At 46.5% G+C, this 57,671-nt stretch carries 52 protein-coding genes and 1 pseudogene (2 of these 53 cut by a window edge); 37 read left to right on the forward strand and 16 right to left on the reverse strand.

Features of this window, described 5'->3' with window-relative positions; genetic code table 11:
* From LFX17_RS05170 to LFX17_RS05210, 9 genes are all read left to right on the forward strand, one after another.
* Positions 1-502, forward strand: the 3' portion of a protein-coding gene (locus tag LFX17_RS05170; protein WP_238745454.1) for a DUF3341 domain-containing protein. 50 nt of this gene lie to the left of the window's left edge; 502 of the gene's 552 nt are visible here — the last part of the coding sequence; the start codon falls outside the window, past its left edge; its stop codon occupies positions 500-502.
* A 14-nt stretch (positions 503-516) separates the two neighbouring features.
* Positions 517-1,098, forward strand: a complete 582-nt coding sequence (locus LFX17_RS05175; RefSeq protein WP_238729308.1) for a c-type cytochrome — start codon at positions 517-519, stop codon at positions 1,096-1,098.
* 5 nt (positions 1,099-1,103) lie between these two features.
* Positions 1,104-2,327 (forward strand): hypothetical protein, encoded by a 1,224-nt coding sequence (locus LFX17_RS05180; protein WP_238729309.1) that lies wholly within the window; start codon positions 1,104-1,106, stop codon positions 2,325-2,327.
* A gap of 13 nt (positions 2,328-2,340) precedes the next feature.
* A complete protein-coding gene (gene lsa16 / locus LFX17_RS05185) occupies positions 2,341-2,820 on the forward strand; it encodes an E-cadherin-binding lipoprotein adhesin Lsa16 (RefSeq protein ID WP_238729310.1) in 480 nt (159 codons plus the stop codon).
* A 191-nt stretch (positions 2,821-3,011) separates the two neighbouring features.
* A complete protein-coding gene (locus LFX17_RS05190) occupies positions 3,012-3,803 on the forward strand; it encodes an Lp29 family lipoprotein (protein WP_238729311.1) in 792 nt (263 codons plus the stop codon).
* 313 nt (positions 3,804-4,116) lie between these two features.
* Positions 4,117-6,021, forward strand: coding sequence for a putative Ig domain-containing protein (locus tag LFX17_RS05195; protein WP_238745456.1), 1,905 nt, complete (start codon positions 4,117-4,119; stop codon positions 6,019-6,021).
* A 228-nt stretch (positions 6,022-6,249) separates the two neighbouring features.
* Positions 6,250-7,062: an Lp29 family lipoprotein gene (locus tag LFX17_RS05200; protein ID WP_238745465.1), complete on the forward strand. Its 813-nt coding sequence runs from the start codon at positions 6,250-6,252 to the stop codon at positions 7,060-7,062.
* The gene (locus LFX17_RS05205) at positions 7,059-8,132 is read left to right on the forward strand and encodes a helix-turn-helix domain-containing protein (RefSeq protein ID WP_238729314.1); all 1,074 of its coding nucleotides are present in this window, start codon (positions 7,059-7,061) and stop codon (positions 8,130-8,132) included. The genes LFX17_RS05200 and LFX17_RS05205 overlap by 4 nt, the downstream gene beginning before the upstream one ends.
* A gap of 90 nt (positions 8,133-8,222) precedes the next feature.
* On the forward strand, positions 8,223-8,657 hold the full coding sequence (locus tag LFX17_RS05210) for a DUF4345 domain-containing protein (RefSeq protein ID WP_238729315.1): 435 nt from the start codon (positions 8,223-8,225) through the stop codon (positions 8,655-8,657).
* A 168-nt stretch (positions 8,658-8,825) separates the two neighbouring features.
* On the opposite strand, the gene LFX17_RS05215 is transcribed toward LFX17_RS05210, so the two are convergent.
* Entirely contained in the window at positions 8,826-9,374 is a 549-nt protein-coding gene (locus LFX17_RS05215) for a hypothetical protein (protein ID WP_238745468.1), read from the reverse strand.
* Positions 9,375-9,985: 611 nt separating this feature from the next.
* On the opposite strand from LFX17_RS05215, the gene LFX17_RS05220 reads away from it, so the two are divergent.
* The 3 genes from LFX17_RS05220 to LFX17_RS05230 all read left to right on the forward strand — a co-directional run bounded on the left by LFX17_RS05220 (position 9,986) and on the right by LFX17_RS05230 (position 14,404).
* Complete coding sequence (locus LFX17_RS05220) at positions 9,986-11,365, forward strand: phospholipase C/P1 nuclease family protein (protein ID WP_406600480.1); 1,380 nt, start codon at positions 9,986-9,988, stop codon at positions 11,363-11,365.
* A 354-nt stretch (positions 11,366-11,719) separates the two neighbouring features.
* Complete coding sequence (locus tag LFX17_RS05225; protein ID WP_238729317.1) at positions 11,720-13,294, forward strand: flavin-containing monooxygenase; 1,575 nt, start codon at positions 11,720-11,722, stop codon at positions 13,292-13,294.
* A gap of 747 nt (positions 13,295-14,041) precedes the next feature.
* Positions 14,042-14,404 (forward strand): LytTR family DNA-binding domain-containing protein, encoded by a 363-nt coding sequence (locus tag LFX17_RS05230; RefSeq protein WP_238745471.1) that lies wholly within the window; start codon positions 14,042-14,044, stop codon positions 14,402-14,404.
* Positions 14,405-14,406: 2 nt separating this feature from the next.
* Here LFX17_RS05230 and LFX17_RS05235 read toward each other — a convergent pair whose 3' ends face one another.
* Positions 14,407-15,450: a hypothetical protein gene (locus LFX17_RS05235; RefSeq protein ID WP_238745473.1), complete on the reverse strand. Its 1,044-nt coding sequence runs from the start codon at positions 15,448-15,450 to the stop codon at positions 14,407-14,409.
* 397 nt (positions 15,451-15,847) lie between these two features.
* On the opposite strand from LFX17_RS05235, the gene LFX17_RS05240 reads away from it, so the two are divergent.
* Positions 15,848-16,585, forward strand: coding sequence for a sensor histidine kinase (locus tag LFX17_RS05240; protein ID WP_238745476.1), 738 nt, complete (start codon positions 15,848-15,850; stop codon positions 16,583-16,585).
* Between the two features lie 37 nt (positions 16,586-16,622).
* On the opposite strand, the gene LFX17_RS05245 is transcribed toward LFX17_RS05240, so the two are convergent.
* From LFX17_RS05245 to LFX17_RS05255, 3 genes are all read right to left on the reverse strand, one after another.
* Positions 16,623-17,660, reverse strand: a complete 1,038-nt coding sequence (locus LFX17_RS05245) for an LB_137 family protein (RefSeq protein WP_238745478.1) — start codon at positions 17,658-17,660, stop codon at positions 16,623-16,625.
* A 95-nt stretch (positions 17,661-17,755) separates the two neighbouring features.
* Positions 17,756-18,256, reverse strand: a complete 501-nt coding sequence (locus LFX17_RS05250; RefSeq protein ID WP_238745481.1) for an Lcl C-terminal domain-containing protein — start codon at positions 18,254-18,256, stop codon at positions 17,756-17,758.
* Between the two features lie 14 nt (positions 18,257-18,270).
* Entirely contained in the window at positions 18,271-19,629 is a 1,359-nt protein-coding gene (locus LFX17_RS05255) for an Lcl domain-containing protein (protein WP_238729323.1), read from the reverse strand.
* 539 nt (positions 19,630-20,168) lie between these two features.
* Between LFX17_RS05255 and LFX17_RS05260 the strand changes: the two genes are divergently transcribed.
* Complete coding sequence (locus tag LFX17_RS05260) at positions 20,169-20,879, forward strand: LytR/AlgR family response regulator transcription factor (RefSeq protein ID WP_238745483.1); 711 nt, start codon at positions 20,169-20,171, stop codon at positions 20,877-20,879.
* Positions 20,880-20,956: 77 nt separating this feature from the next.
* Entirely contained in the window at positions 20,957-21,496 is a 540-nt protein-coding gene (locus tag LFX17_RS05265) for a Pycsar system effector family protein (RefSeq protein ID WP_238729325.1), read from the forward strand.
* Positions 21,497-21,504: 8 nt separating this feature from the next.
* Here the strand turns inward: LFX17_RS05265 and LFX17_RS05270 are convergent, their stop codons facing one another.
* From LFX17_RS05270 to LFX17_RS05290, 5 genes are all read right to left on the reverse strand, one after another.
* On the reverse strand, positions 21,505-23,889 hold the full coding sequence (locus tag LFX17_RS05270) for a DNA polymerase domain-containing protein (protein WP_238745485.1): 2,385 nt from the start codon (positions 23,887-23,889) through the stop codon (positions 21,505-21,507).
* 177 nt (positions 23,890-24,066) lie between these two features.
* Entirely contained in the window at positions 24,067-24,333 is a 267-nt protein-coding gene (locus tag LFX17_RS05275; RefSeq protein ID WP_238745488.1) for a hypothetical protein, read from the reverse strand.
* Positions 24,334-24,337: 4 nt separating this feature from the next.
* The gene (locus LFX17_RS05280) at positions 24,338-24,994 is read right to left on the reverse strand and encodes a hypothetical protein (protein ID WP_238729328.1); all 657 of its coding nucleotides are present in this window, start codon (positions 24,992-24,994) and stop codon (positions 24,338-24,340) included.
* A gap of 526 nt (positions 24,995-25,520) precedes the next feature.
* Positions 25,521-26,768 (reverse strand): serine hydroxymethyltransferase, encoded by a 1,248-nt coding sequence (glyA, locus tag LFX17_RS05285; protein ID WP_238729329.1) that lies wholly within the window; start codon positions 26,766-26,768, stop codon positions 25,521-25,523.
* Between the two features lie 38 nt (positions 26,769-26,806).
* Positions 26,807-27,751, reverse strand: coding sequence for a lipoate--protein ligase family protein (locus LFX17_RS05290; RefSeq protein WP_238729330.1), 945 nt, complete (start codon positions 27,749-27,751; stop codon positions 26,807-26,809).
* Between the two features lie 440 nt (positions 27,752-28,191).
* On the opposite strand from LFX17_RS05290, the gene LFX17_RS05295 reads away from it, so the two are divergent.
* Positions 28,192-28,461 (forward strand): hypothetical protein, encoded by a 270-nt coding sequence (locus LFX17_RS05295; RefSeq protein WP_238745490.1) that lies wholly within the window; start codon positions 28,192-28,194, stop codon positions 28,459-28,461.
* Positions 28,462-28,486: 25 nt separating this feature from the next.
* Here LFX17_RS05295 and LFX17_RS05300 read toward each other — a convergent pair whose 3' ends face one another.
* Both LFX17_RS05300 and LFX17_RS05305 read right to left on the reverse strand, forming a co-directional pair.
* Entirely contained in the window at positions 28,487-29,089 is a 603-nt protein-coding gene (locus LFX17_RS05300) for a GNAT family N-acetyltransferase (RefSeq protein ID WP_238745493.1), read from the reverse strand.
* A gap of 352 nt (positions 29,090-29,441) precedes the next feature.
* A complete protein-coding gene (locus LFX17_RS05305; protein WP_118955448.1) occupies positions 29,442-30,260 on the reverse strand; it encodes a rhomboid family intramembrane serine protease in 819 nt (272 codons plus the stop codon).
* A 104-nt stretch (positions 30,261-30,364) separates the two neighbouring features.
* On the opposite strand from LFX17_RS05305, the gene LFX17_RS05310 reads away from it, so the two are divergent.
* From LFX17_RS05310 to LFX17_RS05330, 5 genes are all read left to right on the forward strand, one after another.
* Positions 30,365-31,321 (forward strand): MBL fold metallo-hydrolase, encoded by a 957-nt coding sequence (locus tag LFX17_RS05310; protein WP_238729333.1) that lies wholly within the window; start codon positions 30,365-30,367, stop codon positions 31,319-31,321.
* On the forward strand, positions 31,318-33,756 hold the full coding sequence (locus LFX17_RS05315) for a penicillin-binding protein 1A (protein ID WP_238729334.1): 2,439 nt from the start codon (positions 31,318-31,320) through the stop codon (positions 33,754-33,756). Before LFX17_RS05310 ends, LFX17_RS05315 begins: the two co-directional genes overlap by 4 nt.
* 102 nt (positions 33,757-33,858) lie before the next feature.
* On the forward strand, positions 33,859-35,112 hold the full coding sequence (odhB, locus tag LFX17_RS05320) for a 2-oxoglutarate dehydrogenase complex dihydrolipoyllysine-residue succinyltransferase (RefSeq protein ID WP_238745495.1): 1,254 nt from the start codon (positions 33,859-33,861) through the stop codon (positions 35,110-35,112).
* A 13-nt stretch (positions 35,113-35,125) separates the two neighbouring features.
* Positions 35,126-36,529 (forward strand): dihydrolipoyl dehydrogenase, encoded by a 1,404-nt coding sequence (gene lpdA, locus LFX17_RS05325; protein ID WP_238729336.1) that lies wholly within the window; start codon positions 35,126-35,128, stop codon positions 36,527-36,529.
* A gap of 30 nt (positions 36,530-36,559) precedes the next feature.
* Positions 36,560-39,328: a 2-oxoglutarate dehydrogenase E1 component gene (locus LFX17_RS05330; RefSeq protein WP_238729337.1), complete on the forward strand. Its 2,769-nt coding sequence runs from the start codon at positions 36,560-36,562 to the stop codon at positions 39,326-39,328.
* Positions 39,329-39,656: 328 nt separating this feature from the next.
* Here LFX17_RS05330 and LFX17_RS05335 read toward each other — a convergent pair whose 3' ends face one another.
* The 4 genes and pseudogenes from LFX17_RS05335 to carA all read right to left on the reverse strand — a co-directional run bounded on the left by LFX17_RS05335 (position 39,657) and on the right by carA (position 43,042).
* Positions 39,657-40,514, reverse strand: a complete 858-nt coding sequence (locus LFX17_RS05335; protein ID WP_238745497.1) for a hypothetical protein — start codon at positions 40,512-40,514, stop codon at positions 39,657-39,659.
* A gap of 426 nt (positions 40,515-40,940) precedes the next feature.
* Positions 40,941-41,507, reverse strand: a pseudogene (locus LFX17_RS05340) (hypothetical protein); the annotation flags it as partial.
* Between the two features lie 252 nt (positions 41,508-41,759).
* Positions 41,760-41,948: a hypothetical protein gene (locus tag LFX17_RS05345; protein ID WP_135569182.1), complete on the reverse strand. Its 189-nt coding sequence runs from the start codon at positions 41,946-41,948 to the stop codon at positions 41,760-41,762.
* A 2-nt stretch (positions 41,949-41,950) separates the two neighbouring features.
* A complete protein-coding gene (gene carA / locus LFX17_RS05350) occupies positions 41,951-43,042 on the reverse strand; it encodes a glutamine-hydrolyzing carbamoyl-phosphate synthase small subunit (RefSeq protein WP_238745502.1) in 1,092 nt (363 codons plus the stop codon).
* 134 nt (positions 43,043-43,176) lie between these two features.
* On the opposite strand from carA, the gene thrS reads away from it, so the two are divergent.
* The 16 genes from thrS to aroA form a co-directional block, all read left to right on the forward strand.
* Positions 43,177-45,093 (forward strand): threonine--tRNA ligase, encoded by a 1,917-nt coding sequence (gene thrS / locus LFX17_RS05355; protein ID WP_238745505.1) that lies wholly within the window; start codon positions 43,177-43,179, stop codon positions 45,091-45,093.
* Positions 45,094-45,554: 461 nt separating this feature from the next.
* On the forward strand, positions 45,555-46,094 hold the full coding sequence (gene infC / locus LFX17_RS05360) for a translation initiation factor IF-3 (protein WP_118955437.1): 540 nt from the start codon (positions 45,555-45,557) through the stop codon (positions 46,092-46,094).
* Positions 46,095-46,125: 31 nt separating this feature from the next.
* On the forward strand, positions 46,126-46,329 hold the full coding sequence (gene rpmI, locus LFX17_RS05365) for a 50S ribosomal protein L35 (RefSeq protein ID WP_002765180.1): 204 nt from the start codon (positions 46,126-46,128) through the stop codon (positions 46,327-46,329).
* Entirely contained in the window at positions 46,329-46,682 is a 354-nt protein-coding gene (rplT, locus tag LFX17_RS05370) for a 50S ribosomal protein L20 (RefSeq protein WP_002726297.1), read from the forward strand. Before rpmI ends, rplT begins: the two co-directional genes overlap by 1 nt.
* A gap of 89 nt (positions 46,683-46,771) precedes the next feature.
* Entirely contained in the window at positions 46,772-47,434 is a 663-nt protein-coding gene (locus LFX17_RS05375; RefSeq protein WP_238745508.1) for a coiled-coil domain-containing protein, read from the forward strand.
* A 10-nt stretch (positions 47,435-47,444) separates the two neighbouring features.
* Entirely contained in the window at positions 47,445-47,759 is a 315-nt protein-coding gene (locus LFX17_RS05380) for a cell division protein ZapA (RefSeq protein ID WP_135571714.1), read from the forward strand.
* A 75-nt stretch (positions 47,760-47,834) separates the two neighbouring features.
* Entirely contained in the window at positions 47,835-48,365 is a 531-nt protein-coding gene (locus LFX17_RS05385; RefSeq protein ID WP_238729343.1) for a 5-formyltetrahydrofolate cyclo-ligase, read from the forward strand.
* Between the two features lie 149 nt (positions 48,366-48,514).
* Positions 48,515-49,009: a chemotaxis protein CheW gene (locus LFX17_RS05390; RefSeq protein ID WP_118955433.1), complete on the forward strand. Its 495-nt coding sequence runs from the start codon at positions 48,515-48,517 to the stop codon at positions 49,007-49,009.
* The gene (locus LFX17_RS05395) at positions 49,009-52,254 is read left to right on the forward strand and encodes a chemotaxis protein CheW (protein WP_238729344.1); all 3,246 of its coding nucleotides are present in this window, start codon (positions 49,009-49,011) and stop codon (positions 52,252-52,254) included. The genes LFX17_RS05390 and LFX17_RS05395 overlap by 1 nt, the downstream gene beginning before the upstream one ends.
* A 5-nt stretch (positions 52,255-52,259) precedes the next feature.
* Positions 52,260-53,333: a protein-glutamate methylesterase/protein-glutamine glutaminase gene (locus tag LFX17_RS05400; protein ID WP_238729345.1), complete on the forward strand. Its 1,074-nt coding sequence runs from the start codon at positions 52,260-52,262 to the stop codon at positions 53,331-53,333.
* A gap of 2 nt (positions 53,334-53,335) precedes the next feature.
* Positions 53,336-53,698 carry a response regulator gene (locus LFX17_RS05405; RefSeq protein ID WP_004458304.1) on the forward strand — a complete coding sequence of 121 codons (363 nt, stop codon included), beginning with the start codon at positions 53,336-53,338 and terminating at the stop codon, positions 53,696-53,698.
* Between the two features lie 17 nt (positions 53,699-53,715).
* A complete protein-coding gene (locus LFX17_RS05410; RefSeq protein ID WP_238729346.1) occupies positions 53,716-54,501 on the forward strand; it encodes a segregation and condensation protein A in 786 nt (261 codons plus the stop codon).
* Entirely contained in the window at positions 54,468-55,031 is a 564-nt protein-coding gene (gene scpB / locus LFX17_RS05415) for an SMC-Scp complex subunit ScpB (RefSeq protein WP_238729347.1), read from the forward strand. The genes LFX17_RS05410 and scpB overlap by 34 nt, the downstream gene beginning before the upstream one ends.
* Positions 55,024-56,115, forward strand: a complete 1,092-nt coding sequence (gene pheA, locus LFX17_RS05420) for a prephenate dehydratase (protein WP_118955428.1) — start codon at positions 55,024-55,026, stop codon at positions 56,113-56,115. Before scpB ends, pheA begins: the two co-directional genes overlap by 8 nt.
* Positions 56,112-57,029, forward strand: a complete 918-nt coding sequence (locus LFX17_RS05425; RefSeq protein ID WP_238729348.1) for a prephenate dehydrogenase — start codon at positions 56,112-56,114, stop codon at positions 57,027-57,029. Before pheA ends, LFX17_RS05425 begins: the two co-directional genes overlap by 4 nt.
* A protein-coding gene (gene aroA, locus LFX17_RS05430) for a 3-phosphoshikimate 1-carboxyvinyltransferase (RefSeq protein ID WP_238745511.1) crosses the window boundary here: on the forward strand, positions 57,010-57,671 show its 5' portion. It continues 661 nt past the right edge of the window; the window shows 662 of its 1,323 coding nt (coding positions 1-662); the start codon lies at positions 57,010-57,012; the stop codon falls past the right edge of the window. The genes LFX17_RS05425 and aroA overlap by 20 nt, the downstream gene beginning before the upstream one ends.

Consider the following 57,671-nt stretch of genomic DNA (forward strand, 5'->3'; position numbering starts at 1 on the left):
GGGAGTATTCGGGCTTTTCGACAGCCCCGCGGAGATCATCTCTGCGGCGCAAAAAACCAAAGAGAAGAATTATACGGACTTCGATTGTTTCACTCCGTATCCGGTTCACGGTTTGGACGACGCGATGGGAGTTCCCCGTTCCGGTCTTCCTTGGGTGACGTTCTTCATGGGTCTTTTCGGATGCACCGTAGGTTTCGGAATGCAGTATCTGACCCACAAGTTCGATTGGCCCATCAACATCTCCGGTAAAAACCTGAACGCATGGTTCGCGTATATTCCGATTACGTTCGAATTCACCGTGTTTATGGCCGGTGTGGGAACCGCTGCGGCGATGTTCTTTTTAACCAGACTTCCGAAAATCAATCGGAGAGTTTTGCATCCGGACATCACTACGGACAAGTTCGCACTCTGGATTCCATCCTCTTCCAAAGGTTATAAGGAAGACGAGGTCGTGAACTTCATCAAGGGTCTCGGCGGAAAGAACGTCGAGGTTGTGAAATAGGAGCAGGGACAAGAATGAAATATTACAAATCTCTAATTTTCCTTTTGGCCGCTGTTCTATTCTGGAACTGCGAGTCCAAAACGCCTCCTCTGGAATACTTTCCGGATATGGCGGATTCTCCGGCGAGAGAAGCACAGGAAGAGGACCCGATCGCACACGACGGAGCGGCTTCCAGAATTCCTCCGAAAGGAGCGGTTCCGGTGAATTATTATCCATACGAGTATCTCGGATTGGATGTAACACAATTACCGAATAAAGGACTTTCTAATCCTTTTAAAAACGATTTGGCCAATCTCCAAAAGGGAGAGGCTAAATATCAAACGTATTGTTCCCCTTGCCACGGCGTAAGAGGGGCGGGGAATGGAACCATCGTTGGTCCGGCTCCAAGAATCGGTTTTCCGGTTCCTGCCGTGATTTCTCCTAAGATCCAAGGATATTCCGACGGACAGATCTATCACGTGATGACCGCGGGTTGGGGAAGAATGAAGAGCTACGCTGCTCAAGTTTCTCCCGAAGACCGCTGGAAGATCGTTCTCTACGTGAGAAAACTCCAGGAATACGAGAACAGAACAAAAAAAGACGTGGCTAGGAATTAAGAATCATGGAAGTCAAAGTCGAACAAAATCTGATTAACTTCAAACTCGACTCCAAGACCCGCAGCGCCCTTTTCGGGATGATCGGGATCGGAGTCTTAAGTTTACTCATTGGGTATTTCACCCTTTCTCATACCCCTCCCAGACACGAGGGAGGACATTCCAATCCGGCTTGGTCCGCGTTTTTGATCGGAACCTTTTTTATCACCGGGATTTCGCTCGCGGGAGTTTTCTTCACTGCGATCAGCAATATCACCGGTGCTCATTGGTCCATTACGGTAAGAAGACTCGCCGAAGGTTACGGATTGTTTCTTCCCGTAGTCGCGGTTCTTTTACTGATTACAACGGTGGGAATCCACGATCTTTACGAGTGGAGTCACGAAGAAGTCGTAGCTCACGATCATCTTCTTCAGCACAAGAAGCCGTTGTTGAACACTCCTTTCTTCGTGATCCGAATGATTCTTTTCGGAGCGGCTTGGTCCGTTTTCGGATGGTTATTCCACAAACGTTCCACCAAACAAGACGGGGATAAGGACGTTGCACACACTCAGTTCAACGCGAGATTGGCCGGAGGATTTATCGTATTCTTCGCTCTTTCTTTCTCTCTTGCTTCTTTCGATTTGATCATGTCTTTGACCCCGCACTGGTTTTCCACCATGTTCGGAGTGTATTGTTTCGCGGGAGCGTATCAAACCGGACTTTCCACTCTCGTAATCATGATCTACTTTCTGAAAAAGAAAGGTTATCTCGGAAACTTAGTGAACGAAAACCATATCCACGATATCGGTAAGTTCATGCTCGGTTTCTGCGTGTTCTGGGCTTACGTGGGATTTTCACAGTTCATGTTGATCTGGTATGCGAGCATTCCGGAAGAAACTTTCTTTTACGAGCAGAGATTGACCGGCGGTTGGGAAGTGTTCACTTACGCTCTTCCGTTTATCAAGTTCATCCTTCCGTTTTTGTTGCTCTTGAACAGACCGAACAAAAGAGACATCAACTTTCTCGTGAAAGTTGCGATCTGGATCGTGTTTACGCAAGTGATCGAAATTTATTGGCTGGTGTTTCCGGCTAACTTCGAAAACTTCCAGCTTTCCGGACTTGTAGTAACTCTCGGAGCGGTGATCGGTTTTATCGGTCTTTTCGGTTTCGTAGTGTTGAAACGTTACGAGTCCGCGGCTCTGATTCCGGTGGGAGATCCAAGATTGGATCAATCCTTACATCATCATCAATAAGAGAGGAAGAACGATGAAAAAGAATTTAAAACTGACCGTTCTTTTAACAAGTATGGCTCTTCTTTTGGGAGCCTGTTCGAAACTCGCGCAGGTTACCAATCATAAGAATTGCGATCCTTCCTTAGTGAACGCTTCTCTGGAACCTACGGTTCCTATTTTTGCGGAAGCGGATGCGACTTCCGCAGTTAAGGAAAGAATCGCTCCCGGTTCCGTGGTTCGAGTGTATGACTACAGAAACCACGAAGCGAATCCTAAACTTTTCGTTCGTGTTAAGACCGAAAAAACCGAAGGCTGGATCAATCCTCGTTGTTTAGTGGTGGGACAGGATCCTGAAAAATCCGTTTTCACTTGGGGATACCGGAAAGACTACGTTCACTTTTACAATCCTGAAGACCACGAGCATTATCCGAACGGATACGAATTCCCGGAATACGCTTCTCTTCCTAAGGATAAGGTTCCTTTGGCAGAACTTGCTCCGGAACTGAAAAAGTAAAACAGCAACCGTTACTTAAAACATTGGAAAGCTCCATGCCGCTTCGAAAGAAGGGCATGGATTTTTTTTTGCCGTGATATTGTTTGAACTAAAAGTCTTCGGTATTCGAAAATATTATCAATTCTTAAAATACATTCGTTTTTTGTCCGAGCTCGAGCAAAGGACGAATATATTAAAAAAGGGGTTTTGACGTGAGAAATTTAAGTTTCATTTTGATTGTTGTTGTAGGTTTCGTTTTCAATTGTAATCGACATTTTTTTCTTAAGGAGTTCCCGGTCTCGGGTGATGTTAAGATTGAGAAAAGACCGAAAATCGCATATATCGGTTTTAGAACTTTCGACGCTCGGATGACCGGATCCAGCGGTAGACGCACAACGTATACCGCCGAATTGACGTACGCCGAGCGTACGATCCCAAAATTAGAAAAGGGCGTTTTTATCGATGAACTGAAAAGTAACGGGACGAGAAAAGATTTATCTTCGGATCTTGTAAAAGCTTTTACACTATCTTATCTTCAAGAAGTAAAGATAAGCGGTTTAAAGGAAATTTCTTACCTTGTGGAAACGGAAAAACAAGGTGAAACCCTGATTTATAAACTCAAAGATTATCCGGTTGACTATTACGTAATTGGAATACATGGACCGGCCTTTACCGAAGTCTCGAATATCGGAGTCGGAATTCTACATTTATTTAGCACACTTTTTTCGATGGTCACTCTCGGATTGATACCCAGCTATAGTGCGGAAGAAGCAAATACGGAAGTGAGAGTGTACGACAGGAATTTGCAACTTCTCAATAATCTGAAATATGATAATTCTTATTCCTCGATTTCTTCAATTTGGATTTCAGCGAATCCACCTAAGTGCGGCAGGTTGGAGTGTATCGTGAAAAAAGTCGAATCTCCTCAAAGTTTTGTCTATCAAGGAATGGGTCCTAAAGTAGAAGAGGATGTTCTACGGTTGATAGAGCAGGTGAAAAAATAAGATCTATTCTGAAACGAAGTTTTTTCAAACTTCGTTTCCCTCCTGCTCTGCAAATAGAACATGTTTTTTTTGCCCTCTGCTTCGGATCGGTTGCTTATAATCGAAGATTTCCTCATTTATAATCGGGGTTGTTGAGCGACCGGATTTCATCTACCATTCTCCCTAGAAAAACAGACTCTGAAGAAGTCTGGAAAAGAAGGGAGGAAAATCTTTGGAAAAAAATGTTCATTTTCGAGTTCGAATCCTTCGGTTTTCCGTTCTTTGTCAGTGCTTTTTTTTCGGTTGTCTGCAGAGTCACGATCCGAGTCATTTCATGGTGTTGCTGGGCAATCCTACTTCGGCGACGATCGAAGATCTTTCGAAAACTGCGGGAACTCCTCCCACTTTGACTTACGCGACGAGTTCGTTTCAATTTATTAAGAACATCTCCATTTCTACGATTCAACCCACGATCACCGGTTCTGTAACTTCGCTTTCCGTTTCACCCGCGTTGCCGTCCGGTCTTTCCTTTGATTCCGCCACAGGTGAAATAACGGGTATACCTACTTCTAAGCTTGCCACTTCTTCTTATACGATTACCGCTTCGAATTCCTCCGGCTCTTCTTCCGTTTCAATTCAGATTTCTGTCGATGCTCTCAATGCGGAATGGGAGAGTTTTTTAAAAGCCCCCAATCCGGATAGCAGCGATACGAGCGGAGGATTCGATCTCGATCTTTCGGGAGACACTTTGGTGCTGGGTATCTGCGGCGAGGACAGCGCTCAAACCGGAATTATCCAAAGTCCGTTTGTAGGTTTGACTTCTGCCGGGGACGACGATTCTGCAGCCGGCGCGGGAGCCGCGTACGTGTTTCGTCGCACTGGAACCGCTTGGGCTTTGGAAGCGTATCTCAAAGCTCCGAACGCGGAAGCGAACGATCAATTCGGTTGCAGCGTAGCTATCTCGGGAGATACGATCGTCGTCGGTGCTCGCGCCGAGGATGGCGGGAATTCCGCCATTCTTCATTCTCCTTTTGCCGGTTTGACACCCGCGGGAGATGACGACACTCTGTCGAGCTCAGGGGCTGCGTATGTATACCGTCGAACCGGAACGGTCTGGGGCTTAGAGGCGTATTTAAAGGCGCCTAACGCAGATCTTGGAGATCAATTCGGAACCAGTGTTTCGATTTCCGGCGATCGGATTGGTGTAGGCGCCGGTCAGGAGCGAGGAGGTCTTGGAACGATCATCCAAGCTCCGGCACCGGGTTTTACGGGCGCGACCGACAACGATTCCACTCCGACTTCGGGCGCGATTTATATCTTTGAAAGAACCGGGACGACTTGGACTTGGGACGCCTATATCAAAGCTCCCAACGTGGAAACCGGGGACTTGTTCGGACTCAAGTTTAAAATCAGAGGAGACACTTTGATTGCCGGTGCGATCAGCGAAGACAGCGGAAATACGACGATTCAAAATTCCTTAGGGCCGTCGCTTACGACCGTAGGAGACGATGATTCCCTTTCCAACTCCGGTGCGGTTTATGTATTCCGGAAGACCGGCGCGAATTGGGCGTTCGAATCGTATCTCAAAGCTCCGAACGCGGATAACAGCGATCAGTTCGGAGCCAGTTTGGATCTTTCGGAAGACGGAAATGTCGCCGTAGTCGGAGCCTACAACGAAGACAGCGCTCAAACTACGATTTCAAATTCTCTAGGCGCGAATCTTACAACTGCGGGCGACGACGATTCCGCCTCTGCTGCCGGTGCCGTGTACGTATTTCGTAGAACCGGAACCGTTTGGGCGTTTGAAGTCTACTTGAAGTCCCCGAATATCGAAGCGAACGATAACTTCGGAAGAAGCGTTTCCATTTCGGGCGATATGATTGTCGCTGGAGCAGCCGGAGAGGACAGCGCTCAAACCGGAGTTTTACACTCGCCTGCGACACTTGCCGGTCCGGGAGCCGACGACGATTCCGTAAGTAATTCCGGCGCAGCTTATGTATTTCGAAAACTATCTTCCGGTTGGGCCTTTCAATCCTATTTAAAAGCGACTAACGCGGAAGCTTCGGATGCGTTTGGAATTGCGGTTTGTATCGACGGAGACTTGATGGCGGTCGCGGCGCAGAACGACGACGACGGTCTCGGAATGATTTTGAACAAGTCCGTAAATTCTCCCCCAACGCCTGCGACCGACGACGATAGCGTTTCGAATTCCGGGGCTGTACATATTTTTTATAAGTGATTTGAGACGATCCTAAGGTCGGAGGCGAATAAGAATAAGATTCCGTACGTGAATTTCGGAATCGAACTTCGATTTTAAAAAGAATCGGAACCGCGCGGATCTTTCCGATTTTTTTACGGACCCCCGCGCTTCGATTCTTCTTTTTGATTGCAAAGAGCCGTGCTTTAGGAGAATCTAATACGGAAACGGACGAGAGGACATTCGAGTCCGCAATTTTCCGGTAACACTATGAAACAATCTCGATTCTTCGTATTTTACATTCTGTTTCTTTCCTTTCTTCTCGACTGTAATTATCATTACTATGTGCAAAAATACGGCGCTGACAGCGCCCCGATTCCGAACTTATCCAAGGTAAGAATCGCGTACATCGGTTTTCGGCCTTATGCGACGGAAATGACAACTTCTTCCGCGGAAACGAGGGTTTATACTGCCAATCTCGCATATCCCGATCGAACCATATTAAAATTTCAGAATGGAGTTTACGCATCCGATCTCAAGTCGGCGGGTTTTAGAAAGGACGTTCCCTCGGATAAGGTTAAGAAGTTCGTTCAGGATTATCTCAACGAAGTTAAGGAAAGCGGGGTTCTGGAATTGACATACGTTACGAGCGTGGAAAAAAAAGGGGAGGACAGGATTTTTAAACTCAAGGACATCGGGGTCGATTATTACGTTCTCGGAATCCATACTCCCGCGTTTCAGACTCCGAAACATTTCGGGAGCAGCGTCGTACAATTGTTTTCCTCCATCTTTTCCGTCATCAGCTTCGGACTGATTCCGAGTTATGCGTCCTTGCAAGCCGGGACCGAAATCAGGATTTATGATAGAAATCTAAATCAGCTCACTTCGATCAAATACGACAACGGATATTCCGTGATGGGTGCCGTTTGGGCTTCTTCCGTACCGGAAGAATGTCGTAGAATGGGATGCGACGCTCTCAAACAGGTGACTTCTCCGCCTAAGTTCGTATATCAAGAATTGGGATCAAAGTTCGAGATGGACGTTGCGAGTTTTATCCAAGCGCAGGCCGCATTTCGAAAATGAACGATTCCTGGGAATGGTTCGGAAATGCCTTTTCCGTCTTCGGGGGATTTCTGGCTTTTTTGCTCGCGTTTCCGGAACTGATTCCATTCAAAAAAACTAAATTTCAAATCTCTTTCGCGATCACTCTGCTTTGTATCGGAGTTTTGCAGCTTTTGAACTCCGCCGTTTGTCAGGGAGTTTTCTCGGATTCCGCTTTCTATGTTCGCTTAACAATTCCGCTCTTGTTTGCCTCGGGGCCGCTCGCATATACGGCGTTAGCCGCAATGGTCGAGGAGGACTTTCGATTTGATCGAAAGCGAATTCTTTTTTGGATTCCGACGATCGTCTGCGGAATTGCGGTTTTTTTAATTCCTCGGGAAGAATCGGTTTTTCCCTGGAAAGTCGTGAGTCTTTCGAACGCTTCCGGCGCAAAAAGCCTCGTCTTATTTTTGTTTCTTGCTTCGACCGTATTTTCTTTCGTTTTCGGAATTTCGATTTTTCGAATTTTAATTTCGGTCAAAGAAGCTTCGCTTCGACTTTTGATCCGGATCTGCGCTTTGGACTTTGCGGGCGTTTCCGTATTCGGGGCTCTCGGATTTTTATACGGCGTTTTCTTTTTAAAAATTTCCTCCGTCTTTGTTTCTTTGGCTTTGTGCGGAATCTATTACGTACGAAAGCGCTATTCCAATTTGGAAGAAACGATCCACGTAGAATTGGTGAAGGCGAAGTATTCCCGATCGCGTCTCGGCGGATTGGAAATCGAAGGGATTCTTGCGCGTTTGGAAACGATGATGCGAACCGAAAAATTCTATCAGGATGAGGAAGTATCTCTTGCCGCCGTCGCGGAACGCGTTTCGTTGACGACTCATCAACTTTCGGAACTCATCAATAGCAAACTGAATAAGAGTTTTTTCGTATGGCTCAATCAATACAGAGTGGAAGAAGCGAAAAAACTTCTCGCGGAAACGAATAAGACCGTTTTAGAAATCGCGATGGAAGTCGGATTCAACAATCGATCCTCTTTCAACGAAGCCTTTTTAAAGCTCGCCGAAAAAACTCCCGTCGAATATCGAAAAACCGCAAAGGTCTGAAAAAAATTGTAAGCCTTTATAACACCGGTCGATTTCCAAATCGAAGCGGTGCATACTGGGTCTTGTTGCAAGCCAACAAGGAAGGTATGAATGCAAACCAACAGCCTATCGATGCAGCGATCCGCGGAAGGAAATCGTCTACTCGAGTTTTTTTCGAAAATTTATATCGCTTTAAACGTCTTGGTTTACGCGGGCTTTACGATCGGTTTTTTTCTCGTTCCGATTCGACTCGCTTCGATGATCGGAATCGAAATCAAAAGTTCCGCAGCGCTCGCGGATTTCAGAGCAATGTACGGCGGACTTTGTTTGGGAGTAGGCGTCGTCCTATTATTCGGATTATTCAAAGAAGAATGGCGTAGGGCCTCGATTCTGCTCGCCATCACAACCGCATCCGGTTTGTTCTTAGGAAGAATTTACACTTTGTTCTTGGACGGTCCGGGAAACGAATACATCTATTTGAGCATGGCTACCGAAGTAGGAGCGGTTGCCATCGGAACCTGGATATTACAAAGAACATCGAAGTAACGAGTTTTTCGTTACAACGATACGAAAGTTTTTAAAAACGTTTCTACATCGAGAATCGGAAAAAACCTTCCTTCGAATGAGTTTCGAAGGAAGGTTTAATGCGGTCGGATCGAACGATATTTTAGAATTCGATTCCGAATCTATTTCTTACGGATCTTCAAATCTTTTTTATCTTGTACAACGAACCCGAAACGAGAGTTTCACATCGGGAATATTGCTTGCGGCAAACTGCTTCGTGATCGGGCAGTTCAACGCTTGAAGATCGAAGATCGTAGCCGAAGTTTCCTTAACCGTTGCGGTACAGGTTCCTCGGACGTTATTGGTTCCCGCTCCGTAAACTCCTCCAGCGGTGTCGATGTCCAAAGCGGAACCGCCTTCACCCAGAGTGTGCGTCGTAGTCTGCGAGAAATTGATGTTGTGGATGTTCAAAATCGGAAGGTTGTCCGCGTCGACCATCTGAACGATAATTCCTCCGACTCCCGAAACGCACAATTGCTGGTTGGTCAGAACGAAACTTTCATCGCCTAACTTCATAATGGCGGTGCCGTCCGTAGGTTGCGGCAGGTCCGCCGGACCCGAATTTCCGGCTAACGCCAGTATGGCGAGAATCGGAGTCAGATCCGTTTTGTTGTCCTCGGCGCAATTCGAAAAATTGATCGCCAATCCTACGAGAGTGAGCGCTAGAATGTATCTAACGTTCTTTGTTTTTGTTTGCATTGGGGTCTCCTCTATTTAGAACGGAACGCGAAAATTAAATCTTACGATCGTTAGTCGCGTTGTCGTTCGAATGAGTAAACCTTTGCTAAAACCGGGATTTTCATTTCTGGAAATAAATTTATTCCTTTTTTTCGGGAGTTCGTTCCGCGTTAACGATACGCTTCTAAGCTTTAAATATTTGGTTTCAAACTTTTTGGAATTTTTTCTTAAAAACCTGAACGTTATTCGCCTTTCATTTGTTAAATGAAAATTTTTAAGATGTTTTTTATTCGATTTTTTTACTCCGAAGTCGATGCTGCTTACGCGTGTTTCGAAACCGGATCTGCTTTATCGAAAAAAATAAGCTGTAGGTTATCGCTCCTGGCGCTGCGATGTGGGGCGGTGTTATGAAGTTTCTTTGGAGGAGCATCTTATAAGTTATCAAAAAATTATTTTTTGATTTTGAAATCACCGTTATGAATAACTCCGTTTCCGAACGATTGAGTTTTTTCTTCCGGGAAATCGGGAATTCTATTTTTACGGGATCGAAAGAGGTTTGGGAATCTTTGATTGCGTTAGTTTACTTTGGAGATATTCTTGGACCTTCCATATCCTGAACGAAGAGAATTATCATGATAAAAAAGAAAAAAATTGCAACCTCCCACGCGTCTTTCGCATCCAATGTTTCCTCTTTCTCGATTTTATTTCGTAAAAAAATTTTCGAATTCGGCCGGAAAATCTGGATTTTTCCCCTTCTTTTTCTACTCCCGCAGGGCGTATTTTCCTGGGGCACTCACTATCTCGTGATGGATCGCGCATTGGAACATCCTTCGATGCAATTCATTTCTCAAGAGGTTTCCTCGGAGTCCCTTGATTCTTTCGTAAAAAAGGAAAAGGATTCCTTAAAGGTTCTATTCGACGAGTTTGCGGATTGGGAAACCGAACGCGGCTCAAAGCGGTTTAAAAAGGTTGAATTTAATGCGAAATCGCCTACCGTTCTCGATTTTTTAAAGGCCGCGAGACTCAATCCCGCGACCAAATTTATGGAAGTGGAGCGTATTCTTCCCGGTTCTAAAAATATGAACGGCGATGTTCCGGTTTCGGCGATCACTCCGTATTTACCCGATTTGGCGGAACTTCCTGCGAGATTTCGATCCACCGCGGGTAAAAAAATCAAGATTAGAAACGTATTATATACCTTTATCGACGAACCCGATTGGGGAATGGACCACAGTCTTTGGGGTTTCGAGGAATACGGATACGGAAAGCAGCCGTACGGTAAACCGCAAGGTGAAAGTAGCAAGGCTCCGTTTCATATGCAGTTTCAGAACGAAAACTGGATTCTTTCCTTATTCGCGCCGGAAATCGTGGAAGGAGGAATGATCTTGGATCGAATCGAGTTGTTTTCCAGACTTTCCAAATTGGCCGGAAAAACGGGACACGATTATTGGAAATATCGATTCGCCGCTTGGGCCTGTCATTACATTCAGGATATCGGGCAACCGTATCATTCCAAAGCGGTTCCTGACGCCGGTTTTTTCTATTACTTGAAATTTGCTTTTTCTTCTAAGGAATCCAAAAAGGAAACGAAGGCGAAAACCACACAGCTTGTTTCCAATCGTCACTTCCTATACGAAGACTTCGTTTCCTACGGATTGATTCAGTTTTATAAGAGCCCGACTCCGGTGACTTCCACTTTGGCCGGATTTTTAACGAAAGATTTCGACGGCTTCCCGGATGAATCGTCTAACGCTGATTTGATGAAATTCGTGGGTAAGCGGGCGGCTTTCCATGCGGTCGACATCAACGAATCCATCATCGATACGTTCGGTTACGAATATACAATGAAACCTGAATATGATCTGGAAAAGGAACTCGGAACCAAGATGAAGGAAATCTTCCCGACCTTGGATCGCGAAAAAGCCGATCATCTTTTGGAAGAAACGGGCCGGGACTTTTCTCTAACCGGTTCGGCTACGCGGGAAATTCTCCGTTCTCTCTTAAAGGATTAGAACGTTTTCCGATTTTCGAAAAAGAAACGCCGCATACGATTCCTGCGGTTATGCGGCGCGATTTTACCTTTCATAAAAATGCCCCGGTTCTTTTAGGGGCATTCTTTCGATTTACTCCGCCCGCTCTTTACGGGGCCGACTTTCGTCTCCGGTATGGATTCGGATCTTGCTCGAACGACTCTTGAATTGCGGAAAAAAATCCTCTCTGATTTCGGAATCGATCAGCCGATCTCGGTCAAAAATCATAAGTCTGGTCGAAGAAGACGGCGTTTGATGTTAGGATCATTCCCGAAAAGCGAAAGGTTTATCCTTAAGGTTTTTCTATGATTTCGATTGAATTTGGAGAATAGGGAAATGGCTCAGAAATTGAAAGAAGCGGCGGATAAATTGAAAACTTCCGATCATCCGGTCTTGGACGCGATTATCATCGGAACGGGGTTTGCGGGACTTGGAATGGGAATCCGTTTAAAACAAGCGGGAATTCATTCTTTTGTCATCTTGGAACAAGCGGATGGGGTGGGAGGTACTTGGAGAGACAATCATTATCCGGGCGCGGCCTGCGACGTACAATCTCATCTGTATTCTTTTTCGTTCGAACAAAATCCGAACTGGTCTAGAATGTACGGTCTTCAATCCGAGATCCTGGGTTATCTGAATCATTGCACGGATAAATACGATCTCAGGTCTCATATTCGTTTTAACAATTCCGTGAACTCGGCGATCTTCGACGAACGATCCGGGTTGTGGCACGTAACGTCTACGAACGGAAATTCGTTTAAGTGTAAAAGTCTGATTAACGGTTCCGGCGGTTTGAGCCGTCCCGTTCTTCCGGATATTCCCGGTTTGAAAAAATTCAAAGGGAAGATGTTTCACTCGGCGCGCTGGGACCACTCCTACGATCTCAACAATAAAACCGTGGGCGTCATCGGAACCGGAGCGAGTGCGATCCAGATCGTTCCCGCGATTCAACCGAGCGTCAAAAAACTGCATCTCTTTCAAAGAACCGCGCCTTGGGTGATCGCGAAACCGGACCGCGCGATTTCCGGAACGGAACGTTGGTTGTTCCGTTTTTTTCCTCCGGCTCAACGGTTGTTCCGTCTTGCGATCTATTGGATGCTCGAATTCAGGGTGATCGCTTTTACGATTCATCCGGGTTTGATGAGGATACTGGAGGCATTTGCGAAAAGTTATCTCAAAAAACAGATCAAAAACCCGGAACTCAGACGAAAAGTGACTCCGAATTTTACGATCGGATGTAAGCGTGTTTTGATTTCCAACGAATACTACGGTGCATTACAAAAACCGAATGTGATCGTGAATACTACTGCGATCCAAGAGATCCGCGAGAACGGAATCGTTACGAAGGACGGTACGGAACATCCGATCGACGCGCTCATCCTCGCGACGGGTTTTCAGGCCGCGGAGGCAATGTCTCCTTTTGAAGTGAAGGGTTTAAACGGAAACGATCTGAACGACGCTTGGAAGAACGGAGCTGAAGCGTATTTGGGGACCACCGTTTCAGGCTTTCCGAATTTCTTTTTAATCGTAGGTCCGAACACTGGTCTCGGTCATAGTTCCATGGTTTTGATGATCGAATCGCAGATCCATTACGTGCTTCAGTGTATTCTTTCCATGCGTAAGAAAAAACTGAAATTTATCAACGTGTTGAAACAAGCTCAGGATAAATACAATCAGGCGATTCAGTCAAGATTGGAAAAATCCATCTGGAATACGGGAGGTTGCGTCAGTTGGTATCGCACGAGTTCGGGTAAGAATACTACGTTGTGGCCCGGATTCACGTTCGAGTTTCGTTTAAAAACCAAGTTCGTGAATCTTTCACATTACGAAGCGGTAAAGGCGGACGATCGACTGGAAAGCATCGGTTTGGTTTCTCGTATCGCGATGTTGTTTTCGGGAGTTTTCCGCTAAAAAGGATTCTCAAGACTCAATCGGAACCGCGATCTCATCGAATGAGACGGGGTTCTATTGGAAACCGTAGAACGTTTCCGTTTGTATGGCCGGGTTTTGCCCGGCTTTTTTTATTTTCGCAACCTACGATCATCGGACTCGGCAGTAAAGTGATGATCCATTTTTTATCGAATGGTTCGATTTTCATCCATACTCTTTGTGCTTTTAAACGGCTTATCAAGGGAAACAAACGAAGAAAAATTTTTTTTATTCGCGGTGTTTCTTTCACACAACGTCATGAGCCTTTGATTACATTAGAAAGGTGTTTTATTTGTGCGTATTTATTTGAAGTGGAAACAATTGTATAGAAAGAGTTGATTTCAACACGATATGTCTTTATGTTCATCACTCAGTGAAGCAGTTTTTCAATTTATTATTTCAAATTTTAAAAATGAAAAGCCGTCTTTGTTATCGCTTTCGCTTTTTTGCGCAAGTCGGATCAGAATTTGAAATTTAAGAAGTATAAAACCGTTCTCTTGCGTCGAACCTAAGTTCCCGTGCGTTGATCGGTAAGAAAATTATTTCCGAAACGAACCTCGCGAGAGGTTCGGTAAATAAAATGAGAATTTTTAAGGACAATTGAAAGAGAGGAGCGGTTCGTTTGTTCTTGCTGTCGAAAGAGAAAGAAACTCAAAGAGGTGTTGTCTATTTTATGAAATCTCTTTTATGTCGGTTTAATTTGAAATATTATGCGAAAGGATCGATCGGATGAAGTTCAATGAAGTCAAAATCATAGGAGCCATGTTTAGGGGCGCCGATCGGAATTACTTCGTGACGTTTTCGAATATCGTTTATATTTCCTCGAACGGAAGATATTCCGTTCTTCATACGCCGGATCAGAATTTGGAAGTAGTCGGAACGTTGAAGCAGACCTTACAGAGATTACAATCCGAAAAGTTCGTAAGAGTTCACAAACAGTATATTATCAATATGGAATTTTTAGGACATGTGGAATACTTTACGGACGGTGTGCACTACGCGTATATGACCGACGATGAAAAAAGTCAGGTTCCCGTGAGCAGGGTTTATCTTCCGTATACTTGGCCGGATCAAAACAAAGCGGAGGCGTGATTCTATTTCGATATGGAGTGAACTTCTTTCTCTTCCAGAATTTCTTCTCCTTTTCCGGTAAAGATGTGGATTCCGTCGTTTTGGGTTTTGATTCTTCCTTTTAAAATTCTTCCGTTCTTGAGACGTATGATCCAAGGATTTTCCGGTAAAGACGGATTTGCGGACGGCTTGAAATAGGAAGCTTGAGTGGAATCTCTGAGCGAGAAAGTCGTATCCTTCCGCAGAGTTTCATTCAACGTTTCGAATTGAGTTCGGTTTAATATTACCTTCCGAAGATTCGGTTTTTCGGTTTCGATCTCCATCGATTCGCCGGGTACGGACAAATGTTCGTGAACCGACGTATCTCGATCCTCATAGTCGGAGTCGAGAGATCCTTCCAATAAAGTGAAATATGCCTTCGTGTTGGCGATCTCCGCCAAAATTTTTGTTCCCGTAAGTTGAATCTTCCAGCCTCCGATAAAAAATTTAGTTCCGCTTCCGGGACGCAGATCTTCCCACAGATAGATTCTTCCCGTTTTGAGTTCAAGATGGAGTCGCGTAGTTTGCGAACGCACGGCTTGAATCGTAGCCGCGGTGTTCGGAAAAAGAAGGAGTCGAGTCGTTCCAAAAAGAGAAGTATTCGAAATTTTACATTCTCTTGGAGAAGGATCGATTTTCCAAAGATCCGGATCCGTTTGCAGAACCTTACATCCTTCTCCGTTCCAACTTAATTCGAAGTTCGCATTTCGATCCGATTGAAGCCGCCATTGTACCCAAACGACCGCGGAATACGCGATCAAAAACAAACAAGCGAGCGAGATCAACTCGAAACGCCAAACGGCCGGGAAAACGAATCTTTTGGTTTCTTTTTTGGAATTGCGCGCGTTAGGCAAAACGTCGATCGGGTGCAAAGACAGATTCGGAGTTTCCTCGCTTCCTTCTTTTTGAAAGGAAGAATACTCCGTATACGGAGCGTACCGGACCAGCTCCTTTTTTTGTTCTTCACTCAAAGCCGGTTTAGAACTTCTTCGGAAGATTCGCAGCGGATAGAAGGATTCGAGAAACATTCTCTTCTCCAAATATTTCTTAAAATCTTCCCGTTTCATGCGAATGTGAATATAAACTTTCACCCGTACAAGCCAAGTATTAAAAAATTCCCGAACGTTTAAGATTTCTTGTCCCGTTTGAATGCGCTTGGAAAGGGAATGAACGATACAAAAATGGGAATGTAAAACGGCCTCTTTGGAAATGTTTGCGGTTTTTTTCGATGCTCGGAAGTTGCCTTCTTTAAAGATGGTATCGATGGAAAAAAGAGGGGCGTTATTTTTCCTGTTCTTTGATCGTAAAGGAATCTTTTTTTCAAATCTCCTCCTGTTTTCTCTGGCGGGATCCGGAATTTATTTTTCGTCTCTCCAGAATCCAAGAACCTCCGCGCATTTATACGTAACTTTGATTCTTCTTTTTATGCCCTTGCATTTCGTTTTTGTTTGTTTTTTGATACGCAATGCGTTTCAAGGCGAATTTAAAAATTCGAATGCGAATCCGAAAGGTTTGGAGCCGAGCAACGTTTCTCCCGATCGGGAATTTTTAGGTTCACGAATTTATAATCTAAGAATGACCCCGCATTTTCTATTCAACTCGTTGATGACGCTTCGTATCTACATGGAAAGCGAACGAGAAGATGCCGTCGAATATTTGGATAGTCTTTCGAATATGCTTCGGTACTCGTTCCGTTTCGTAAATCGGGATCGCGTTTCTCTAAGGGAGGAATTGGATTTTACTCTCTCCTATTTCGATCTTGTTAAAAACAAGGCGAAACATCCGTTTCGAATTCTCATCAAAAAAGAAGTGGGAATGGAAATCGGTAAAGTTTTCGTTCCTCCGTTCCTGATTCAGACTTTAGTGGAAAATTCGGTAAAGCACGCGGTGATGAAATCGAAACATTCGATCGTGATCGAAGTGGAAATCGGTTGGGAGTTCGAGGATCGGATTCGAATTACGGTACAAGACAACGGTCCGGGCGCACGGATCGCAGGCGACGATTTGGAAGAAGGGACATTCTTTTATTTGAGAAGAAGACTGAAGGAGATCTGCACCGAAGCGGAATTGAAGATTCAAAGCGAGATCGGAAGCGGGTTTAAAACGGAAATTTCCCTATACGACGCCTCTTTGCTCGAGGCCAGAAGTAAAATTTATTCCTGATTCAACGATATATTCTTAATTTTGAATATACTGAATTTTAGAAGCAGAACTCCAGACGAATCTGTGCTTCCGTTTCCGATCGGGAGCGTTCATTCCAGGGAAAACGAAAGGACGGAAGGATTCTAAAGGAGGATTTCTCCCCCGTTTCCGAATTCGGCTTCCAAGTCCAGATATCCAATAGATTCAAAACGTAGAATAGGGAAGTAAGAATCAGAAATGAGCGGTTTTTACTTTTGTGTTCGTAATAGGCTTCGTATTCGAAATCCACAAACAACAGCGCGTATTCCTTCCCCAAAAGAATCGCTTGTTCGTTGATTTCTTTTTGTCTTCTGAGTTCGCTTTTTCCCCTCAGATATTCGTATTCCGCCGCCGCCGCCGATAGGAGCGTTCCGATGAACAGGGTAGTCCCCGAAGTTTTTCTTCCGGTTCGAATTTGATGACTGCCCGGTATTAGAATTTCATACAGTCGAACGGAACGGTCGATCTCCTCGGAACTCGGGTTTGTTCGCGCCGGTGGACCGGAAGTATATGCGATTTTTTGAATGGATGAGTTCGGAATCCGATTTTTTTGGGAATCGATCGAAAGTGTCGTCGTATCGAAACCGATTTTAAATAAAATTCCTCTGCTCCTTTCTCCCGATTGAAGAGTTACTTCCACTTCGTATCCGGAGAGCATGCTTTGAAATTTTTTCGGATCGAACGGAAATTGAAATTCGGCGGAACGAATCTCGGAGAGCAATACGACTTTAAGTTCGGATTTTTCCGCGTCGTAAAAAACGAATTTTTCACGATCGACGACTTCGAGTAGGATAAGTTCCGAAGTTTGGGAATCGGTCTTGAGCGTCGTTCGAATTCCGCTGAATCCGAGTTCTATCTTTTCGATTTCTTTCGAAGGGATTTCTTTTTTTCCCTCCGCAGTCGAAAGTTCCACTCCGTTTTCTTTATACTGAATGATCTTGCCGATCAAAGGAGTTTTATTTTTTCTAAGCCGTATCGTGTCCGAAAAGAGATTTTGCGAAAAGAATAGGACGATCAGAAATACGAACTTGGCGCCGATTCTAAACTTTGGGAACATGAAACGAAACGAAATTTCCGCGCGAATCGTAGATTCACGCGATCAATAGACTCTATTAGGAAACGTTTCGTTCTAATATACCGGATTCAAGTCTTTTACGGTCCCGTAACACACCGCACGTAATGTTGTCCCGATTTTAGATCGTCGTCGCTTCCTCCCAGATCAAAGTCGACGAGCATCGCTCTATCTCTTCCTCCCGGAGCGAATATCGATGGATGCGTGGTCGAGGTCCAATAATATGCAAAGTCGTGTCCGGGAGTATGCGGGAACGCGCTGCCTGCGACTGCCGGAGCCTCATAGTAGTAATTGATTATGGTAAAAAGCTCCTTGATATTCGGGAGTCTCCAAACTACGCCCCCTAAAGTCAATCCGCTGCAATAAGCCAACGCATTTCTCCACGTATCGGTGGTCGCGTTTTCGGGACAAGTCGGAGGCGTTTGGCCCATACTACAGACAGTCCAAATCAGTCCGGTATCCGAGTCGATTACGGTACCGGGAATCGGTCCGGTACTATATGAACCGATCGAAAATTTTTCGGAGGAAACAACTAAAAGTAGAATCGCCAACGCAAAATATATGGATCTAATGTTTTTCATTTTTATCATCCTGTTCATTCGTTTGTAACGCAATAGTGGTAGAACTGGTATGTTTTTTCCAAATTCTGGGTCTTGCCTGCGAACGTATTGATTTTAAAAGCTCTGTCTTTGTTGTTTGTCGCCACCCTTGCGGTGGAGGACCAATAGTTTTCGCTCTTGAGCATATTCGGAAAATAGATAGGATGGACGATGGAATTCGATGTATAAGAATAATCTAAAATAGATTGAAGTTCTCTGATCGTAGGAAGCCTCCATCCTCCTTTGCCGGCATAACCAGCTCCCGAATTTCGAGTATCATAACTTCCGCAAATTTGGATCGCCTGACTCCAAGTCGATGCGATCGCTCCATATGCCGGACTTGTTCCGGTTCCGGTGCAAGCGCTTCCGGTCCAAACTTGTCCGTGAGTACATGTTGTCCAAGTGAGATCGGTTAAACCGTGATAGGTTATCGGGTCGTTCGGATAACTTGCGTTCACGCTCGGTCCCGCGAGAGTTGCGGAAGGGGACGGATCCGTAATTTCCCCGTCCATTCCCGGCTCGCAAGAAACCGAGGTTCCTATTTGGTTCCAGCAACCTATTTGTCCTGTGTCCACTAAAGGAACGTAAGTGGATTCCGCTCCGGTGGCGCTGGTTCCGGAATAGTTCGCCGAAAGGGAGTTTCCGGCCGCGTCTTTCATTCCTGAACCGGCAAGGGTCCAACGAAATGAAAAACTTTCGGGAAGAGCGTCTAACCTGATCGTTAAGTTCGTGTTCGAGGTCCACGTATGAGAATATCCTAAAGTGGAGAACGCCGTATAGGTTCCGGTTGCGATTCTGTCCTCGAAACTGATGGCCGGAACCGAAGCCATATCCATGGGTTCGTTAAACGTAAGTCTCAATTCAAAGGAAAGAGGGCTGAATCCGGTATGGCTGTTCGGCGGAGAATGCGAACTTACGAGAGGCGAAGTCGTATCCGGAACCGCGGCCAAAGTCGCGGTCGCCTTTCTGTTCGTATAAGTCGGCAAAAGTAAGGCGGCCAATGCGCTCATCGGGACAATTTCAACGTCGCTTGATCCGATCGCTATTTTTGTTGCAAGACCTTTGGATCCGGCCGTGTTCGATATCGTTAGCACTCCCGTATTTGTAGAGGTCCAGTCGACGTCATCGGTGATTTCAGCGTTTAAAATTCCGTTTATATAATGATACGCACGAAACTGAGTCGTTCCGCCCACGTATTCGCTCAAAGTTCTAGGTTCGATTAAAATGCTGTGCGAAGTGACGACTACCGCAGGCCCCCCCTCGGGCGCCGAAGGGGAAGAGGAATTCGTTGCGTTCGGAACATCTTTGTCGCCAAGGAGGGAGAATAATAACGCCCTTCCTTTGGGATCATCCATTAAGCAGAATTGAAACGCGAACGAGATGCAAAAAATCCCAATCACCCCGATGAATCGGAAGCGAAATTTTGTTTCGCGCTCGCCGATTCGAGGAATCAATCCCTTTGTTGAGTATTCTTTATGCGTCACCAAAACAACCCTCCGGGATCTTAAAATACATTATAAATATATAATGTGTTTTAAGAAGCTCTGTATTGTATACGACGTGAAACCTTTCAGAATCTCTAGGAAATGAAAGTATTATTTGCGCGCTTTTTTGTCGAAAGAAGAAGCGGTTGCGGACCGGGAATGAGATGCATGTATTTCGGAACGAAATTTCATGTCGATTTATACCGACCCTCCTACTTCTATAATTTGGTTTTTCTTATTATACTTTTAAATCGTGCGACGTTACGGTTTATGAGCGGTTTGTTGCGAGGGGAATGAAGAACAGTTAAAAGGGAACGAAACGCGGGCCTCTTTCGGTAATACGAATAGACAGCGGATTCTATGTCTGAAACGTAGATGGAGAATTCGGATAAGTCCGAGCGGTGGTTAGAATGAGAAGCATGGAAAAGCCCTATAAAACGGTCGTAATCGAAGACGATTTTATGATCGGATCTTTTATAAAAAAAGAGGTGGAAACTCACGGTAAATTTGAAGTCACGGAGATGTTCGAGAACGGTTCGGATGCCGTGCGTTTTTTGGCGCACAACAAGGTGGATCTTCTTCTTCTCGATATTGAACTTCCGGATCTAAACGGGTTCGATATATTGAAGGGATTGGATGATCCTCCCGTTACGATTTCTGTAACCGGTCACGAAGGAAACGCGGTTACCGCATACGATTTTGGAAATCTGGATTACGTAACTAAACCCGTCGTTCCTGAAAGATTGCACAAGGCATTGGATCGCGCCTATGAAAAACTTTCCAGTGAGAAAAACGTGTCGATTCACAATTACGGGACCAAATTTAAGGGAGTCGATCGCAACGTATTCATCACATTTTCGAATATCGTATATATTTCTTCGAACGGAAAACATTCGATTCTTCATACCGTGGACGACGGAATCGAAGTGATCGGAACGCTGAAAGACCTGGAACCTAAACTTTCCGCGGGCAAGTTTAGAAGGGTCCATAAACAGTATATTATAAATATGGAATATTTGGCGCATATAGAGTATTTTAACGGCGGATCCCACGTGGCTTATATGAAGGACGAGGAGAAAAGTCAGGTTCCCGTAAGCCGTATTTATCTTCCGGGGATCTGAAAATAAGTTTTCGACAATTCTAAATCTGATTTTCGAATTTAGCGGCTCCTTTGAATCTGGACGAAGACGTTTTCAAAATGCAGCCAGAATACTTTTCTAAAACCCGAGCCAGATCTTCCGTCGATTATCTTTTAAGAACCGTTCACCAGCATCACGTTCAGTTGAGTCTGATGGCCGATCAAAAAGCGAATATTTTGATCGCGGCGTCTTTCGTGATCCTTTCCTTAGCCCTCGGTTTTTTGCAGCGAGGAATCTACGTTACGGGCATCATACTTTTGATGGGTTTTCTGGCCGTTGCCGCCTCCCTCGCGATCTTTGCCGTGATGCCTCTTTCTAAACCGGATAAGGTGCGTAAAAAGAATCCTTTGTTTTTCGGCGATTTCGCGGCGGACGACGAGGAAACCTTTTTTAAAAACGTGGAAGCCGTTTTGGAAACCGACGCATCTTTGTATAAAGCGATTTCCTATGATATCTATCAAATGGGGAGAACGATCTACTTTACGAAATACAGATATATCCGATGGAGTTATCGTTTCTTTCTGGCGGGTTTTTTCAGCGGAGGAACGCTGATCGTGTTCGAAAGTATCGGTTGGATTCCTTCCTTGATCCGAGGATAAAATCGTCGTTAGGCGATTCTTTTTAAACCCGCTAAATAGAGTTCGTATTCCGTTCTGTAACATCGATCGAAAGGAAGCCAACGTTGTTCGTCGATCAGGGAATCGAAGTTTTGAAACGAAGCGAACTCGGACCAGATTTCCCGAAACGAGTTTACGAGAAGTTTTCGGTAATACGTCTTATCGATATGGATCTTTTGGTTTTTCCGTTTTAGAGCGGAAATCGCCTCTTCGGGAAGATACCATTGGTCTTTGCTTTTGGCCTTTCGATTGAGAACCAGATAACGGATCTTTTCCCCCGCTTGAACGGAAATTCCCATTTCTTTCAGATTGTGAAGCGATACCGCGGCGGGTCCCTCGACTTCGTATTCGTCCAGATCCTTAGAAGTGGATCTTCGGATGAGAAGCTCCTCCAAAGGAACGCGTTCCGATTTGATGAGTTCGTCGAATCGTTCGTAAATTCGTAAAATCTCATATTCGGAATTCTTTAAGTCTGCGATCGTGATTTTTCCGCGCATCCATTCCAGCATTTCCGCCTGCGCTTTTTTGACGAAAAACGGGAGATCTTTTCTTCTTGCTCCGATCCCTCTGCATTTCAGATCTCCGGTTTCGAATCTTCCCATGTAGCGGTTGGCCACGGGCATTTGCGGATCCTGGCTCGAAGCGGGAAACAAAAGCCAAGTATAAATTCCGTCCACGTCGATCTTTATCGAAGTTCGTTTTTGAATTTCGATGCAGAGAGAATTCAATTCTTCTTTTGAGAACGGAGTAGAGTCTTCTTTGCGGATAAAGATGCTGTCGGTGATAGCGTGGATAAAAACGTATCCCCGATCTTCCGCGATTTCTTTTGCCGTGAGAAGTTTTTCCCTTGCGAACGCGTTTACGCTTTCGTGACTTTCCAATCTTCCGAACTTCGCGTTTCTATATCCGAGATAACCGAAAGAAGTGACGAGCATCCATTTCAAACTGGATTGTTTGCGTTCGTATCCGTAAAGTTTGTCGCCGTATTTTTTTTCTTCGTGCGCTTTATGAATCTCCTTGATTCGATCTTTATAATACGCTCTTCGTTCGAGTACGTGTTCTAAGGCGTCGGACACGATTCCTTTTCGTTTTCTGCAGATCTTATATCCGAGTCCGGGAACGACCGGCGTTTGCGGATCGTCCGCGCAGCAAGAACAGTTGACGCATTCCGGAGAGATGTTGTGCAGCACCATCGTCGACGGATACATTTGCGCGAAATCGAGTTGCGCCACATTCTCCGCCGTCATCCCGAATGAAATATCCGGTTGAAACACGAGTCCGCCTTTGTCCGCTTCTAAAAGTTGAAGCGCGGTTTTGGGAGATTCGATCGCGCTTTTTTGCCAAGGCACGAGATAACCTCTTCGAAGGGCGACGTCGGTTTCGATGCTTGTTAGAGCCTTACCCGTGGAAGCGCGCGCCATCTTCTGCATGGGAAGACGCGAGAGTCTCGCCAATTCCACGATTCCCAAAAGATCCGCTTCCTTGTGAACGAAGCTGTTTTCCGAATCGATATGCCATCTTCCGAACAAAGGATACGAAGGAGCGCGATACACGATGGTTCCGTATGTGTTGTAACTCGTTCCTTTGGTTTGAATGTTTCTTCGGATCGGAGACGTTTTATCCCGATCAAAGGCCGGAAAAATTCTCAGCTTTTGCGCCTGCGCAAAAAGATAGGGAAAGATCGTATGATCTCCGTACGAGGAAAGAATCACGTCCGGATCTTCTTGTTTGAGAAGTTTATCGATTTTTAAAAGAAGATCTTTCGGGTCCTTTCCGGAAAATTCCCAGGACTGCGAACCGTCGTTGAATACGATGGAGTTGTTCTTCATATCGATTCGATGGCTCTGCGCCAATTTCATCGTTAGAATTTTGAAACTCGGAACCTCGTATTCCAAATTCTTAATTTGATCGTCGTCGGCGTCGATCGTACGGATTCGTTTTCCGTGTTTTTCTTCCGTATAAGAGATCCTTAATTTACACAAAGGGAAAATACCCTTGTCCACCATGTAGCTCGTGGAAACTTCTATGTCCGAATGATAGATGTCGAATTTTCCGTAGAGCGCGTAGAGTTTTCGGGAAACCTTGGAAAGAATGGAAGGACGAGAGATTTTAAGTTCCAAAACCTGGACTTCCCGGTTTTCGTAAAAGAGGGTCATGGGAACGTATTTCGGTATTGCGGCTAACGCGTCCAGTTCGTAGAATCGCTGCACCAATTTTTTGAGAATGGATTCTTCCCCTCGCGCGTAGATGATAGGCTGATAAAAATCGTGGAATAGAACGCATTCTCCGTTTTTGTTTCGAAGCCATAGATGGATTTTGTCTTCTATATGATAAATATCGAATAAAGTTCCTTCTATTAAGATCGGTTCAGGCATGGCGTTTCGGTTTTTGGTCGAATCGATTCCCCGTGCGAAAACGTTTTTTCGTTTCTGCAAGCATATATTTTAAATTGTTCCGACAAACGATCGGTGAAAAAACGCTTGTGGAAGAGCGGAGGTTTTTTCGACGTTCCATTCTTTTCATAGATAACGTTTCGTTAAGTGAAGTCGGTTTCATTTTCCTTTCTCTTTTTGGAGATCGGACATTTCTTTTTTTATTTGATGAATCTCTTTTTTGAGATGGATCATCATTGTCATCAGCATCGTGTCGATCGGATACGGTCCCGACGCCATGACTCCCGCCTGAACTTGCAATTTCGCGACTCGAATCAGATCGTCGAAAATTTCCTGATCGGGTTTGCGAAGTCCTCTGCGAAATTCTAAAAGACCGGATTCCACCTGCTGCATTTGTCTGGAATAAGGCGTAACGGTTCTTCCCATATTGTTACCTCTGAATGTCTTCGGTTCGTTCGATCGTATCCGAAGAAGATGAAGATTTTTTTCTTACTTTTAAATAAGAGAGTTTATTTTCGATTTTGAGTTCCCAGAGATCGGCGGACGCTTCCGCCAATTTCGGAAAGAACGCCTTGAAGGTCGGGTGGGTATATTTCATCGATTCGATTACGAGAACCGGGACTTTCTGTTCATGAAGTCGTTCCAAAATGAGAAGCATCTTATCCAAGAGAAATCTTCCTTCGTCTTCTTGAACGTCTCCGTCGAAGAATTGTTTGCAAGGCGCCAAGAGAAAGTGGATGTTCTCCTCGTTTTTGCGCGAGGAAATTGCCTGCAGTGCGTCCAGGATTTGATACGGGGTGAATGCTCTTTGAACGAGAATGTTGCTCAGCAAGGCTTCGGGAGGAATTCTCCTTTTTCTTGTTTCGGCCGTGATGACAAAGGGGTTGAAGCGGATCGCGCAATCCAAATTGAAAATCTTAAAACCCGAAACTGCAAACGCGTATTCCCAGTGTAGTGCGAGATTGTAGATCCCCGACATTCCCGTCAGCATTCCGAGTCCTTTCCTTTCCCAGCTGAGAATCGGATTGTAGAGATTGTCGATTCCCGAAGGAGTAGGGGGCACGGTCGTGAGAGCCTGAAGTTCCATAGTTACTTATTATATGATATGTATATAAATGTAAAGTGCTTTTATCGTAAGAGCTACGATTGAGTGATAAATAGGGAAAGCGGGAGTTCCTACGTTTCTTCGGAGATGGAGAAGTCGAAATTCAGGATATGTGTGAGTTCCCACAATTTGGACCGGTCAGGCGACGTTCGATCCAGGTTATGTCATATCTGCTGTGGGAACTCCTCAATAGATGCGACCGTAATACGAAGACTATGTCTGATAAAGTGTGGGAACTACCACACTTTTTAATTCGGCGAGATTGCGATTGTAACAATGGAACTGTGGGAACTCACACGTTCGTTTTACGGAAATATCCTCTTTCGCCACGAAAAATCCTCGCGCCAGAGATCGTAGCGATGCGAAGCAGCCGCGTGCGGCCGAAGCGTAAGCGAAGTCGCGCAGAGCTCGGTCCGCCCGAAGGACGGAGGCGCCCCGGAAAGCTCTAACAACAAAAAAGGCGCTCAACAGAACGCCTTTGAAAACAACCAAGTCGGTTTAAAAAATTTTAATCTAAACGGAAATTGGTCATCGGGAATTTTTGGGTGAGTTCCTTCACTCCGCCTTTGACCTTCGTTCTGTTTTTTTCATCGTTCGGATTATCGAGAAAGTCGCAGATCAGTTTTCCGACCACTTCGATATCCGCGGGTTTTAAGCCGCGGGTCGTAAGAGCCGGAGTTCCGAGACGGATTCCCGATGCGACCGCAGGTGGATTTTTGTCGAACGGAATCGCGTTCTTATTCACGGTGACTCCGACTTCGTCCAATCCATCCGCAGCTTGCGCCCCGGTAAGTCCTTTTACGGATACGTCCAGAAGAACAAGGTGGTTATCGGTTCCTCCGCTCACGACTCTGTATCCGCGTTTTACGAATACTTCCGCGAGCGTTTTCGCGTTTGCGAGAACGGTTTCGATATAGGTTTTGTATTCCGGTTGAAGCGCTTCTTTGAAAGCCACCGCTTTGGCGGCGATCACGTGCATGAGCGGCCCGCCTTGGATTCCTGGGAAAACGCGGGAGTTTAGTACTTTCTCATTTTCTAATGTAGATAGAATCAATCCGCCTCTCGGTCCTCGGAGCGTTTTGTGGGTGGTCGTCGTGACGTAATCGAACATTCCAACGGGAGAAGGATGATATCCGGTGGAAACGAGCCCGGAAATATGAGCGATGTCCGCCATCAATTTCGCGCCGACTTCTTTCGCGATCTCCGCAAACTTTGCAAAGTCGATGGTTCTCGCGTATGCGGAAGCGCCTGCAACGATCAGTTTCGGTTTGTGCTCTCTCGCAAGTTGAGCGACTTCGTCGTAGTTGATCGTTTCCGTTTTCGGATCCACGCCGTAGGGAATCGGTTTATAAATTCTTCCGCTCACATTGACCGGAGAACCGTGGGTCAAGTGACCGCCGTGAGCGAGGTTCATTCCTAAGAAAGAATCCCCCGGTTCGAGACACGCGAGAAAAACAGCCATGTTCGCCTGCGCTCCCGAGTGCGGTTGCACGTTTGCGTATTGTGCGCCGAAAAGTTTTTTCGCTCTTTCGATCGCGAGACTTTCGACTATGTCCGCGTTGTGGCAGCCGTTGTAATACCGTTTTCCCGGATAACCTTCGGCGTATTTGTTCGTAAGTGTGGAAGTATACGCTTCCAGAACGGCTCTGGAAACGAAGTTTTCGGAGGCGATCATTTCCAGGTTATTTTCCTGTCTTTCGTCCTCTTGTTTTAACGCTGCGAATATCTCTGGATCTGCTTTCGGAAGAAACTGCATCTGGCCCTTCTTTTTGATGATTCCGAGTAGAAGTCCGATTAATCTCTGAAGATGAAATCCATCCTCGAATATTTGTTTTCCAAGAGCAGTTTCGCTTCTTGAAAAACCGATTTCGTAAACCGGAGATCCCTCTCTGTGCCCATTCTGGAAAGGCCCAGCGATTCGGCAAATACATGAGATAGGTCCTGACCAAATTTTACGGTAGAAAAATCGTTCGGAAGAGAGGTCACAAAATCGGAATGTTTGCGGTTCTTTCTGTATTCCGGTTCTTCCGGAGGGTGTTTGAGAAGTTCGGAAACTCTGGAAATCAAAGACGGTTTTAGGATCAGGGTCCCGTGATGAACCACCGCGCCTTTTTTGCGGAACTGAGCGTTTCCGGAAATCTTCTTTTCCAATCCTTGTTCGAATACGGCTAGATCCGATTTGCCTCGGAAAGAAGCGTCTAACGTTTGCCGCTTTAACGCGTTCACGACGAGGTTCAAAAAGTAATCGTAGGATTCCTTTACTTTGTAGAGTTCCGGTTTCACGTCCAAGGATAGGAAGAAGGTAAAGTTGAGATTCTCCTCCGGATGGTGGACGACCGTTCCGCCTCCGCTGGCTCGACGAACAATCGCCGGAAATTTTTGGTCAAAAATTTTTTGACGAACGAGTTTTGCTCCCGCATTTTCCGTTAAACGTTTTGTAACTTCGCCCTCGCGATCAACCGAAAGGGACGAATTTTTATTTTGTTCGTGCGCTACGTTGAAAACGTTTCCACCTGAATTCTGCTGCAAAGCGCGTCCTTGAAATCTTTGAACGACTTCCGGGAGAATCGTGTCCTCCGCTTTTTCGGAAAGGCCGAGCACGATGGAGAACGGATTTTTCCAAATCCGCAATCCGGCTCCGTAACCGGAAGATACGAGGTTGAGGCCGATCGCTTCTTCAATTGCGAGATTGGCCGCGGCGGATCGGATCGAATTTTGTACGAATGAGAATGTGCGCATGATTCGGCGAAATGTGGTAGTTCCTACATTTCCAGACTTTAAACAGAACTTCTTAGATACGACTTCGGAACAAGGTGGTAGTTCCAACAAGTTTAATTTTCGAACGGATCGGCATTCCGGCCGTTCGATCGGCCGTTTTCTACAAGTTTGAGGTTCTTCCCATTCTACCAATCGAAATGATTCCTAAGCGCCTATCCTAATTCGTTACAAATATCCAGTTCGAGTGGAAAGCAGCATAGGATCTTGATCGCTATCAGCGGGATCGCATGAACCGATCTTAGAAATAAGATTTTTACAAACGATTCGATCCTAATTCAAGCGAAGTGCCGGTTCGCTTTATAAGCTGAATCCTGAATCATTCATTTTCGGATTGAATTACGCGAAAAATTCAGAGAAAAGGTGTTTAATAAAACGATTACATTTCGAGAGGAAAATACAACATGAAAAAAGTTAAGCCATCGGATTTGGTAGTAAGAATGAGAACATTAGTAAAATTTAAAATTCTTATTTTTGCGTTGTCGCTAATCTTAGTGATTGTGTCCTGCAATTTAGAAGATGAGTTGGGTGATGTCCATGCCAAAGAGATCGACAGATGCGCGTTCGATTATTATACCTTTTCATCAAGCTGTATCGGTGGGGATGCTCCTGTTTCCGCAAAAATCGCTCCTTGTTTATTGATCGCGGACGACTATCAGAAGAATTGCAAATGATCTTTAAAGAAATATTGCGAAAACTCTACTTCCCGCCCTTCAGCTTAAACGCCAAATGACATTTTACGGTGGGCCATTCGTTTGTTAGAATGCTGTAAACGGCAGTGTCGCGTAACGTTCCATTCGGCATCACTCGATGGTTGCGCAGGATTCCGTCTAACGAAGCTCCGAGCCTCTCGATAGCACGTCTTGAATTTTCGTTGAGACGGTGCGTTCTAAATTCCACCGCGATACAATCCAGATTTTCGAATGCGTGTTCCAAAAGGAGAAGTTTGCATTCCGTGTTCACGGGCGTTTTTTGAAATTCTTTCGCATACCAAGTGGAACCGATTTCGAGTCGGTTGGAAACCTTCTCGATATTCATATAACGCGTGCTGCCGATGATCCTTTGATCGCTTTTGCGCCGAACCACGAAGGGTAAAGAGGACTTTTCCTTTTCTTCCAGTAGCGCGTTATCGATCCAGTGTTTCATCTCTTCGGGCGAAGGGACCATCGTAAACCAAAGTTTCCACAGTTCTCCGTCTAACACAGCTTTGACTAACTCGTCGTGATGTTCCGCTCTAAGCGGATGCAGTTCGACGTACTTTCCGAGTAAAGAAACAGGTTCGGGCGGATATGCGTATTTCATTGTCGTTGTCACCTTTTCGAATTTGTGGTAGTTCCAACATTTTTTTCAAAAAAAACCGGAATCGAATTTCCTATATTGCAGAGAACGTTGCTTTTACCGAGTCATTCCCATTTGTTTTTCGTATGAGTTCCTACATTTTCGGATTCAAGGTAAATTCTGCTTACTACTTACAAGGTTTTTTAGTAAAACACGGACGAGGAGTTCCCACACTTTTTGAATCAGAGTTGCGTTCCATTGTCCCGACAAACTTTATTTTACCGAAAAAGGATTGCCTGAAGCGAACGTTCGTCCTTGGAGCAAAATCGGAAACTGATTCTTCCGATCCTTCTTACTTGATCGGCCGCGGCACCCGTCATTCTTCCGAATAATATTTGCTCGAAGCGTCCTTTAGGAATTTCTTTTCCTTTCTGGAAAGCGAGTCCATTCCCGACTTGGAGATTTTATCGAGTAGCTGATCCACTTCTTCCCGAACGTGAATTTTGCGGTTCATTTCCTCTTGCCACTTTCTCATTTTCCGTTTTTGAAGATAACGGCTTAAGGACAACGAAGCGGGAATCTTAGACTTTAGTTTATTATAATAAAGAAAATAAAGGCCGCCTCCGATCGCTCCGCCCAAATGCGCCATGTGAGCGATGTTTCCGCCGGGACCGGAAAACGCGATGATCAGCATCAAAATGATCACCATGTATTTCGCCTTCAAAGGAAAAAATCCCATGAACAGCAATTCCTGGTTCGGCCAGATGAGCGCAAACGCGATTAACAAACCGTAGATTCCTCCCGAGGCTCCTATGATCGTGCCTTGGTGAAATCCGAAGTTGTGAAGCATCCACGGAAAAAATCCTCCCATAAAACAGGAGAATAAATAAAACTTCAGAAAATTCTTTCCGCCCCAGTAGTTCTCAAGTATCGATCCGAACATCCAAAGCGAAAACATGTTGAACAGGATATGAAAGAAGTTCTGAACCGAATGTAAGAATGCGTACGTAATGAACTGCCAGACAAAGTAATTACGATTGATCAAATCCGGCGTCATTCCCAGATACAACGTGAGATAATCTCCGATCGTCCAGGAGAGCAAAAGCTGAACCGCAAAAAGTCCCCCGTTTAGGATCAATAAGGTGCGGACTACGGGAGTCAGTTCCGGACCGATCCGATTGTAGATGCCTGTCATAGGGGAACATGATTTCTCTTTAGAATCCGACGACAACCGTAAAACGGTTTTTCTTTTCCTCTTCTCTTTGACAGAATGTTTCAAACGGAAATAATCGGCTCAAGGTGATCGTTCAACTTTACGGTACTCGGGGTTCCATTTCCTCTCCTCTCCGCACCCCGGAATACATTCAGAAAGTGACTCAAATCCTGGAAATCGCTCGGGACACGGGACCGGACGCGCTTGCCGATATTCAGAAATTTATTTCCAAACTTCCTCCGTATCTTACGCACGTGGTCGGCGGCAACACGACCTGCGTTTCCGTAAAACTTTCCTCGGGAAAAAGAATCATCCTGGATTGCGGTACGGGAGGACGCGTAATCTCGGACGAACTCATGCAGGGAGAGTTTTCAAAAGGTGAGGGAAAGATCGCATTCTTCTTTACGCACACGCATTGGGATCATATTCAGGGGATTCCCTTTTTCAAACCGCTCTACATTCCGGGGAACGAGTTCCATTTTTATTCTCCGTTTGCCGATCTTCCGGAACGTTTCGAAAAACAACAATCTCCCGAATTCTTTCCCATTCCATTTTCCGCCCTTGCCTCCACGAAACTCTTTACCTGCCTACGCCCTGACGAAACTTTGGATTTAGAGGGAGATTGTAAGGTCAGGTTGTATCCTCTCAAACATCCGGGCGGTTCGTTCGCCTACCGTTTGGAGGAAAAAGGAAAGGTCTTTGTTTTTGCCACGGATGCGGAATTTACGGGAGAAGACTTTGCTTCCGTCACGGAAATGAAGCCGTTTTTCGAAAATGCCGACCTCCTGGTTCTGGATTCCCAATATACTTTGGACGAATCCTTCCAAAAATTTGACTGGGGACATACTTCCTACACGATGGCCGTAAACTGCGCGGTCGCCTGGAACGTGAAAAAACTCGTTCTGACCCATCACGAACCCGCTTATGCGGACGACGTTTTGGACATCATTCTCCAGGAAGCCCAAGCGCACGCCGTCGCGCTCGGGAATCGCACGATCGAGATCGAACTCGCGGTAGAAGGGAACGTTTATAAATTAGTATGAAAAGTATCGGACTGCATAGAACCTCCAAAACATTGCTCATCATCGCCCTCTTAGGAGGTCTCTTTTTCGGTTATATTCTTTCGGAAGTGGACGAAGGGGGAGAACTCGCGATGCTCGCTTCCTACCAGCCCACGACTCCGACCCGACTCTACGACATCAACGGAGTCGTCTTCGCGGAACTTTATAAACACAAACAGCAGCTTCTGAAATATCAGGATATTCCTCCGCACGTGGTTCAGGCATTTCTTTCCGTCGAGGACAACAACTTCTTCAATCACTTCGGGATCGATTTTATGGCGATCGTGCGCGCCGGAGTCGTAAACGTCATTTCGGGAAGAATCAAACAGGGCGGTTCCACTCTCACGCAGCAGCTCGCTAAAACCGTTCTTCAAAACAGAAAACGTTCCTTTGCGAGAAAATTCATCGAGGCTCTTTTTACGCTTCAGATCGAACAAGAATATTCAAAAGAAGAAATATTAGAAATTTATTTTAATCTTATCTATCTCGGACACGGAACGACTGGGCTCGCTTCCGCGGCGGACGTATATTTTCAAAAGGACGTAAGCGATCTTGACATCGCGGAAGCGGCGATGCTCGCCCGACTTCCCAAGGCTCCCGTAAAGTATTCTCCGTATAAAAACCCGGCGATTGCAAAAGGCGCGCACTTGAGCGTTCTGAGACTTATGGCGGAACAAGGTTATATTCCAGCCGATAAGGTTCAATCCATCCACGACGATTTCTGGAATAAATACTGGCCGGTCGTGATTACGAAAGCACCTTCTCAATCCACCTGGGGAAATCGTCTGAACAAGGCTCCTCACTTCACCGAGTATGTCCGTCAAAAACTCGAAAAGGAACTCGGAGAAGACAAGGTTTATACCGGCGGTCTGAAGGTTTATACGACTCTCGACGCGCGCAAACAGGAAATCGCTCAGGAAGAATTGTCCAGAGCGATCAAAAAACACGACGACCTGGTTTCCGGTGTGACCGTGAATTATTCCGGCGGCGCGGACCGCGGTCTCGTAGGTCTTTATTATCTCATGGGTTCGGTTTTCCCGATCGGAATGCCGTTTATCAGTAAGCTGGACGAGAAAGCGAACTACCGAGTCGCGCTCGAAAGAGAACTCATCGACGCAGTCGATATTCTTACCATATTGACTCCGGGCGAAAACGAATCCGCGGCGATCGGCGAGTTTCAAAAACAAAGCGCGGTCTTCGGTAAAAATTTACACGTGGAAGGAGCCGCGATTACGATCGAACCTTCCACCGGTTATATTCAGACGATGGTCGGAGGATATGAATTCACTCCGAAAAATCAGTTCAACCGAGCCACGATGGCGAGACGCCAAACCGGCTCCGCGTTCAAACCGTTCGTCTACGGAGCCGCGATTTCCGAGCGCGTCGTGGGAAGCGGAACGGGAATCATGGACGCTCCTCTCACCACATTAACGGAAGAAGGCGAGGGTTGGTCTCCTCAGGATTTCGACGGAGACTTCTTGGGAATGGTTCCGTTGTCGAGAGCGCTTTCTTTGTCGCTTAACATCGTATCGGTGCAGGTGTTCCTGCGAACCGGACCCGACGCGGTCATCGATTTTTCTTCCCGACTTCTCGGAGTGAATCCGAGCCGTTTTCCTTCCAGTCCCGCGCTCGCGCTCGGGATTGCGGAACTCACTCCGCTCGAGATGGCTCTCGGTTATGCGACCATCGCCAACAACGGAAGAAGGGTGATTCCGTTTTCCGTTCGTTATGTGATCGATCAAAGCGGAAACGTGATCTACAACGAAGAAGTCAAGGTTCAGGAAGAATTGCAAAAACAGGCCAAAGACGGAAGCATTCAAGTGATCTCCGAAGGAACCGCCTACATTCTTAAGAAAATGCTCACGAACGTAGCGATGGCCGGAACTGCGGCCATGGGTTTGCGCGATCCGGACAAGGGAAACTACCGTGGAATCGCGGCCGGAAAAACGGGATCGACTTCTTCGTTTACAAACGCGTGGTACTGCGGATTCGATCCAAACTACACGACCGTGATTTGGTTGGGATTCGATAAGAGTTCGATTTCTTTGGGGAGAGGACAGGCGGCTTCGGTTCTTGCGGTTCCGATTTGGGGAAGAATGTACAATCGTTTTTACGGCGGTCAAAATTATCCGACCTTCGGCGAAGACGTTATGCCCGAGGAAGTGCAAGGTGGAGGAACCTGCGCTTACAACGGACTTTCTCCGAAACCGGGAGTATGTCCCGTAACTCAAAACCTGACTCTCAAACCGATCACGGTTGCGGGAGTTACGAAGGCGGTTATGGGCAATCGTCAGTGTGATGGAGAACGGGATCACCACAAGTCCATGGATTTTAGAGAATTCTTACAGAAAGAATATCAGATTAGTGATGAAGAATTAGGCAAAACAGATCGGAAGTTTAAACCAAGAACGGAATAATCGCGTTTTGGAGAATTTCGTTTACAGAATTTTTTCGTTTAGAAGGATTGAAACCGAGGCTTGCGCAACCGCGCATCAGAAACCTCTCAAAAGGAATCATTAATGTCTGTAGAAATCAAGGTCCCCGAAATGGGAGAATCGATCACGGAAGCAACTATCGCGAACTGGGTTAAAAAAGAAGGAGAACAAGTAAAACAGGACGAGATCCTATTGGAACTGGAAACCGACAAGGCGACCATGGAAGTTCCGGCCCCGTCCTCCGGCGTCCTTCAAAAAATTCACAAGAAGGCCGGAGAGACTGTGAAGGTGAAGGAGATCATCGGTCTCATCGACGCCGCCGCAACTGCCTCCGCTCCCGCACCTTCCTCTTCTTCACCGACTACTTCCACACCGAAAGCACAACCTTCCGGAAACGGCAATAGCAACGATACTCTTCCTCCTGCGGTCCGCAAACTAATCGACGACAACGGCCTAAACGCTTCTTCGATTTCCGGTTCCGGAAAGAACGGACAAATCACAAAAGAGGACGTATTAAAAGCGATCGAATCGAAATCCTCCGCAAGTGTGGGAACTGCAACGGCGGCCAAATCGGCTCCGACTTCTGCTCCTTCTCCCGAAATTCCGAAAGCTGTACCCGCGCCGAGAAGAACGGATCTTCCGAGAGAAAACGCGGTTCCTATGAGCCGTTTACGCAAAGTGATCGCCGAACGTCTCGTGTCGGCGCAACACAATGCGGCAATCTTAACAACTTTCAACGAAGTGGATATGAGTTACGTAATGGAACTCAGAAACCGCTATAAGGATAAGTTCAAAGAGACGCATAACGTGGGCCTTGGATTCATGAGCTTCTTTACGAAGGCGGCGATCCACGCTCTCAAAACGATTCCCGCAATCAACGCCGAAATCCGAGGAAGCGATATCGTGTATAAAAACTTCTACGATATCGGAGTCGCCGTCGGGGGACCGAAAGGGCTCGTGGTTCCGATCGTAAGAGACGCGGACCTTTTGACCTTTGCCGGAATCGAACAGGAAATCGGAAGACTCGCGAACCGAGTCAAAGACGGAAAGATCGAACTCGCCGAAATGGAAGGCGGAACATTCACGATTTCCAACGGGGGAATCTACGGTTCGATGATGTCGACTCCGATCCTCAACCCTCCTCAGAGTGGAATTTTAGGACTTCATAATATAGTAAAGCGTGCGGTGGTCGTGAACGATCAGATCGTGATCCGTCCGATGATGTATCTCGCACTTTCCTACGACCACAGAATCGTGGACGGAAAGGAAGCGGTTACGTTCCTCGTGAAGGTGAAGGAAGCGATCGAAGATCCGGCCCGACTCTTACTCGAACTTTAATGAAAGAGGAATCATGTCAGCAGAATTTGACGTAGTCGTGATCGGCGCGGGACCGGGGGGCTACGTTTGTGCCATCCGGGCCGCTCAACTCGGTTTCAAAACCGCAATCATCGAAAAAAGAAAAACCCTCGGAGGCACCTGCCTCAACGTGGGTTGTATCCCCTCCAAGGCTCTTCTGGATTCTTCCGAAGAATATCACAAAGCCCTGCACAAACTCGACGTCCACGGAATCACCGTAGGAAAAGTCGAAGTCGATCTGAACAAACTGATGAACCGAAAGGATCAGATCGTAAAGGAAGTCACCGACGGGGTGGACTTTCTCATGAACAAAAATAAGATCAAACGGTACGAAGGTTTCGGGAAAGTTTTATCGGCCGGAAAAGTGGAAGTCGCATTAAACGATGGAAACAAAGAAACGCTCAACGCAAAACATATCGTGGTGGCAACCGGATCGGTTCCGATCGACATTCCCGGTTTGACCGTGGACGGAAAAAACATCGTCACATCCGATCATGCGATCGATATCCGTAAAATTCCCAAGAAGATGATCATCATCGGAGCCGGAGTGATCGGTCTCGAACTCGGATCGGTTTGGTCCAGACTCGGCACCGCGGTTACGGTTGTGGAATTTTTACCGGGCCTCATTTCCAATGTGGATCGTCAGATGGGTTCACTTCTCGAACGTTCTTTGACGGCGCAGGGAATGGAATTCCTTTTTGAGCATAAGGTCAAAGGCGCAACTACGGGCAAGGGCGGAGTAAAAGTTCAGATCGAAGATTCCAAGGGAGAATCGAAAGAACTCGAAGCGGACGTCGTACTCGTCGCGGTCGGACGCAGACCCTTTCTCGAAGGTGTAGGTTTGGAAGAAGCGGGAGTCGCATTAACACCCCGCAAACGAATTCAAGTAGACGGACATTTTAAAACATCAGTTCCCGGGATCTACGCGATCGGGGACGCAGTGGACGGACCGATGCTTGCGCACAAAGCGGAAGAAGAAGGCGTTGCACTCGCCGAACTTCTCGCCGGACAATCGGGACACGTAAATTACGACGCGGTTCCTTATATCATCTACACTTGGCCGGAAATGGCTTGGGTTGGAAAAGGCGAGGAAGAATTAAAAGCGGCAGGAATCGAATACAAAACCGGAAAATCACTCTTTCGACCGAACGCGCGTGCAAAAGCGATGAACGAAGCCGAAGGACAGGTTAAAATCTTAGCGGATAAAAAAACGGATAAAATTCTCGGCGCCTTCGTGTTCGGGCCGAGAGCTTCGGACATGGTGGCCGAGCTTGCGGTTGCGATGGAATTCGGCGCGTCTGCGGAAGACGTCGCGAGAAGTTTCCACGCGCATCCGACCTTGGCGGAAGTCATCAAAGAAGCGGCGATGGCGGTGGATAAGTGGGCGATCCACGCGTAAGCGCGGATCGTTATTAGGCAGGTTTCAACAATGAAGATCGAAAAACTCATGGCGCTTTACGGAGAGAACGGCGCTCTCCTCGAAGAACTCTATAATCAGTACAAGCTCAATCCGGAAACGGTGGACAAAGAATGGAAGTCCTTTTTCCAGGAAGTGGATTCCAACGGACTTGCCAACGGAAACGGCGGCGGATATACGAACGGGAACGGAAAGTCGGCCGTTGCCACTTCCTTTACGGACGCGCAAGCGGGTTCCATCCGCGAAATGGGGATCATCAACCTTCTGAACGCATACAGAAGACAAGGTCACCTTGCGGCAAAACTCGATCCGCTCGGAATTCAAAAACCGAACCGCACGTTCATCGATTCCAAATTGCACAGCATTTCTCCCGCGGATTTGGAAACCGTGGTCGACAGCGATACTCTTGGAAGAGTCAAACTTGCCGAGATCGTCGATCTTTACGAAAAGGTTTATTGCAACACGATCGGAGCCGAACACTTCTATCTCGTGGACGACGTGGAACGGGAATGGCTTCAAAAAAAGATGGAGTCTCCCGCATTCTTAGCCCCTCTGCCGAAGAGCATCAAACTCAGATTGTTCGAAAAATTATTCCAAGCGGATTACTTCGAAACCTTTCTCGCGAAAAAATACGTCGGTAAAAAAAGATTCTCTCTCGAAGGGGGAGAATCCTTCATCCCTCTTTTGGATACGATCGTGGAAGAGGCCGGACATCACAAGATGGACGGACTCGTGATCGGAATGGCGCACAGAGGACGACTCAACGTTCTCGTGAACATCATCGAAAAACCCGCGTCCCTCATCTTTGCCGAATTCGAGGAAAAAACCGACAAGGATAACCTGAGTTATGCGGACGTGAAGTATCACCTCGGTTATTCGAACAGCAGAATGACCGCTTCGGGAAAAGAAGTGAAACTTTCTCTCGCGTTCAATCCGAGTCACTTGGAATGTGTGGACCCGGTCGTAACCGGTTCCGTGCGTGCGCGTCAAACTCTGATCGGAGACAAGGATCGAGAAAAATACATGCCGGTTTTGATCCACGGAGATGCTGCGTTTGCGGGACAGGGCGTGGTTGCGGAAACTCTCAATCTGATGAACCTCGAAGGTTATACTACCGGTGGAACGTTTCACATCGTGGTCAACAACCAGATCGGATTCACCACTCTTCCGGACGAATCCAGATCCACGTTGTATGCAACCGATCTCGCGAAAGGATTCCAAATTCCGATCATCCACGTAAACGGGGACGATCCCGAAGCCGTATATCGAGTGGTTAAACTCGGGATGGAATACCGTCAGAAGTTCAAAAAAGATTTTATCATAGATCTCGTATGTTATAGAAGACTCGGTCACAACGAAACCGACGAACCTGCGTTCACGCAGCCGAAGATGTATGCGACGATCAAAAGCCATCCTCCGACCGTCAATCTCTACGAGAAACGTCTCGTGGAGGAAGGCGACATTGCTCAGGAAGATTTGGACTTCATTAAGAACGGGTCCATGCACGGGCTGGAGGATTCTTTCCAAAGAGCCAAAGAACAGGACGTAAAGATCCGTGTCGATACCATGCAGGGAGTTTGGTCCAAGTTCTCCAAGGTTTCCTTGGATTCAGAACCTGCGACGAAACTTCTCGCGGAGCAGATGCACGGAATCGTTCAGGCTTTGACGAGCGTTCCGCAAGGATTTACTCCGAATTCAAAACTCGTAAAACTTCTCCAGAGCAGAAAGGAAATGGCGGAAGGAAAAATTCCCGTGGATTGGGGATTTGCGGAAGCGCTTTCCTTCGGATCGATTCTCGAAAGCGGATTTAGAATCCGTCTTTCCGGACAGGATTCTCAGAGAGGAACGTTCTCGCATCGTCACGCGGTGTTGGTCGATACGAACACCAACGAGAAATACATTCCTCTCAACCACATTTCGCCTAAGCAGGCTAAGGCGGAGATCATCAACTCTTCGCTTTCCGAGTTTTCGGTGTTGGGCTTTGAATACGGATATTCTCTCGCCGACCCGAACGCCCTCGTGATGTGGGAAGCTCAGTTCGGAGATTTTGCGAACAGCGCGCAGGTGATCTTCGATCAGTTCATTTCCAGTTCGGAAGTGAAGTGGCAAAGACTTTCCGGTTTGATTATGCTTCTTCCTCACGGATACGAAGGTCAAGGACCGGAACATTCATCCGCAAGGCTCGAAAGATTTTTACAGCTCTGCGCCCTCAACAACATGCAGGTTTGTAACCTCACGACGGCCGCTCAGTATTTCCACCTTCTCCGCAGGCAGATGCTCAGAAACTACCGCAAACCTCTCGTGATCGTAACTCCGAAAAGTTTGCTCCGTTTTCCGGCTTCTCTTTCTCCGGTGGAGGACATTCTGCAAGGCGCGTTCCGCGAAATCCTCGTGGACGACGCCGGTTCAAAGGCCGACAAGATCGAAAAGGTGATCTTCTCCGCAGGTAAAGTATATTATGATTTACTGAAATATCGCGAGGAGAACAAAATCCAGAATACGGCTCTTGTGCGAGTTGAGCAGATTTATCCGTTTCCCGCGAAGGAAATCGAGGCGGCTCTCAAGAAATTCAAGAACGCTAAATCCTTCGTGTGGTGTCAGGAAGAACCGAAAAACCAAGGAGCTTGGTTTTTCGTTCGCGAAAGAATCGAGGATTTGATTCCTTCCAACATTCGACTTGTTTATGCGGGAAGACACGAATCTCCGAGCCCTGCCGCCGGTCACATGAAGCTGCATTTGCAGGAACAGGATCAGCTTGTTTTGGACGCGTTCCAAGCATAAGATATTACGGAGAAAATTCTTCGATTGAGGAATTCTTTCTAAAAGAAAAAGTTTCCGCGGTTTTTGTTGAGAGCCCGGAAAATCATAAAAAGCCCGGGGGTGTGTCCTGGGCTTTTTTGTTTTTGAAAAGCGGTTCAGATTTTGAATTTTAGAATTTTCTAATTTAACAATAAAAGACGCACGAGGCCGTTCTTCGATTCGAACGTTCGCTCTTAAAAATAAAAATCCGGGTGAAGATGCGGGTTTTTATTTAAAGGACGGTTCGGTTTGTGTCGTATCGACTCGACGAAACGTGTTTTTATGAATTCGGATTTCCGATTCAAATTTATCAGCGGCTTAAAATTTCCTTTTTCGTAAACGGGTTCGCGTCTCCTCTCGGGTCGATGGCCGTATTTGCCTCCGCTTCGACCGAAATAGGAATTCCTTTTTCGGAAATACACAAATCGATATTGTTGTCGTTATCGTCAATGTCGGCGATGCGAAACGGATGAACGAACCATGTTTTTTTCCCCGCTTTCATCCGAATTCGAAACCGTTTCAAATCTCGATCGCCCAATTCCTGCCCGTCGATGGCCCTGACACCTCCGGCCCAAACGGTTCTAACTACGACTGCGGTTTCCGTACGGGGACAGTCCTTTCCTCGTTCGGATTCGTTGTAAGGATAGGAGGGTTCGAAATTGAAATATTCAGCATAACTAATATACGGTCCTTCGTTTAGAGGAGTTACCGCGACTTTTTGTCCGAAAAAATTCTGACCGTCGCGACTTTTGAGTTCGCCCACGATCGCGATTTCTTTCGGCTCGTTATCCGGATGATTTCCGAATTCGCCGATGAGTAAAACTGTCCTCAGCTCGAAAGCTTCCAAAGCCGGTGCGAACGTCGCGAACGACGGAGAAAGAATTTCACCCTTCGCCGTGATGATTTGAAAATCCAAAATATCCAAAGTTGCAGGATCGATTTCGTGGGAAAAGACCAAGGGCATGCCGTCTTTGCCGGGAGCGTATCTCCAAAGTGCGATCGATCGAAACGGAAGTCCATTGTCCAAACCGAAAAATGCGGAAAGAAGTTTCGCTTTTCTGTCTCGGCCGGCTGCGGAATTTTCCAAAGAAAGAGTGTGTTGCGGGATAGAAATGCACATATTCCCCAAGAGAACTACTGCGAAAAGAATCGATTTGTTAATTTTCATCGGCAACCTTCACTCTTCAAAGTTCCAAAACAGTAAAGGATTGTTCAACTTTGTTCCGTCCAAATTATAAATTCAAACAAGTTTGATTGGAAATCGAATGGAAATTTCTTTTAAGAGTGACGCCTCGATTTGTGTTCAGGATTTTCGATCTCCGGATGGAATCGATCCGCATTCATAATTTCTAAAATGTCCGTCTTCTTATTCCGATCGTTTCGAGCTGCTTCGGGTCGATTGAAATATTTCCCCCACGATCGGGGATTTGTCCCCCATACTTTTGGCTTTTTGGGCGTATTGGGCGGCTTGCTTTTGGTCCCCCATTTTCCAATGGATTTCGGCGAGGTTGGCCGCGTACATGGATTCCCTAGGACAAAGTTCCGCGGCTTTTCCGAAGGCGTCCAAGGATTGTTTCAGCTTTCCCATTTCGTCTAACGCGAAATAGGCGTCGTCCAACGAAGAGACGTCCGGATGTCGAAGAATCGCATCTTCGTATCGTTCCAAAAAAGCGTTCAATTCTCCGTCGGAAAGGTTGTGTACTGTTTTGTCCAGGTCGTAAGGGATAAAGTCGAAGGCCGTCGGGTATCGCTCTGCGTCTTCCAAGGTTATGTGTTCTATCTTGTCGTCGCCCTCGTATCCCCACTGTGCTTCGATGAATGGAGTCAGATTCGATTTCATAGTGTTCCAATTCCCATCCGGAAAAATATGAAGTTCGTCGTGACTGGAATCCCATGTCCCGTAGAGCCCGATTCGCGGTAGCCAGACAAGAATTTCCGGATCTTCCCCATAGTGTTCCGAATTTTTTATAAGGCCGACCGAATTGGTGTAATATTGTCCTAATTCATCATCTGCAAACGGACCGATCTTTACGGAGCTGAAGTGGACTTCTTGGATAGATGCAAGATCAAACCAACCTTGTCCTGTTTCGATTCTTTTTCGTCCGATTAAATCCTCCCGAAGGTTTCGAGGTAGATTTAGAATATTATAATTTTCTTTCATACTTCCCCCGTTTTGGCGGTGATGCAATCGGCTTCGAGGTTTCAGGTTTCCACCGACTTCGACAGGTGGCGAATTTCTCCGAATTCGATTCAAAAAATTCGAAGGGAAGTATATCCGATGACCGAAAGAATTTCTAAGCGATTTATAATTTATCCACGCGGAATCTTCGATTGTGGCCGGCGTGAACTCGGAAGGATGTTCCGTTTTAGGACGGGCTTGCCGAAATTCGACAAGCCCGGTGTTTTTCTTTGTTTAGAGAAGCCCGGTCTTTCTCGCAATCGCGTAAAAGTTCACGCCGTAGCCGATGCCTAAAAAATTCTTAGGAGGGAAGAGGTCGTCCGTTTCCGGATTCCATACGTCTTTTACGAGAGCTTCCATGGAAAAATCTTTTCCAACGGGGATACCAAAAATTCTATCGGGAAGTTGCGGAAATTCTGCCATTTTTATTTGCCTCTTTTTGTAGACTCAACGAGATCGTAAAACTTTTGAAATAAATAACGGGAATCGTTCGGACCCGGAGCGCTTTCCGGGTGATACTGAACGGTCAACAATGGATAACCGGATTTTAAAATCCCTTCCACGGTGTTGTCGTTTAGATTTAAAAACGAAACGGGTTCATCCGACTTTTGATCGTCGATTACCGCAAAACCGTGATTTTGCGAAGTGATCTCCACTTGTCCGGTTGATAAATTCTTAACCGGTTGGTTCCCGCCGCGATGACCGAACTTCATCTTCTCGGTTTTTTTACCGAGCGAAAGTCCGATGATCTGATGCCCTAGACAGATCCCGAAAAGAGGATATCCCTTTTCCATAATCTTACGCGTCGCGTTGATCGCGTAATCAAGAGGAGCCGGGTCTCCGGGTCCGTTGGAAAGAAAGAATGCGTCCGTTCCTTCCTTCATGATTTCTTCCGCCGGAGTTTGCGCGGGATAAACCGTTACCGCAAAACCGCTCGCGTCCAACAAACGGAGAATGTTCGTTTTCACGCCGTAATCATAAACAGCGAGTTTGTATTTTTTTCCGGTATGAGTTCCGAAGATGTATTTCGAAGAAGTCGTTACGACCTTGGCGAGATCCGCATTGATGATTCCCGGAAAAGACTTCACCGTTTCCAGAAACTTAGGAGAATATTCCGGAGCCACAAAAATCCCGCCGTTCGGAGAACCGTTGGTTCGGATATAACGCGTCAGTTTGCGCGTATCGATCCCTTGGATGGCCGGGATTTTATATTCTTTTAAAAATTGGGAAAGCGTCTTTTCGGAACGGAAGTTTGAAGGACGATCCACATATTCTTTTACGATCAATCCGCTCGCTTGGATTTTTGCGGATTCCATGTTGGTCGGATGGATTCCGTAATTCCCGATCATCGGGTAGGTTAACGTTATGATTTGATTGCAGTAGGAAGGGTCGGTGAGAATTTCTTGATAACCCGCCATGGAAGTATTGAAGACAACCTCGCCGACGGAGTCCGTTTCGTAGCCGAAAGATTCTCCTTCTATGATCGTGCCGTTGTCGAGAACCAGAAACGCTTTCATCTCCTACAGCGTCGATAGGGGGGAGAGCACAGTCAAGGTTTTTCCCCCGCAAATGCAAATCGGTTGAAAAATATGTCCGATTTTCGCGAATGGAAAGGGGAAAACCCAAATTCGTTCCTGGATAGAATAAGAATATGCATAGGCTTACGTTGCCGGACAAATCCGTTAAGGAAGTCGCACAAGGTTCCACTTACCGCGACTTCATCGAAAAAGAATTACCCTTCTTAAAAAACAAGGCGCTCGCCGTACGTCTGAACGGCACGGATATCCAGGACTTATCCCGAACGGTGGAAGCCGATGCAAACATAGAAGTATTGACCTATTCCGAAAAAGCGGGATGGGAAACCTTTCAACATTCCGCGGCGCATTTACTCGGAATGGCGGTTCAGAATTTATACAAGAACGCGAATCTCACCGTGGGTCCGGTCATCGAAAACGGTCCCGGATTTTTTTATTACGACATCGATTTTCAAGGTGCGATCGTAACTCCGGAAGACTTCCCGAAGATCGAAGCCGAAATGGAGAAGATCGTAAAGGCGGATCATCCGGTCTGGAGGAAGGTCGTTTCGAAAAAGGAAGCGATCGAAACCTTCCAAAAACTCGGAGAGAAATACAAGATCGAAATCATCGGAGGAATTCCGAGCGAGGACGTTTCCATTTACGGGATGGGAGAATGGTTCGATCTTTGCCGCGGACCTCACGTTCCGAATTCCGGTATATTAAAATCTTTTAAACTAACGGCGATCTCGGGCGCGTATTGGAAAGCGGACAAAGACAACGCGATGCTTACACGCATCTACGGAGTCGCGTTCCCTACCAAAAAAGAATTGGATGCGTATCTCTTTCAAATCGAAGAAGCGAAGAAAAGGGATCACAGAAAGATCGGAAAGGAAATGGATCTATTCTCCTTTCAAAAAGAGGGACCCGGATTTCCGTTCTGGCATCCGAAAGGAACGATTCTCTGGAATTCGCTCGCGGATTATCTTCGATCCGAGTGCAATAAGCGCGGTTATCAGGAAATCAAAACTCCCGCCGTTCTTTCTTCCGAGCTTTGGAAGAAGTCGGGTCACTGGGATAACTTTCACGAGAACATGTATTTCACGGACATCGACGAAGAGGATTACGCTCTCAAGCCGATGAACTGTCCCGGATGTTCTTTGATTTATAAACATCACCTGCATTCGTATCGCGAACTTCCTTTACGATTCGCGGAATTCGGAAGCGTACATCGTCACGAATTGCACGGTGTCCTTCACGGCCTTTTCCGAGTCAGAGCGTTCACTCAGGATGATTCTCATATCTACGCGCCGTTGGATCATCTCGAATCCGAGGTGATGGACATCATCGACTTTACGTTTACCGTATATAAGAAATTCGGATTTTCCGAATTTAAGACCTTCATCGCGACGCGCCCCGAAAAATCGCAAGGGAAAGAAGAGGACTGGGAGTTTGCGACCGAAACGCTCAAGAAGTCTCTCGAAAAAAAAGGAATTCCTTACGGAATCAAAGAAGGAGAGGGTGCGTTCTACGGACCCAAGATCGAATTCAACATCAAGGATTCCATCGGAAGGCTTTGGCAGTGCGGAACGATCCAAGTCGACTTCTCCATGCCCGAACGATTCGAATTGGATTACACCGACAGCGACGGTCAGAAAAAAAGACCGGTGATGATTCACAGAGCGATTTACGGATCCTTGGAGCGATTCATAGGAATTCTCATCGAACACTACGAGGGGAAATTTCCTCTTTGGATTTCTCCCAATCAGGTGAGAATTCTCACCGTGACCGAAAAAGTCACCGACTACGCGAAGGACGTTTATCGCGAGTTAGTCGAAGCTGGGTTCCGGGTGGAGATGGACACGAGAAACGAAAAGATCGGCGCAAAGATCCGGGATTCTATCCTAAAAAAGGCGAATTATCTTTTGGTATTGGGTGAAAAGGAAATGGAATCCGGGACTCTCGCGGTCAGAAAGCTCGGTCAAGAGGACACCAAGACTTTGACCCGCGCCGGTTTTATTTCCAATCTACAGGATGAGATTAAAGCGGGCTAAGTTATAAGAAGCGGCGGGCGGCGGCTTGAAAAAGAGGCCGCCGTTTTTGGAAATGTGGGAACTCCTTCGTTTTCCCGGTGAATCATTGTGAAAAGAACGGACTGATCTTGAAAAACGTAGGAACTACTACGGTTCAACGCGGGGAATTTCCCGGTGGAACGTTTCCGTTGTGGGAACTCCTGCTGTTTCCCAGTTCGAATCGGATTCTTTGAAGAGAAAACTGTGGGAACTACCACCGTATTTCGGAAAAAATACCGGAATCGAATTCCGAAACAAGTGGGAACTCTTACCTTCCTAACTCGGACTTCTGCCGTTAACCCATCGAACTTGTGGGAACTACCACGGATCGTCGAAAACGGCAAAATCCGCTTGAAATAAAGGCCGATTCCAGGGAAATAGAGTCAAAAATCGCTTGAAAACAGGCCTAAGAATAAAATCTTGGAAATCTAGCCGGAGAATGAATGCAGAGGAAACCGAGTCAAAAGTCAGCAACGGATAAACTTTTTAATCACAGGATCAATGAGAAAATCACGGGCGTTTCCAGAGTCCGTTTAGTATCGGACGACGGAGTGGCGATCGTTCCTTTTGAAGAAGCTCTCAGAAAAGCAAAAGAAGAAAACCTGGATCTCGTGGAAGTATCGGCGGATCAGGAACTTCACGTTTGTAAGATCATCGACTACGGTAAGTATAAATTCGAGTTACTCAAAAAGAGTAAAGAGGCTAAAAAGAAACAACACGTAATCAACGTTAAGGAAATTAAGATTCGTCCTCGAATCGAAAGTCACGATTACGAAATCAAAAAGAAACACGCGCAAGAGTTTCTTGGAAAGGGAGACAAAGTAAAAGTCAGTCTCCGATTCCGCGGTAGAGAGATGATGCACTCCGACCTCGGAATGAAAGTGGTATATAGAATGATCGAAGACCTGAAAGAGCATGGCACCGCGGAAAGGGATCCTGTTCAGGACGGAAAGCAGATCGTAGTAATTATTAATCCGAAATAATTTCCGGAAATAGGATCGAAGGTAGATTAAGATGCCAAAGTTGAAAACGAATAGAGCCGCTGCAAAGCGTTTCAAGTTCACAAAGAACAACAAAATCAAACGCAAGAGTATGAATACCCGTCACATCTTGACCAAAAAGGGACCGAAACGCAGAAGACGTCTTCGCGGTTTGACCTTGGTCAATAACTCTGACTGGAAATCCATCGTCAGATTAATGCCTTATGGAGTACGATAATGCCTAGAGCGGTCAACGGAACCATCCACAAAAATAGAAGAAGAAGAGTCTTAAAGGACGCAAAAGGATTCCGCGGAGCCCGTTCTAAACTTTACAGAACGGCAAAAAGTGCGGTAATGAAAGCGGGCCAGTGGGCTTACCGCGATCGTAGAGCGAAGAAAAGAGATTTTCGTAAACTTTGGATCATCAGAATTAACGCCGCTGCGAGAGAAAATGGTTTGTCTTATTCCGTATTCATGAATTCTCTTAAGAAATTAGGGATCAACATGGATCGTAAATCCCTTGCAGAGCTGGCTTTTAACGATCGGGAAGTTTTCAACGCCCTGGTCGAAAAGATCAAAGTAGCCGGATAATCAATCCAGCTTGACCGAAATCGACAGCCCTGTAAGCTTACAGGGCTTTTTCTGTTTTCAGAGAATCGTTTTTTAAGGAGAATCAGGTTATGCTTACTATGGAGACCATTGAAGAATTAGAAAGCAAGGTCATTAAAGCCCTTGAACTGATCGGCGATCTTCGCGCTGAAAATGGTCGCTTAGAATCCGAAAACGAAACCCTGAGAGCCGAAAACGACCAGATGAAACTGGCGATGGAAGAAAAGGAAAAAGAACTTTCTTCTCTCCGGGCTCAGCTTCAAAAAACGAACGCAGAACTTACGGAACTCAAAGAAAGAGAACAAAAACTCGAAGGAAAGATCAATCAACTCCTCGGAAGATTGGATTCTCTTCCACAAGGGGGAGGAGCAACGGCATCTTCGGCTCCTTCTTCTTCCGCTTCGAGCGCGGCTCCGGCTGCCGCCGCCGCAACTACCGCCGCGGCGTCTAACGTTGTCAAAGAAACCGCTTCCGCAGAAGAGGAATTCGGCGAAGACGACGAAATCATTCTTCTCGACGAAGAAGACGACGATATTTCCCTGATCACAGAAGTTCCCGAAAAAGACGAAGACATCATCGAAATTTCCGAAGACGAAACCGCGGAAGATTTCAGTCCTCTGACCGAAAGCGATGACGACGATATCATTATCGAAGACGATGACGACGCGATCAGCGTATTCGACGCGGATGAAGACGACGACTTTCTGATCATCGAAGACGATCCTAAGTCCTGAGGTTGTTTGATTGGACCCACGCAGGGTAAAAGTTAGAATCCTCGGAGAGGAATATACGATCCTCAGCGAAACGGGAGAAGACTATATTTATTCCCTTGCGGAAGAAGTGGATCGAAAACTCAGAGAACTCGGAGCCGGAATGCCCGGCGCATCCCGACAAAAATTAGCCATCTTAGCCGCGCTGAACTTTGCGGACGAATTGAATCAAGCGAAAGAAATCAAAAGTGAAACAACACCTTCCGCTTCTCCCGGAACCGGTGAAATCGAAGAAAAAACCCGCAAGCTGATAACCATGTTGGAAGAAGGAATCATCGGAGATCTGTGAACTTCTTTCTTTGAGCCGCATTCAAAACTTTACTTTGTACGATTAAAAATTCGATCTCTTTAGTAGTAATTCTCCTTGAAACTGCAATCTAGAAACGCACTTCGAACGCTTCTTACTCTTTTGGAAGAAAGAGAAATCAAAGACCAAGCCATTCTGCGGTTTTTAGCGGAAATCACGGCGGGCGCACGTAAGATCATCGCCTACGCTCCCGATAAATGGGAAGTAAAGGTGGACCCGAAAGCCTTGGGTTGGACAGATTCCGGTAAGGAAATTTATTTCCCAAAAATGATCGGAGAAAAACTCGAATTCATTCTTCCCGAAACCTGGGAATCGGGCCCGTTCGGAATTTCCGAACCGAAAGGAACAAAGACCTTAAATTTTCACGATGCGGAATGGATTGTCGTTCCGGCTTTGGGTTACGACGAACTCGGTTTCCGTTTGGGACGGGGCGCGGGCTTTTATGACAGAACTTTGCACGACGTCAGTCCGAATCAATTGATCGGTCTTACCTACGAGGAACTCTTTCCGGCGAGCTTCGCAAAGGAAGATCACGACATAAGAGTTGGTACTGTCATTACGGAGAAAAAAATCTATCAAATCGTCTGAAAAAGCGGTAAAATACTGTCTATTCGATAAATAGAGTGAGAATTTTTAGGTTTCGCGAATGCTTTCTTTCGATTGTTCTTGAAAAACAAATCGCAATCTGTTTTATATATTGATCCTGGATTTTAACGGAGACCTTCGGGTATACAATCATGGCCTCATTCGATAATAGACAATATCTTGAATCCTTAGAAGCGGATAAAACGACGGACTCTCAAAAGGAATATCTTACCTTTAACGTCGAGGACGAAATCTTCGGAATCGATATCCTAAAAATCCACGAAATTCTGAAGCCGGTTCCGATCACAAGAATTCCGAACGGAGACGATTATATTCTCGGGGTGATTAATCTCCGAGGAGAGATCATTCCGATATTAGATCTAAAGCAGGTTTTCGGAATCGGATACAGCGAGATCATTCCTTCCACAAGAATCATCGTCGTCGTTCACGAAGAAAAACGCGCGGGAATTCTCGTCGATACGGTAAAACAAGTGGTGAAAATTCAATTCGACAAAATCAGCAAAGCCACCGACGATCTCACTCTCAATTACAGTTCTTTGATAGAATCTGTCAGCCAGGCGGAGGAAACTTTGATCCTTAACTTAAACCTATCCGTCCTGATCAACTTTGAACAGGAGGTCGCGTAATGGCTGGAATTCTGGGAGAATACACCGAACTCTTTTTGGAAGAGTCCGAAGACCAAATCGAAGAACTGAACGCGAACCTTCTTCGTCTCGAAGCGGATCATAAAAATCTTTCGATCATCAACGATATCTTTCGCGCGGCTCATTCGCTCAAAAGTTCCGCGGCTTTCGTCGGTTTATACAATCTTTCCGATCTCGCTCACAAGATGGAGAATCTTCTTCAGTTGACGAGAGACGGAAAACTCGAAGTCAAACTTCCTCTCGTCAATCTTCTGTTTCAATGTTTCGATCTGATCAAATACGTGATCGCCAACGTGAGCCAAGGGAAAAAGATCGATACCCCGTTTACGGAGATGATTCAAAAGCTGGACGCGTACGAAAAAGATCCTTCTTCTTTTTCCGGCGTTGCAGGTTCCGCGCCCGCCGAGACTTCCGCTCCGGCGCCAAAACCCGTTGAAGCAGCACCCGCCCGTCCAGCCGCGGCTCCGACATCTTCTTCCGCACCGAGCGCCGCTTTGCGTCCTTCCACTTCGGGAGGTTTGGACATTCGTTTGGAAGCGGAAGAGGTTCGCGAACTCGAAGAGGAAATCCGCAAAGCCGGAAAATGTCTGAAGATCTCCGTAAGCCTCGGAAAAGATTCTCCGATGAAGGGTCTTCGTTTTTCTTTGATTCTTCAGAACTTAAAAAATTTAGGAGTCGTTTATAAATCCGTTCCCGATCTCGAAGAATTGGAAAAGGGAGTCGACGTCACTTCCATCACGCTTTTATTTCTTTCTTCCGAATCCCTGGAACAGATACGAACGGCGGCTAACGTCGATATGGTGGAAACCCTCGACATTCAGGAATACGTTCCCGTCGTTCAGGAGGAAGTCGCGGCGACGGGATTCAAGATGGACGACGATATGGCGGCGTCCGAATCCAAGGTTACATTAAAGAGTATTAAAGTATCCTCCGATAAACTCGATCAGCTCATGAATAACGTGGGAGAGTTGATCATTACGAATTCCGGCTTTCAAAGAATCTACGACGATCTGATCCGAATCTTCGGTGAGGACCAACTCTTCAACGATCTCAAATCCAGAATCGATCTCATCAACCGAATCTCGAAAGAACTCCAATCCGGAATCATGAACATCCGAATGGTTCAAATCTCCACTGTGTTCCGCAGATTCTCGCGTTTGGTGCGCGACCTTTCGCTCGAAACCGGCAAGAAGGTGAATTTGATTCTCAGCGGAGAATCGACCGAACTCGACAAAAAAGTCATCGATGCGCTCGGTGAACCGCTTCTCCATTTGATCCGCAACTCCGTGGATCACGGAATTGAAACTCCGTCCGAACGAGTCGCCGCGGGAAAATCGGAAACCGGAACGGTGGAACTCAATTCTTACCAAGGCGGAAGCAATATTATGGTGGAGATCCGCGACGACGGTCGCGGTTTGGACGCGGAAAAAATTCTCCGCAAAGCGATCGAGAAGGGACTCGTCTCCGCGACCGAAGCTTCCAATCTCACCGAGCAGGAAATCTATCAGTTCATTTTTCAAGCGGGATTTTCGACAGCCGATACGATCACGGATATTTCCGGTCGCGGCGTGGGCATGAACGTCGTGAACAATCTCATCCAGGAATTCAAAGGGAAAATTTTGATCAACAGCACGAAAGGTCAGGGGACTTCCTTTGTTCTTTCCTTTCCGCAAGCTCTTGCGATCATTCCTTCCATTCTCGTTCTTATGGAAGAGGAAGTGTATGCGTTTCCTCTTTCGGAAGTCAACGAGACGATCAAGATTCACAACGATCAGATCACCACTCTCGAAGGGAACGAAATCATCAATCTCAGAGGAGAGGTTCTTCCGATCTACAGACTCAACCGCATCATCGGCCTTCAGGACAAAACGGATCGCGAAGAATTTCCGGTTGTCATCGTTCAATACAAAGGTCGCAAGATCGGATTTATGGTCGATGAACTCGTGGGCAAACACGAGACGGTCATCAAGTCTCTCGAAAAGAATTTCAAAAACATCCACGGTCTCACAGGTGCGTCCATCATGGGAGACGGAACCATCATCATGGTTTTGGACATTCCCGGAATCGTAGAGATCGCGTCCGAACTCGAAGACACGGACACCGTCGTTCGTTATCATCTCGAAACGATGCGGAGAATCAGTTCGATTCATTCCGCGGACCGCGAAGAGGAACTCTACGTTCAAAAAACGACAAATCCCACGAACGTCTACAATCACAAACTGCACGAGATCACGAACCGTGAACGTCTGAAAAAGAAAAAGACCGAACGCACCCGCGAGATGAAACGCATCGTCGTGGACAAAGAAGAAATGATCCGCGAAGAAAAAGAACTCGCGGCGGCTCTCAGCGTGGAAATGAAAGCTCCTCAGGAAAGACAACTTCCCGCCGCCGGCGAACCCGTAATTCCTGAATCCCCGAAGACTACTCCGCCTCCGACCGTGACTTCGTTTTCGGATTCTCCCTCCACTCCGCGTAAACCGTTCGTTTCCAAGTCGGAAGAGGAATATCGTTCTCATATCACCGACATTGCGCTCGATCAAAGCGCGAGCGAAGAGGAACAAAAACGAGCCAAGTCGATCATCGACAGCTTCTTATCTCAAAAGAAAGAACGTACGATGTCCGTCGGTCCCGCAAAGGACTTCAAAGGCGCCCTTTCCAAAGAGGAAATCAAAAAACTCGAAAGCGTAGTCAACACGGGAATGATGAACGCGGGTATGGTTCTTTCCCAGCTTTTGAAAAAGAACATCGATCTTTTTATTCCGGAAATCATCATGAACGACCGCGACGGTCTCGCGGAAGAGATCCGTTTTTCGGACGACCACTTTTACGGCTTGAGAATCCGCATGAACGGAGATTTGAACGGAAATCTTTTGATGATGTTCTCCAGAGAAAACGCGAGCAATCTCGCGAGAGAACTTCTCGGTTCGGATATGCCCCCCGGTTCCGGTTTGACCGACGATGCGAAGTCCGTTCTCAGCGAGATCTCCAATATCGTTTGTTCTTCGGTAATGAACTCGATTTCCAACAAGGCGAAAGCGAGCGTGATGCCTTCCGTTCCCGAATTTTTGGAAGGAACGTTTATGCAGGTTTTGGACGTCGTAAAACCGGAGAGAACGAAATTCTTAAGTATGCTGACCGAATTCAATCACGAAGGAAACGATCTTCTCGGCGTTCTTTTATTCCTTCCGGACTTTGACGAATTGATCCAGTTGATCCCGAGGTTCTAAAGGAAATGGTTCCCAACCCGGTCCGCGCGGTCATCGTGGATGATTCTCTTTTAGTGAGAAACATCATCTCCGATCAGATCCAAAAAGATTCCCAGATTCTCGTCGTCGCCACCGGTAAGACCGGTGTGGATTGTATCGAACTCGCGCAAAAATTGAATCCGGACGTCATCATCCTCGACGTGGAAATGCCGGTGATGGACGGTCTTACGGCCTTGCACGAGCTTCAAAAAAAGAGGATGGGAATTCCGGTCATCATGCTTTCGGTTCTGACTCAAAACGGAGCCGAGGCCACGTTCAAGGCTTTGGAATACGGCGCGATCGACTTCGTTCCCAAACCTTCGAGCGCGTTTCAATTCGATCCCGAAGAAATCGGAAACATTCTCAAGTCCAAGATTCTCGCATTCTTCGAAAGCCGCGTAAGAATTCCTTCCATTGTCTCATTAAAAAAAGTTCCGGTGACGACCGTTCCTTCCGGCGGAGCGCCGGCGAAAAAAACTCCCGTGCAAGCGATCTGTATCGGTACTTCCACCGGTGGACCGAGAGCATTGCAGGAAGTTTTTTCCAGAGTCCCCGCGGACATTTCTCTGCCGATACTAGTCGTGCAACATATGCCCGCAGGTTTTACGAAAGCGTTCGCGATGAGACTCAACGAACATTCCAAAATTCGAGTGAAGGAAGCCGAAGACGGCGAACCGATCGAACCGAATACGGGCTACGTCGCACCGGGAGACGCGCATCTTTCCGTTCAATCTCGCGGCGGGAGGAAATGGATTGCCCTGAACAGGGAAGCTCCCGTAAATGGACACAGACCTTCCATTGAAGTTCTCCTAAACAGCGCGATCGAAGAATATAAAAGCGGGATAATCGGTGTGATTATGACCGGTATGGGAAAGGACGGCTCGGCGGCTATGGTAAAAGTGAAAGAAGCCGGGGGTTCCACGATTGCACAGGACGAACAAACTTCCGTAATTTATGGAATGAACCGTCAGGCCGTTGAAATGGGAGGCGTCGAATATATCGAGCCTGTGACCGAAATCATCAATAGGATCCAAATCATTTTGAAAGAGAGAGGAATTTAATTATGGCCAGAATTCTCGTTGTGGATGACGCCAAATTCATGAGAACCATGGTAAAAGACGCGCTCACCCAAACCGGTCATGAGATCGTAGGTGAGGCTGAAAACGGGAATATTGCCGTGGAGCAATACAAGTCTTTGAAGCCGGATCTGGTCACGATGGATATTACCATGCGTGAAAAAGACGGAATCGAAGCGGCTCAGGAAATATTCAAGTTGGATGCGAAAGCGAGAATCATCATGGTAACCGCGCTCGGTCAGGAAGACCTTTTGGCAAAGGCAATCAAGATGGGAGTCAAAGACTTCGTCGTAAAACCGTTTTCTCCGGAAAGACTCCAGCAGGCGGCGGACAAAGCTCTGAATTCTTAAGAGGCAAAAGTCTTTGAATGGAGAATGAAGAATCCGGTAAGTCCTTTGTAGTTCAATGGAACAACTCCGAGGGAGGTTTGACGGAAGGACCTCTTTCAGTCCTCTGGAGTTTGATTGAAAGTTACAAAGTGGACATCTTTGATGTTTCTCTCTCTCGCATCACCCGTGATTTTTTAAGTTTCTTACGGATTTCAGAGACTCTTTCCTTGGAGCTCAGCGCGGAATACGCCTTGATGGCGGCCAATCTTATCTACTTAAAATCCAAGGCGCTGTTGCCGGATCCGGGATTTGAGGAAGAAGACTACGAGCCGCCGCTTCCCCCCGAACTTGTTGAAAAACTTTTAGAACACAAAAAATTCCAGCTCACCGCAAAACGGCTCTCGGAAATGGATCAGGTCCAGACAGGGGTTTTCCGAAGAGAATCCAACGTCACCTTGGAAGAAGAGGACAATTGGCTGGACGTTTCTTTGTTGGACTTGATCGGCGCGTTCAACGAAATTCTCGAAGCCAAAGTCGACGACGCGGAAATTCCCGCATTACTCACCACACCTCACCGATTTACGGTGGAAGAAAAGATGGAAAAAATCCTTTCTTCCCTCCGAGAAAAAAAGGAAGTTACTTTCCCGGAATTATTCGAGAAGGAAGTTCCGGAAAAGGCAGAAATCGTTGCCACTTTTCTGGCATTGCTGGAACTAAGTAAGCAGAGGATTCTCCGGGCTAAGCAGCACAAACTTTTCGGGGAGATCCGTTTATTTCTGGTAGAGGAACAGTGGAACGGGACAGGGCAAAACTCAAAGGATTGATCGAGGCGTTATTATTCGTTTCCGGTGAACCTCTTAAATTGGCGAGCATCGCCAAGTCCGCCGAAATGGAAAAGACCGAGACAAGAGAAATTCTCGACGAACTCGTATTAGACTATTCCGAAAAGAACGGCGGCTTTCTCTTAAAGGAAATCGGCGGCGCCTATCAGTTCGTGACCAACGAGGGATATTCCGAAATTCTCGGAAACATCTTCAAGGAAAAAAGAAGGGAACAACTTTCCAAATCCAGTTTGGATACTCTTGCCATCATCGCATACAAACAACCCATCACTCTTCCCGAAATCGACGAGATCCGCGGAGTTTCCTCCAGAGCGATGGTGACTTCTCTCATATCCAAAAAATTGATCAAGCCGATCGGCAACAAAGAAGTTCCGGGAAGACCGGCGCTTTACGGAACGACCAAAGAATTCTTGATTCATTTCGGATTGAATAAACTATCGGATCTTCCGGCTCCTGTGGAAGTCAAAGAGCTGAAATTTGAAAACCTGGACGATTTACTCGAAAATGAGTGACCTGGATCAACAACTAAAAGTCTTCCGAGATCAGATCGATTCTCTGGATCAAGAGATCGTAAAGGCGATCCAGGCTCGCACGGAATTCGTCGCGAAAATCGGCGAACTCAAGCGCGAACGAAACGAACCGGTCTTCCGTCCCGATCGCGAAAAAGAAGTTTATGAAAAGATAAAGTCTTTGAGCGCGGGGCCGTTACCCGACAAAGTACTCATCGCCATTTACCGCGAAATCATGTCCGGTTCCATCTCCGTCGAAAAAGGATTGGAAGTCGGTTATCTCGGACCTGCCGGTTCCTTTTCCAATCAAGCGGTTCGTACTCGTTTCGGAGCTTCGATCCAAGCGTTGGAATTCAATTCCATTCCCGACGTGTTTCGCGCCGTAGAAACCGATAAGATCGACTACGGAGTCGTTCCGGTCGAGAACTCGAGCGAAGGACTCGTCAATTCCACGCTCGATCAGTTTTTGGTTTCCGACCTTCTCATTTATTCCGAACATTATCTGAGAATCAGCATCAGTCTTTTGGGATTCGAACACGACCTTTCCAAAATCCATACTTTGTACGGAATCAAGATCGCGAATTCTCAATGCAAGAATTGGCTCGCCGCAAACTTACCGCACGTCGAGATCGTGGAAACTTCCTCCACCGCAAAAGCCGCGCAGATCGTAGCGGAAAAAAAGGAAGGATGCGCGGCGATCGCTTCTTCCATCGCGGCGGAAATCTACGGACTCAGTTTGATCCGCGAGTCCATCGAAGATCTCGCCGACAACACGACCCGGTTTTTGATCATCGGAAAAAATCAATGTCCTCCGACCGGAAACGACAAAACTTCCGTCGTGTTCTCCTGTCCCGATAAACCGGGGGCTTTGTATCGCGTATTAAAACCTTTCTTCGATCATCAACTCAATCTGACAAAGATAGAATCCAGACCTACGAGAAGAAATTCCTGGGAATACAACTTCTTCATCGACTTTAACGGTCATCAAAAGGACGAATCCATCCAAGCCGTTCTTTCCAGCTTGAAAGAAAACACGATCTTTCTCCGGGTTCTCGGTTCCTATCCGATGTCTCCGCAAAGCCTGTGAAATCAGAATTTTCTAATATTCTCATATACGGTCTCGGGCTGATGGGCGCTTCTTTGTCCTTGGCGCTCAAGAAGAAGGGAATCTCCGCGCGCGTCACGGGCGTAGTCAGTTCCTCCAAAAGCAAATCAAAGGGAGAATCTCTCCGTTCAGCGGACGAGATTTTGACCTCGGACGAATTTCATTCTACCAAACGTTGGAAAGATTACGATTTTATCATATTCGGAGTTCCGGTGGATCTCACCGTGAAGCTGATCTCCGAACTTCCTCTCGATTACGAAGGTGTGATCACCGATCTCGGTTCGACCAAAAAAGAAATCATTCACGCGGTTGAAGCCCGGTTTTCGAACGCGCACAATTACGTCTCGTCGCATCCAATGTGCGGTTCCGAGGAATCAGGACTCGAGTTTGCGAACGCGTCCCTTTACGAAGGAAGGCTTTGTATTCTGACTTCTCCCAAACACGCGAGGCCGGAAGTTCGGACGAGTTTGGACACGTTTTGGAAAAACATCGGAATGGAAACGATCGAAATTCCCGCCGATAAACACGACGCCATTCTATCGTATCTATCCCATTCTCCCCATATACTTTCCTCGATCATGGCGGACTGGGCGGCCAATCAGAAGATCGTAAAACAATATACGGACATGTCCCCGATTCCGTTGAACGGAGGAGGCTTTCGCGATATGACCCGGATCGCCGGTTCCAATCCGAAGATGTGGGCGGCGATTTTTTCCTCGAACCAAGAGGAAATCTATAAGTCGCTTCTCGACTACCGCGATCGACTCGATATTATATTAGAAAAATTGAATCCAAAAAACACCCTGAATCCGAAAGAATGGGAGGGTTTCATGGAAACCTCCCGCAGATCCAGGGATTATATTTTGAAGAACCAGGATGATTCCAAGAAACACTAAACTTAAGTCGTGGGAGATCACGGTTCCCGGAGATAAATCCTTATCGCATCGTTCCGTTTTGTTCGCCGCTCTTTCCAAGGGGCGTTCCAAGGTGACGGGATTTCTCGAAGCGGAAGATCCGCTCAATACGATGTCCGCGTTCACCAAACTCGGGTTAAATGTTCGAAAGATCGCGCCCGGCGAATACGAATTTACGAGTCCCGGAAAGGATGCTCTCGTTTCGCCTAACGTGGAACTCGACTTCGGAAACGCGGGAACGGGAATTCGTCTGTCGGCGGGACTGATCTGCGGACTTCCCGGAGTGAAAGCGACTCTGACAGGTGACGATTCCTTGAAAAAACGTCCGATGGGAAGAATCATCAAACCTCTGACTGCGATGGGCGCCTCGATCGTCGGGCTCGGAGAAAAAGAAACCGCTCCGCTGAAAATCGAAGGGAAAAAATTGAGTGCGTTCCGATACGAAAGTCCGATTGCGAGCGCACAGATCAAATCCTGTCTGATGCTCGCGGCGATCGCGTCCTCAACGGAATTGGAATATTCGGAAAACATATTGTCGCGGGATCATACCGAAAACATGTTTCAATTTTTGGGAAACAAGATCGAACGGATCTCGCCTCTTCATTTTAAAATCAAACCTCCGTA

Origin of the sequence: Leptospira sanjuanensis (assembly GCF_022267375.1) — a bacterium.
Taxonomy (GTDB): domain Bacteria; phylum Spirochaetota; class Leptospiria; order Leptospirales; family Leptospiraceae; genus Leptospira; species Leptospira sanjuanensis.

Bases quoted from the DNA above. Each gene is read 5' to 3' on its own strand.
- LFX17_RS05175 (WP_238729308.1), top strand. From the start codon at position 517: ATGAAATATTACAAATCTCTAATTTTCCTTTTGGCCGCTGTTCTATTC.
- LFX17_RS05180 (WP_238729309.1), top strand. From the start codon at position 1,104: ATGGAAGTCAAAGTCGAACAAAATCTGATTAACTTCAAACTCGACTCC.
- lsa16 (WP_238729310.1), top strand. From the start codon at position 2,341: ATGAAAAAGAATTTAAAACTGACCGTTCTTTTAACAAGTATGGCTCTT.
- LFX17_RS05195 (WP_238745456.1), top strand. From the start codon at position 4,117: ATGGTGTTGCTGGGCAATCCTACTTCGGCGACGATCGAAGATCTTTCG.
- LFX17_RS05200 (WP_238745465.1), top strand. From the start codon at position 6,250: ATGAAACAATCTCGATTCTTCGTATTTTACATTCTGTTTCTTTCCTTT.
- LFX17_RS05205 (WP_238729314.1), top strand. From the start codon at position 7,059: ATGAACGATTCCTGGGAATGGTTCGGAAATGCCTTTTCCGTCTTCGGG.
- LFX17_RS05210 (WP_238729315.1), top strand. From the start codon at position 8,223: ATGCAAACCAACAGCCTATCGATGCAGCGATCCGCGGAAGGAAATCGT.
- LFX17_RS05215 (WP_238745468.1), bottom strand. From the start codon at position 9,374: ATGCAAACAAAAACAAAGAACGTTAGATACATTCTAGCGCTCACTCTC.
- LFX17_RS05220 (WP_406600480.1), top strand. From the start codon at position 9,986: ATGATAAAAAAGAAAAAAATTGCAACCTCCCACGCGTCTTTCGCATCC.
- LFX17_RS05225 (WP_238729317.1), top strand. From the start codon at position 11,720: ATGGCTCAGAAATTGAAAGAAGCGGCGGATAAATTGAAAACTTCCGAT.
- LFX17_RS05230 (WP_238745471.1), top strand. From the start codon at position 14,042: ATGAAGTTCAATGAAGTCAAAATCATAGGAGCCATGTTTAGGGGCGCC.
- LFX17_RS05235 (WP_238745473.1), bottom strand. From the start codon at position 15,450: ATGTTTCTCGAATCCTTCTATCCGCTGCGAATCTTCCGAAGAAGTTCT.
- LFX17_RS05240 (WP_238745476.1), top strand. From the start codon at position 15,848: ATGCCCTTGCATTTCGTTTTTGTTTGTTTTTTGATACGCAATGCGTTT.
- LFX17_RS05245 (WP_238745478.1), bottom strand. From the start codon at position 17,660: ATGTTCCCAAAGTTTAGAATCGGCGCCAAGTTCGTATTTCTGATCGTC.
- LFX17_RS05250 (WP_238745481.1), bottom strand. From the start codon at position 18,256: ATGAAAAACATTAGATCCATATATTTTGCGTTGGCGATTCTACTTTTA.
- LFX17_RS05255 (WP_238729323.1), bottom strand. From the start codon at position 19,629: ATGGATGATCCCAAAGGAAGGGCGTTATTATTCTCCCTCCTTGGCGAC.
- LFX17_RS05260 (WP_238745483.1), top strand. From the start codon at position 20,169: ATGAGAAGCATGGAAAAGCCCTATAAAACGGTCGTAATCGAAGACGAT.
- LFX17_RS05265 (WP_238729325.1), top strand. From the start codon at position 20,957: ATGCAGCCAGAATACTTTTCTAAAACCCGAGCCAGATCTTCCGTCGAT.
- LFX17_RS05270 (WP_238745485.1), bottom strand. From the start codon at position 23,889: ATGCCTGAACCGATCTTAATAGAAGGAACTTTATTCGATATTTATCAT.
- LFX17_RS05275 (WP_238745488.1), bottom strand. From the start codon at position 24,333: ATGGGAAGAACCGTTACGCCTTATTCCAGACAAATGCAGCAGGTGGAA.
- LFX17_RS05280 (WP_238729328.1), bottom strand. From the start codon at position 24,994: ATGGAACTTCAGGCTCTCACGACCGTGCCCCCTACTCCTTCGGGAATC.
- glyA (WP_238729329.1), bottom strand. From the start codon at position 26,768: ATGCAGTTTCTTCCGAAAGCAGATCCAGAGATATTCGCAGCGTTAAAA.
- LFX17_RS05290 (WP_238729330.1), bottom strand. From the start codon at position 27,751: ATGCGCACATTCTCATTCGTACAAAATTCGATCCGATCCGCCGCGGCC.
- LFX17_RS05295 (WP_238745490.1), top strand. From the start codon at position 28,192: ATGAAAAAAGTTAAGCCATCGGATTTGGTAGTAAGAATGAGAACATTA.
- LFX17_RS05300 (WP_238745493.1), bottom strand. From the start codon at position 29,089: ATGAAATACGCATATCCGCCCGAACCTGTTTCTTTACTCGGAAAGTAC.
- LFX17_RS05305 (WP_118955448.1), bottom strand. From the start codon at position 30,260: ATGACAGGCATCTACAATCGGATCGGTCCGGAACTGACTCCCGTAGTC.
- LFX17_RS05315 (WP_238729334.1), top strand. From the start codon at position 31,318: ATGAAAAGTATCGGACTGCATAGAACCTCCAAAACATTGCTCATCATC.
- odhB (WP_238745495.1), top strand. From the start codon at position 33,859: ATGTCTGTAGAAATCAAGGTCCCCGAAATGGGAGAATCGATCACGGAA.
- lpdA (WP_238729336.1), top strand. From the start codon at position 35,126: ATGTCAGCAGAATTTGACGTAGTCGTGATCGGCGCGGGACCGGGGGGC.
- LFX17_RS05330 (WP_238729337.1), top strand. From the start codon at position 36,560: ATGAAGATCGAAAAACTCATGGCGCTTTACGGAGAGAACGGCGCTCTC.
- LFX17_RS05335 (WP_238745497.1), bottom strand. From the start codon at position 40,514: ATGAAAATTAACAAATCGATTCTTTTCGCAGTAGTTCTCTTGGGGAAT.
- LFX17_RS05345 (WP_135569182.1), bottom strand. From the start codon at position 41,948: ATGGCAGAATTTCCGCAACTTCCCGATAGAATTTTTGGTATCCCCGTT.
- carA (WP_238745502.1), bottom strand. From the start codon at position 43,042: ATGAAAGCGTTTCTGGTTCTCGACAACGGCACGATCATAGAAGGAGAA.
- thrS (WP_238745505.1), top strand. From the start codon at position 43,177: ATGCATAGGCTTACGTTGCCGGACAAATCCGTTAAGGAAGTCGCACAA.
- infC (WP_118955437.1), top strand. From the start codon at position 45,555: ATGCAGAGGAAACCGAGTCAAAAGTCAGCAACGGATAAACTTTTTAAT.
- rpmI (WP_002765180.1), top strand. From the start codon at position 46,126: ATGCCAAAGTTGAAAACGAATAGAGCCGCTGCAAAGCGTTTCAAGTTC.
- rplT (WP_002726297.1), top strand. From the start codon at position 46,329: ATGCCTAGAGCGGTCAACGGAACCATCCACAAAAATAGAAGAAGAAGA.
- LFX17_RS05375 (WP_238745508.1), top strand. From the start codon at position 46,772: ATGCTTACTATGGAGACCATTGAAGAATTAGAAAGCAAGGTCATTAAA.
- LFX17_RS05390 (WP_118955433.1), top strand. From the start codon at position 48,515: ATGGCCTCATTCGATAATAGACAATATCTTGAATCCTTAGAAGCGGAT.
- LFX17_RS05395 (WP_238729344.1), top strand. From the start codon at position 49,009: ATGGCTGGAATTCTGGGAGAATACACCGAACTCTTTTTGGAAGAGTCC.
- LFX17_RS05400 (WP_238729345.1), top strand. From the start codon at position 52,260: ATGGTTCCCAACCCGGTCCGCGCGGTCATCGTGGATGATTCTCTTTTA.
- LFX17_RS05405 (WP_004458304.1), top strand. From the start codon at position 53,336: ATGGCCAGAATTCTCGTTGTGGATGACGCCAAATTCATGAGAACCATG.
- LFX17_RS05410 (WP_238729346.1), top strand. From the start codon at position 53,716: ATGGAGAATGAAGAATCCGGTAAGTCCTTTGTAGTTCAATGGAACAAC.
- pheA (WP_118955428.1), top strand. From the start codon at position 55,024: ATGAGTGACCTGGATCAACAACTAAAAGTCTTCCGAGATCAGATCGAT.